The organism is Serratia sp. CY33525 (assembly GCF_052169115.1).
Taxonomy (GTDB): domain Bacteria; phylum Pseudomonadota; class Gammaproteobacteria; order Enterobacterales; family Enterobacteriaceae; genus Serratia; species Serratia sarumanii.
The window spans coordinates 280699-337192 of the sequence record NZ_JBJNLK010000005.1; the positions used below are offsets into that span (position 1 = coordinate 280699).

General features: G+C 60.0%; 52 protein-coding genes, 1 tRNA gene and 1 pseudogene (1 of these 54 cut by a window edge). 27 read left to right on the top strand and 27 right to left on the bottom strand.

Going from position 1 to position 56494, the window contains the following annotated elements; genetic code table 11:
- On the top strand, positions 1-6 hold the end of the coding sequence (locus tag ACJ8IM_RS15240; RefSeq protein WP_072008455.1) for a fimbrial protein. The gene continues 978 nt to the left of window position 1, outside the view; only the last 6 of its 984 coding nucleotides appear in the window; its start codon lies off the left edge, out of view; it ends in the stop codon at positions 4-6.
- Positions 7-100: 94 nt separating this feature from the next.
- Positions 101-643 (top strand): helix-turn-helix transcriptional regulator, encoded by a 543-nt coding sequence (locus tag ACJ8IM_RS15245; RefSeq protein WP_033655237.1) that lies wholly within the window; start codon positions 101-103, stop codon positions 641-643.
- 1000 nt (positions 644-1643) lie between these two features.
- Here ACJ8IM_RS15245 and ACJ8IM_RS15250 read toward each other — a convergent pair.
- Positions 1644-1719, bottom strand: a tRNA-Phe gene (locus tag ACJ8IM_RS15250).
- Positions 1720-2424: 705 nt separating this feature from the next.
- Here ACJ8IM_RS15250 and speF point away from each other — a divergent pair.
- Complete coding sequence (speF, locus tag ACJ8IM_RS15255) at positions 2425-4590, top strand: ornithine decarboxylase SpeF (protein ID WP_101455849.1); 2166 nt, start codon at positions 2425-2427, stop codon at positions 4588-4590.
- Between the two features lie 50 nt (positions 4591-4640).
- Here the strand turns inward: speF and mltC are convergent, their stop codons facing one another.
- The 3 genes from mltC to mutY all read right to left on the bottom strand — a co-directional run bounded on the left by mltC (position 4641) and on the right by mutY (position 7150).
- Positions 4641-5717: a membrane-bound lytic murein transglycosylase MltC gene (gene mltC / locus ACJ8IM_RS15260; RefSeq protein WP_033649581.1), complete on the bottom strand. Its 1077-nt coding sequence runs from the start codon at positions 5715-5717 to the stop codon at positions 4641-4643.
- A gap of 63 nt (positions 5718-5780) precedes the next feature.
- Positions 5781-6053 carry an oxidative damage protection protein gene (locus ACJ8IM_RS15265; RefSeq protein ID WP_004937404.1) on the bottom strand — a complete coding sequence of 91 codons (273 nt, stop codon included), beginning with the start codon at positions 6051-6053 and terminating at the stop codon, positions 5781-5783.
- A complete protein-coding gene (mutY, locus tag ACJ8IM_RS15270; protein WP_230116459.1) occupies positions 6050-7150 on the bottom strand; it encodes an A/G-specific adenine glycosylase in 1101 nt (366 codons plus the stop codon). Before mutY ends, ACJ8IM_RS15265 begins: the two co-directional genes overlap by 4 nt.
- Positions 7151-7327: 177 nt before the next feature.
- Between mutY and trmB the strand changes: the two genes are divergently transcribed.
- The 5 genes and pseudogenes from trmB to ACJ8IM_RS15295 all read left to right on the top strand — a co-directional run.
- The gene (gene trmB / locus ACJ8IM_RS15275; protein ID WP_033654659.1) at positions 7328-8047 is read left to right on the top strand and encodes a tRNA (guanosine(46)-N7)-methyltransferase TrmB; all 720 of its coding nucleotides are present in this window, start codon (positions 7328-7330) and stop codon (positions 8045-8047) included.
- Positions 8047-8373, top strand: coding sequence for a YggL family protein (locus tag ACJ8IM_RS15280; RefSeq protein WP_025304256.1), 327 nt, complete (start codon positions 8047-8049; stop codon positions 8371-8373). The genes trmB and ACJ8IM_RS15280 overlap by 1 nt, the downstream gene beginning before the upstream one ends.
- Positions 8374-8468: 95 nt before the next feature.
- Entirely contained in the window at positions 8469-9392 is a 924-nt protein-coding gene (gene glsB / locus ACJ8IM_RS15285) for a glutaminase B (protein ID WP_039567907.1), read from the top strand.
- Between the two features lie 30 nt (positions 9393-9422).
- Positions 9423-10145: a DUF2884 domain-containing protein gene (locus ACJ8IM_RS15290; protein WP_060439205.1), complete on the top strand. Its 723-nt coding sequence runs from the start codon at positions 9423-9425 to the stop codon at positions 10143-10145.
- 117 nt (positions 10146-10262) lie between these two features.
- Positions 10263-10349, top strand: a pseudogene (locus ACJ8IM_RS15295) (DUF2442 domain-containing protein); the annotation flags it as partial.
- 36 nt (positions 10350-10385) lie between these two features.
- Here ACJ8IM_RS15295 and hemW read toward each other — a convergent pair.
- Genes hemW through ACJ8IM_RS15325 form a run of 6 tightly spaced genes read right to left on the bottom strand, consistent with a single transcriptional unit; the run spans position 10386 to position 14553 of the window.
- Entirely contained in the window at positions 10386-11528 is a 1143-nt protein-coding gene (hemW, locus tag ACJ8IM_RS15300; RefSeq protein ID WP_049235393.1) for a radical SAM family heme chaperone HemW, read from the bottom strand.
- Entirely contained in the window at positions 11521-12114 is a 594-nt protein-coding gene (locus ACJ8IM_RS15305; RefSeq protein WP_101455670.1) for an XTP/dITP diphosphatase, read from the bottom strand. The genes hemW and ACJ8IM_RS15305 overlap by 8 nt, the downstream gene beginning before the upstream one ends.
- Positions 12115-12131: 17 nt before the next feature.
- A complete protein-coding gene (gene yggU / locus ACJ8IM_RS15310) occupies positions 12132-12422 on the bottom strand; it encodes a DUF167 family protein YggU (RefSeq protein WP_049235392.1) in 291 nt (96 codons plus the stop codon).
- The gene (locus tag ACJ8IM_RS15315) at positions 12419-12973 is read right to left on the bottom strand and encodes a YggT family protein (protein ID WP_033635944.1); all 555 of its coding nucleotides are present in this window, start codon (positions 12971-12973) and stop codon (positions 12419-12421) included. Before ACJ8IM_RS15315 ends, yggU begins: the two co-directional genes overlap by 4 nt.
- Positions 12974-13004: 31 nt before the next feature.
- The gene (gene proC / locus ACJ8IM_RS15320) at positions 13005-13826 is read right to left on the bottom strand and encodes a pyrroline-5-carboxylate reductase (RefSeq protein WP_033635943.1); all 822 of its coding nucleotides are present in this window, start codon (positions 13824-13826) and stop codon (positions 13005-13007) included.
- A 19-nt stretch (positions 13827-13845) separates the two neighbouring features.
- Complete coding sequence (locus tag ACJ8IM_RS15325) at positions 13846-14553, bottom strand: YggS family pyridoxal phosphate-dependent enzyme (RefSeq protein WP_033649587.1); 708 nt, start codon at positions 14551-14553, stop codon at positions 13846-13848.
- 20 nt (positions 14554-14573) lie between these two features.
- On the opposite strand from ACJ8IM_RS15325, the gene ACJ8IM_RS15330 reads away from it, so the two are divergent.
- Positions 14574-15596: a type IV pilus twitching motility protein PilT gene (locus ACJ8IM_RS15330; protein ID WP_230116458.1), complete on the top strand. Its 1023-nt coding sequence runs from the start codon at positions 14574-14576 to the stop codon at positions 15594-15596.
- Here ACJ8IM_RS15330 and ruvX read toward each other — a convergent pair.
- The 6 genes from ruvX to ACJ8IM_RS15360 form a co-directional block, all read right to left on the bottom strand.
- Positions 15593-16015 carry a Holliday junction resolvase RuvX gene (gene ruvX / locus ACJ8IM_RS15335; protein WP_015379046.1) on the bottom strand — a complete coding sequence of 141 codons (423 nt, stop codon included), beginning with the start codon at positions 16013-16015 and terminating at the stop codon, positions 15593-15595. The genes ACJ8IM_RS15330 and ruvX overlap by 4 nt on opposite strands.
- A complete protein-coding gene (locus tag ACJ8IM_RS15340; protein ID WP_033635940.1) occupies positions 16015-16578 on the bottom strand; it encodes a YqgE/AlgH family protein in 564 nt (187 codons plus the stop codon). The genes ruvX and ACJ8IM_RS15340 overlap by 1 nt, the downstream gene beginning before the upstream one ends.
- 142 nt (positions 16579-16720) lie before the next feature.
- The gene (gene gshB / locus ACJ8IM_RS15345; RefSeq protein ID WP_033654664.1) at positions 16721-17671 is read right to left on the bottom strand and encodes a glutathione synthase; all 951 of its coding nucleotides are present in this window, start codon (positions 17669-17671) and stop codon (positions 16721-16723) included.
- A 10-nt stretch (positions 17672-17681) separates the two neighbouring features.
- Entirely contained in the window at positions 17682-18413 is a 732-nt protein-coding gene (gene rsmE, locus ACJ8IM_RS15350; RefSeq protein WP_033654665.1) for a 16S rRNA (uracil(1498)-N(3))-methyltransferase, read from the bottom strand.
- Positions 18414-18482: 69 nt separating this feature from the next.
- Entirely contained in the window at positions 18483-19178 is a 696-nt protein-coding gene (endA, locus tag ACJ8IM_RS15355; RefSeq protein WP_033649591.1) for a deoxyribonuclease I, read from the bottom strand.
- A 101-nt stretch (positions 19179-19279) separates the two neighbouring features.
- A complete protein-coding gene (locus ACJ8IM_RS15360) occupies positions 19280-19792 on the bottom strand; it encodes a SprT family zinc-dependent metalloprotease (RefSeq protein ID WP_033654666.1) in 513 nt (170 codons plus the stop codon).
- 349 nt (positions 19793-20141) lie between these two features.
- Between ACJ8IM_RS15360 and fumA the strand changes: the two genes are divergently transcribed.
- Both fumA and ACJ8IM_RS15370 read left to right on the top strand, forming a co-directional pair.
- Positions 20142-21788: a class I fumarate hydratase FumA gene (gene fumA / locus ACJ8IM_RS15365; protein ID WP_033649593.1), complete on the top strand. Its 1647-nt coding sequence runs from the start codon at positions 20142-20144 to the stop codon at positions 21786-21788.
- A 150-nt stretch (positions 21789-21938) separates the two neighbouring features.
- On the top strand, positions 21939-22805 hold the full coding sequence (locus ACJ8IM_RS15370) for a helix-turn-helix domain-containing protein (RefSeq protein ID WP_033654667.1): 867 nt from the start codon (positions 21939-21941) through the stop codon (positions 22803-22805).
- Here the strand turns inward: ACJ8IM_RS15370 and ACJ8IM_RS15375 are convergent.
- Both ACJ8IM_RS15375 and ACJ8IM_RS15380 read right to left on the bottom strand, forming a co-directional pair.
- Positions 22729-23781 (bottom strand): XdhC family protein, encoded by a 1053-nt coding sequence (locus ACJ8IM_RS15375; RefSeq protein ID WP_033654668.1) that lies wholly within the window; start codon positions 23779-23781, stop codon positions 22729-22731. The two genes, ACJ8IM_RS15370 and ACJ8IM_RS15375, sit on opposite strands and share 77 nt — an antisense overlap.
- A gap of 8 nt (positions 23782-23789) precedes the next feature.
- Positions 23790-24374: a nucleotidyltransferase family protein gene (locus ACJ8IM_RS15380; protein ID WP_033654669.1), complete on the bottom strand. Its 585-nt coding sequence runs from the start codon at positions 24372-24374 to the stop codon at positions 23790-23792.
- A gap of 208 nt (positions 24375-24582) precedes the next feature.
- Between ACJ8IM_RS15380 and ACJ8IM_RS15385 the strand changes: the two genes are divergently transcribed.
- Genes ACJ8IM_RS15385 through ACJ8IM_RS15395 form a run of 3 tightly spaced genes read left to right on the top strand, consistent with a single transcriptional unit; the run spans position 24583 to position 29155 of the window.
- Positions 24583-27372, top strand: a complete 2790-nt coding sequence (locus tag ACJ8IM_RS15385; RefSeq protein ID WP_033654670.1) for a xanthine dehydrogenase family protein molybdopterin-binding subunit — start codon at positions 24583-24585, stop codon at positions 27370-27372.
- Positions 27369-27923 carry a (2Fe-2S)-binding protein gene (locus ACJ8IM_RS15390; protein ID WP_033635931.1) on the top strand — a complete coding sequence of 185 codons (555 nt, stop codon included), beginning with the start codon at positions 27369-27371 and terminating at the stop codon, positions 27921-27923. The genes ACJ8IM_RS15385 and ACJ8IM_RS15390 overlap by 4 nt, the downstream gene beginning before the upstream one ends.
- Positions 27920-29155, top strand: coding sequence for a cytochrome c (locus ACJ8IM_RS15395; RefSeq protein ID WP_101455668.1), 1236 nt, complete (start codon positions 27920-27922; stop codon positions 29153-29155). Before ACJ8IM_RS15390 ends, ACJ8IM_RS15395 begins: the two co-directional genes overlap by 4 nt.
- Positions 29156-29218: 63 nt before the next feature.
- Here ACJ8IM_RS15395 and ACJ8IM_RS15400 read toward each other — a convergent pair whose 3' ends face one another.
- A complete protein-coding gene (locus tag ACJ8IM_RS15400; protein ID WP_033635929.1) occupies positions 29219-30595 on the bottom strand; it encodes an amino acid permease in 1377 nt (458 codons plus the stop codon).
- Between the two features lie 631 nt (positions 30596-31226).
- On the opposite strand from ACJ8IM_RS15400, the gene pdhR reads away from it, so the two are divergent.
- From pdhR to yacL, 6 genes are all read left to right on the top strand, one after another.
- Positions 31227-31991: a pyruvate dehydrogenase complex transcriptional repressor PdhR gene (pdhR, locus tag ACJ8IM_RS15405; protein ID WP_004937490.1), complete on the top strand. Its 765-nt coding sequence runs from the start codon at positions 31227-31229 to the stop codon at positions 31989-31991.
- A gap of 165 nt (positions 31992-32156) precedes the next feature.
- A complete protein-coding gene (gene aceE, locus ACJ8IM_RS15410; protein ID WP_033654672.1) occupies positions 32157-34820 on the top strand; it encodes a pyruvate dehydrogenase (acetyl-transferring), homodimeric type in 2664 nt (887 codons plus the stop codon).
- 13 nt (positions 34821-34833) lie between these two features.
- Positions 34834-36717: a pyruvate dehydrogenase complex dihydrolipoyllysine-residue acetyltransferase gene (aceF, locus tag ACJ8IM_RS15415; protein ID WP_033654673.1), complete on the top strand. Its 1884-nt coding sequence runs from the start codon at positions 34834-34836 to the stop codon at positions 36715-36717.
- Positions 36718-36950: 233 nt separating this feature from the next.
- The gene (gene lpdA, locus ACJ8IM_RS15420; RefSeq protein WP_004937500.1) at positions 36951-38375 is read left to right on the top strand and encodes a dihydrolipoyl dehydrogenase; all 1425 of its coding nucleotides are present in this window, start codon (positions 36951-36953) and stop codon (positions 38373-38375) included.
- Positions 38376-38890: 515 nt separating this feature from the next.
- Positions 38891-41488, top strand: a complete 2598-nt coding sequence (gene acnB, locus ACJ8IM_RS15425; protein WP_033635927.1) for a bifunctional aconitate hydratase 2/2-methylisocitrate dehydratase — start codon at positions 38891-38893, stop codon at positions 41486-41488.
- A 139-nt stretch (positions 41489-41627) separates the two neighbouring features.
- Positions 41628-41990: a protein YacL gene (yacL, locus tag ACJ8IM_RS15430; protein ID WP_004937507.1), complete on the top strand. Its 363-nt coding sequence runs from the start codon at positions 41628-41630 to the stop codon at positions 41988-41990.
- A gap of 32 nt (positions 41991-42022) precedes the next feature.
- On the opposite strand, the gene speD is transcribed toward yacL, so the two are convergent.
- The 3 genes from speD to ACJ8IM_RS15445 all read right to left on the bottom strand — a co-directional run bounded on the left by speD (position 42023) and on the right by ACJ8IM_RS15445 (position 44181).
- Entirely contained in the window at positions 42023-42817 is a 795-nt protein-coding gene (speD, locus tag ACJ8IM_RS15435; protein ID WP_004937510.1) for an adenosylmethionine decarboxylase, read from the bottom strand.
- Positions 42818-42844: 27 nt separating this feature from the next.
- A complete protein-coding gene (gene speE, locus ACJ8IM_RS15440) occupies positions 42845-43708 on the bottom strand; it encodes a polyamine aminopropyltransferase (protein WP_033654674.1) in 864 nt (287 codons plus the stop codon).
- Positions 43709-43833: 125 nt separating this feature from the next.
- Positions 43834-44181, bottom strand: coding sequence for a YacC family pilotin-like protein (locus ACJ8IM_RS15445; protein WP_004937515.1), 348 nt, complete (start codon positions 44179-44181; stop codon positions 43834-43836).
- A gap of 217 nt (positions 44182-44398) precedes the next feature.
- On the opposite strand from ACJ8IM_RS15445, the gene cueO reads away from it, so the two are divergent.
- Together cueO and hpt are read left to right on the top strand one after the other, a co-directional pair.
- Positions 44399-46066, top strand: coding sequence for a multicopper oxidase CueO (gene cueO / locus ACJ8IM_RS15450; RefSeq protein ID WP_033654675.1), 1668 nt, complete (start codon positions 44399-44401; stop codon positions 46064-46066).
- A gap of 98 nt (positions 46067-46164) precedes the next feature.
- Positions 46165-46701, top strand: a complete 537-nt coding sequence (hpt, locus tag ACJ8IM_RS15455; protein ID WP_048234659.1) for a hypoxanthine phosphoribosyltransferase — start codon at positions 46165-46167, stop codon at positions 46699-46701.
- Positions 46702-46738: 37 nt separating this feature from the next.
- Here hpt and can read toward each other — a convergent pair whose 3' ends face one another.
- Entirely contained in the window at positions 46739-47395 is a 657-nt protein-coding gene (gene can / locus ACJ8IM_RS15460) for a carbonate dehydratase (protein ID WP_033635923.1), read from the bottom strand.
- A gap of 210 nt (positions 47396-47605) precedes the next feature.
- Between can and ACJ8IM_RS15465 the strand changes: the two genes are divergently transcribed.
- The 3 genes from ACJ8IM_RS15465 to ACJ8IM_RS15475 all read left to right on the top strand — a co-directional run bounded on the left by ACJ8IM_RS15465 (position 47606) and on the right by ACJ8IM_RS15475 (position 50754).
- Positions 47606-48529 (top strand): ABC transporter ATP-binding protein, encoded by a 924-nt coding sequence (locus tag ACJ8IM_RS15465; protein ID WP_033635922.1) that lies wholly within the window; start codon positions 47606-47608, stop codon positions 48527-48529.
- Positions 48526-49296, top strand: coding sequence for an ABC transporter permease (locus ACJ8IM_RS15470; protein WP_033635921.1), 771 nt, complete (start codon positions 48526-48528; stop codon positions 49294-49296). The genes ACJ8IM_RS15465 and ACJ8IM_RS15470 overlap by 4 nt, the downstream gene beginning before the upstream one ends.
- Positions 49297-49473: 177 nt before the next feature.
- Complete coding sequence (locus ACJ8IM_RS15475) at positions 49474-50754, top strand: polysaccharide deacetylase family protein (RefSeq protein ID WP_033654676.1); 1281 nt, start codon at positions 49474-49476, stop codon at positions 50752-50754.
- A 34-nt stretch (positions 50755-50788) separates the two neighbouring features.
- On the opposite strand, the gene panD is transcribed toward ACJ8IM_RS15475, so the two are convergent.
- From panD to panB, 3 genes are all read right to left on the bottom strand, one after another.
- Positions 50789-51169, bottom strand: a complete 381-nt coding sequence (gene panD / locus ACJ8IM_RS15480) for an aspartate 1-decarboxylase (RefSeq protein ID WP_004937544.1) — start codon at positions 51167-51169, stop codon at positions 50789-50791.
- 145 nt (positions 51170-51314) lie between these two features.
- Entirely contained in the window at positions 51315-52169 is an 855-nt protein-coding gene (gene panC, locus ACJ8IM_RS15485; RefSeq protein ID WP_033654677.1) for a pantoate--beta-alanine ligase, read from the bottom strand.
- Positions 52170-52192: 23 nt separating this feature from the next.
- Complete coding sequence (panB, locus tag ACJ8IM_RS15490) at positions 52193-52987, bottom strand: 3-methyl-2-oxobutanoate hydroxymethyltransferase (protein ID WP_004937548.1); 795 nt, start codon at positions 52985-52987, stop codon at positions 52193-52195.
- A 166-nt stretch (positions 52988-53153) separates the two neighbouring features.
- On the opposite strand from panB, the gene qseB reads away from it, so the two are divergent.
- The gene (qseB, locus tag ACJ8IM_RS15495; protein ID WP_004937550.1) at positions 53154-53816 is read left to right on the top strand and encodes a quorum sensing response regulator transcription factor QseB; all 663 of its coding nucleotides are present in this window, start codon (positions 53154-53156) and stop codon (positions 53814-53816) included.
- Positions 53813-55171 (top strand): quorum sensing histidine kinase QseC, encoded by a 1359-nt coding sequence (gene qseC, locus ACJ8IM_RS15500; protein ID WP_033654678.1) that lies wholly within the window; start codon positions 53813-53815, stop codon positions 55169-55171. Before qseB ends, qseC begins: the two co-directional genes overlap by 4 nt.
- A gap of 11 nt (positions 55172-55182) precedes the next feature.
- Here the strand turns inward: qseC and ACJ8IM_RS15505 are convergent, their stop codons facing one another.
- A complete protein-coding gene (locus ACJ8IM_RS15505) occupies positions 55183-56397 on the bottom strand; it encodes an anaerobic sulfatase maturase (protein WP_033654679.1) in 1215 nt (404 codons plus the stop codon).
- Positions 56398-56494 lie beyond the last annotated feature (97 nt).

Sequence of the window (56494 nt, forward strand, 5' to 3'; positions counted from 1 at the left end):
CCTTGATTTCTCTCTTAGGGAAGGGGCTGCTTTTATATTAATAGAGGTTTTGGATACTCATCTTTTATATAAAAGCGTATGAGATTTAAAAGGGGAGAGAATGAGCCCAATAAAAGTTCTTATTGATGATGAGAACGGCTATTTTGCCGTTGGCCTGCGGCTAATTATTGAGGAATATGCGCAGGAGTACGCGAAACGCGTGCGCTTTCTAACCTCAGATGATGAAGAACATCCCGATATCGTTTTTGTTTCATCGGCGCTGCGTATCCAGTATTGGCGAGTTTTATGGCGTTATGGCGCCGCGTCGCATATTGTGGCGATCAAGGAGCGAAAGTCCGGCATCCATGAAGACCGATCGCTTGTGCTGTTGCGCACTTGGGGAAGAGAGGCGCTCAGCGCGTTGCTGACGAATCTTTTTGCTAATTGTCATGGGGTGATACGTCCATTGGTGTCCCATCCGTTTACGTATCGCGAATGTCAGGTGATCAGCCACCTTCGAAGAGGGATGGATCAATCGCAGACGGCCAGGGAGATCGGCGTCAGTGTAAAAACGGTACATAGCCATAAACGGTCGGTGATGAAAAAACTGATGCTGAATCGCCAACGAGAATTTATGTATTGGTTAATATCGCAAGATGACTAATCTTTTTTTTGAAAATGATGGCTTACTATTTTATCAGTTTTAGAGCTTTCTTTTTCTAACAAAAGGAACTTAAGTGTTTTTTTTGCTTTCTGTAGCAATACTATTTTTATTTAGTCTGTTGTCTTTTTATATGCATCTTAAATTAGTCAGGAAAAAACGGCTGATTATTAGCCGTCATAAAATTTTATGGTAGGAGACAACGCGTTAAATTTTAATAAACGACGAAGCCGGCTTATTCATCTTGGGTATCGGTAAGAAGCGCCGGGGTATTGCTCATTCACACCTGGAAAGGCATTTCCTCGCCGGCGGCCACTTGCTGATTAACCAACAGAATAGGCTAACCAGAGTGTTTTCCGCCTCACAACAACCTTTCTGCCATTGATGATTGCCTGGCTGTAACCGACCCCGATCACTATCGCTTAACGCATGGCGTACCTGACAAATAATCGAACGCAGTTAGAGGGAGAGTCCGTACTCCAGAAAGCGAAAAACCCGCCATAGGCGGGTTCTTCTGAATAGGGCGACCGGACTCGGACAACCGGCGCTGGCGCCGCGTTGAACAGCGCTTTAGCGCTGGCCCGCAGGGTGAGGCCTTCAGGCCGAATAATCGAACGCAGTTCGATGGAGAGTCCGTACCCCAGAAAGCGAAAAACCCGCCATAGGCGGGTTCTTCTGAATAGGGCGACCGGACTCGGACAACCGGCGCTGGCACCGCGTTGAACAGCGCTTTAGCGCTGGCCCGCAGGGTGAGGCCTTCAGGCCGAATAATCGAACGCAGTTCGATGAAGAGTCCGTACCCCAGAAAGCGAAAAACCCGCCATAGGCGGGTTCTTCTGAATATGGTGCCCGGACTCGGACAACCGGCGCTGGCGCCGCGTTGAACAGCGCTTTAGCGCTGGCCCGCAGGGTGAGGTCTTTGGCCGAATAATCGAACGCAGTTCGATGGAGAGTCCGTACCTCAGAAAGCGAAAAACCCGCCATAGGCGGGTTCTTCTGAATATGGTGCCCGGACTCGGAATCGAACCAAGGACACGGGGATTTTCAATCCCCTGCTCTACCGACTGAGCTATCCGGGCAACGGGGCGCATTAAACCGTATTGGCCGGATGGCGTCAATCGCTTTCTGTCACAAAGCCGATCGGTTGCTCTATTTTCAGGCAGCGAACCCGGCGGGATGGGGGGCGGGGGGATATCGCCTTTCAATAAATATGCATATAAAACGTGTATTTATACCGATGACCCGAGCGTGGGTTCTTATTTTTTAATTAAATAACAATGCATTATGATTTAATCAACGAGCGTTCAATCAAGGCGATTCTTGCTTGAACCCCGCAACGAATCATGCAATCATTGCGCAAATTTTAGCACTCTCCGTTCCCTGACGGTGTTCACGCTTCTTATAAGCCAGAGGGTTATTGGCATGACTGGTTTTGTTGCTCAAGCGCTGCTGCGCACCAGACACCTGACGCCGCCACCGTTCCGCCGTTGTTTCCTCCGTACGCCATCCGCCCGAATACGCCTGCCGGCCATGCGGTAAGGCCGCCTGATGCTCGCTGTTAGGCATGCGTAAAGCCAGCGCTGCGGCCCTGATTTTACTGATGCCTGTCGGACGCTGCCAAGACCAGTTTTCCCGATAGCCGCCTGATGATCGCCGATCATGAGCCGGTCACGCACGCCGCTTATGCTGCCGTGCCCGGGTATCGCTTTTACCGGGATAACCGCGTTATCTCATTACCGTGCCGGTGGCACACCCTCATCCTTCACCGTTTGAGAGTCAGCATGATGAAAGAATTGAAAATCGCGACCAGCGCCAGCCTGGTCGCCACCATTGAGACGCTGCGTCAGATCGTGCGCGTAGAGCAGACGGACTACACCGACGTGGCGGCGGTGGTGGTGTCGGTCGCCGACGTGAACGCCGGCATTCTGGCGCGCTTGCAGGCGACGGGGTTCGACATCCCGACCTTCGTGGCGGTGGAAGGGGACGAGCATCTCTCGCCGGACTATCTGCCGTTCGTCAGTGGGGTCTTCGCGCTGCTGGCCGGCGCCAGCAAGCCGTTCTACATGGCGCAGCTGGAGGCCGCCGCCGACGCCTACGAGCAGGCGCTGCTGCCGCCTTTTTTCAAAACGCTGAAGACCTACGTCGAGATGGAAAATTCGACCTTCGCCTGCCCAGGGCACCAGGGCGGCGAGTTCTTCCGCAAGCACCCGGCCGGCCGGCAGTTCTTCGATTTCTACGGTGAAACCCTGTTCCGTTCCGACATGTGCAACGCCGACGTCAAGCTGGGCGATCTGCTGATCCACGAAGGATCGGCCAAGGATGCGCAAAAGCACGCGGCGCGGGTGTTCAACGCCGATAAAACCTATTTCGTGCTCAATGGTACCTCGGCGGCCAACAAGGTGGTGACCAACGCGCTGCTGACCCGTGGCGATCTGGTGCTGTTCGATCGCAACAACCACAAATCCAACCACCACGGCGCGCTGATCCAGGCCGGCGCCACGCCGGTCTATCTGGAAACCGCCCGCAACCCGTTCGGCTTTATCGGCGGCATCGACGCGCGCTGCTTCGACGAGCGCTACCTGCGCGAGCAGATCCGCGAAGTGGCGCCGGAGAAGGCGGCGGCGGCGCGGCCGTTCCGGCTGGCGATCATTCAGCTCGGCACCTACGACGGCACGATTTACAACGCTCGCCAGGTGATCGACACCATCGGCCATCTGTGCGACTACATCCTGTTCGACTCCGCCTGGGTGGGTTACGAAGGCTTTATTCCGATGCTGAAAGAGTGCTCGCCGCTGCTGCTGGAGCTGGACGAACACGACCCGGGCATTTTCGTCACCCAGTCGGTGCATAAACAGCAGGCGGGGTTCTCGCAGACCTCGCAGATCCACAAGAAAGACGATCATATCAAAGGGCAAAAGCGCCACTGCAACCACAAGCACCTGAACAACGCGTTCATGCTGCATGCGTCGACCAGCCCGTTCTATCCGCTGTTCGCCGCGCTGGACGTCAACGCCAAGATGCACGCCGGCCCCGCCGGGCGCCGCATGTGGATGGACTGTGTCAAGCTGGGCATCGAGACGCGCAAACAGCTGCTCAAGCGCTGCTCGCAGCTGAAGCCGTTTATTCCGCAGCAGGTGGCGGGCAAAGACTGGCAGGATCACGATACTGACCTTATCGCCAACGACGCGCGCTTCTTCACCTTCGTGCCGGGGGAGACGTGGCACGGCTTCGAAGGCTATGCCCAGGATCAGTATTTGGTCGATCCGTGCAAGCTGCTGCTGACCACGCCAGGGATTGACGCCGCGACCGGCCAATACACCGAGTTCGGCGTGCCGGCCACCATTCTGGCCAACTTCCTGCGCGAGAACGGCATCGTGCCGGAGAAGTGCGATCTCAACTCGATCCTGTTCCTGCTGACCCCGGCGGAGAACCCGGCCAAGATGGAACAGCTGGTGGAGATGCTGGCACAGTTCGAACGCTATGTTGCAGAGGACGCGCCGCTGAGCGTGGTGCTGCCGACGGTGTACCGCAAGAACGAGCAGCGCTACCGCGGTTACAGCATTCGCCGGCTGTGTCAGGAGATGCACGATCTGTACGTCAGCTTCGACGTCAAACAGCTGCAAAAGGAGATGTTTCGCCAGGATCATTTCCCGCCGGTGGTGATGAACCCGCAGGACGCCAACGTGGAGTTTATCCGCGATAACGTCGAGCTGGTGCCGATCGGCCAGGCGGAAGGGCGCATCGCGGCGGAAGGGGCCTTGCCGTACCCGCCGGGCGTGCTGTGCGTGGTGCCGGGCGAAGTGTGGGGCGGCGCGGTGCAGCGTTACTTCCTGGCGCTGGAAGAGGGCATCAACCGCCTGCCGGGCTTCTCGCCGGAGCTGCAGGGGGTCTACATCGAGAAAAAAGATCACGGCTGGAAGCGCATCTTCGGCTATATGATCAAGCCATAGAAAAAGGGCCGGTTCGCACCGGCCCTTCTCATTTATCCACGCGGAACGCGTTACTTCCTGCGGTAGCTCTTCTGCGCGGTATTCACTTTCACCAGATAGCGGCGCGACTCGGCGGCCGGGTGCTTGGTGGTCAGCGTCTGATACACGTCGCCCGGCTGCATGGCGTTGATGATGCCCACCGCGCGCGTTCTGTCGCTGGAGAACACCCGCAGCACGCTGCCGGCGCCGCCGTTGTAGGCGGTGATCACCGCATAGCGGCGCGAGGTCGGGTTCTGAATGCCGCCCAGGTAGTTGTTCTGCAGGATCGCCAGGTAGGCGGTGCCGGTGTCGATGTTGTTCTCCGGATCGAACAGGTAGCTGCGGCTCGGGGTGCCCCACTTGCCGCGCATCTGGAACACATCCTTGCCGGCGGTGTGCTGCATCACCTGCATCAGGCCCAGCGCGTCCGAACCGCTCACCGCATACGGGTTGAAGCTCGATTCGGTCTGCATGATAGCCAGGATCAGCGATTCGTCCACGCCGTATTTTTCCGACGCCTTGCGCACCATCGGCAGATATTTGTGCGCACGTTTGTCCAGGTGGTTCGGCACCAGCTGGATGGTGACCGAGTAGATCACGTGCAGGCCGGAGGTGCGTTTTTGCAGCTTGGTCTGCAGCAGGTAATCGGCGAAGTGCGCCGCGCGCCATTCCCAGCGGATCGGCGCGCCCTTGTTATCCAGCACCTGACCGTACAGGAACGGTTCTTTGCTGATCTGGATATCGTTGGCGTCGGAATAGAGATCGATGGACCCCGGATCGTCACCCATCAGCAGCGTGCTGATGATCGCCTGGCGCAGGTGCGCGGCCGGATCGGTGGTGGCGATGGTCTCGATGGTAATGGCGCCGGTGTCGAAGTTGATGTGGCTGCGGGTTTGGTATTGGTCGGTATATTTGACGTAGTCTTTCGGCCCGGCGATCAGAACTTCGTTCAGACCCCAGATGTTCTCGATGTTGTGGGCGAATTGGCCCATCAGAATGTCGAAGCCGTTGGTATCTTTAATCCAGGCTTCGTTGATTTCTTCACTTTTTTTGCCGGAACAGGAGATCAGCAAAGGCGCTATTACGAGCAAAGCTAAAATTTTCTTCATCTTAAAGCCGTTTGGAAGAAGTATAAGAGGATTGAAGCGGGCCAGCGCCTGGCCCCAACAGCGTTATTCGCTCGGCGGCGTATAGCCTTCGATGTGCACGTCGTGCCCTTCGAACAGGAACTTGATCATTTCCTCTTCCAGCAGCTTGCGGTCGTCCACGTTCATCATGTTCAGCTTCTTCTCGTTGATCAGCATGGTCTGCTTCTTCATCCACTCGCCCCAGGCTTCCTTGGAGATCTCGTTGTAGATGCGCTTGCCGACGTCGCCGGGATAAAGCTGGAAGTCCTGGCCTTCGGCGTCGCGCTGCAGGAAAGTACAAAAAATGGTGCGGCTCATGCTAATTCCTCATCGATGGCGCTATCGCCATATAAGTTTTGTTGGATCGGGGGCTGCTTCGCCAGCTGTTGCAACAAACGGTCTACCGGCGCCGCCAGCCCGACCGACGGCGGCTGCGCTAAGTTATACCAGAGACCCGCGCCCTCATCCATGCCGCTGCCCGCCGCGTCGAGCGGCAGCCACATCGGCACGATATCGAGGTGGAAATGGCTGAACGTGTGGCGAAACGCGGTCAGCTGTTCCAGGCGCTTGCCTTTCAGACCGCGCTGCTGCAGCCAGAGTTCCAAATCGACGCGCGCGCTGAACTGCGGGAAGCAGAACAGACCGCCCCACAGCCCCACCGCCGGGCGCTGTTCCAGCCACACGCGCTCGCCGTGCTGCAGCAATAAGAAGTAGGCGGTTTTTTCCGGCAGGGTCTGTTTGGGTTTTTTGCCGGGGTAGTTGGCCCAGCTGTGATTGGCGTAAGACAGGCAGCCGACGTTGAGCGGGCAGAGTTCACACTTGGGCTTGGAGCGGGTGCAGACCATGGCGCCCAGATCCATCATCGCCTGGTTGAACTGGCCGACGCCCTGCGCCGGGGTGACCTCTTCGCTGATTTTCCACAGCCGGTTTTCGACCTCTTTCTTGCCCGGCCAGCCCTCCACCGCGTAGCAGCGGGCCAGCACGCGCTTCACGTTGCCGTCGAGGATCGGATAGTGTTGGCCCAGCGCCAACGACAGCACCGCGCCGGCGGTAGAGCGGCCGACGCCCGGTAAATCGGCGATTTCTGCGAAGGTTGTCGGGAACTCGCCGCCGTGCTGTGCGACAATGGTTTGTGCCGCCTTGTGCAGGTTGCGGGCGCGGGCGTAATAGCCGAGGCCGGTCCACAGATGCAGCACTTCGTCCAGCGGGGCCTCCGCCAGCGCGCGCACGTTGGGAAAACGGGCCATAAAGCGCTGAAAATAAGGAATGACGGTGGCAACCTGGGTCTGTTGCAACATCACCTCGGAGAGCCATACTTGATAGGCGGTTTTCTCCAGCTGCCACGGCAGGGTCTTGCGGCCGTAGCGCTGATACCAGTCAAGCACCACCTGTGCGAATTGTTGTGCTTGCATCATGAGCAGCGTCGTTATCCGGCAGAAAATGAAGCGAGATTGCAGCATAGAGTCATGGTGCTGTAAACCGGAACTTTCCGACGCCGCACGGCGGGTACAGAAGATGAACACTTGCTAAACCAATGTATCTTTGCATAATGCGCGTTTCCCTAATTGGCAGCCAAACAGACAGAAAGCACTATGATTAATGACGTCATCTCCCCGGAATTTGATGAGAACGGCCGCGCGATGCGCCGTATCCGCAGTTTTGTCCGCCGCCAGGGGCGGCTGACCAAAGGCCAGCAGCACGCGCTGGAGAACTATTGGCCGGTGATGGGCGTGGAGTATCAGGCTGACGCTGTCGATCTCGCCGCGCTGTTCGGCCGCGACGCGCCGACGGTGCTGGAGATCGGTTTTGGCATGGGCGCCTCGCTGGTGACCATGGCGGGCAACAACCCGCAGCAGAACTTTTTAGGGATTGAGGTGCACTCGCCGGGCGTGGGCGCCTGCCTGGCCGACGCCCATGAGGCGAAGCTGAGTAACCTGCGCGTGATGTGCCACGACGCGGTTGAGGTGCTGGAAAACATGATCCCGGACGGCTCGCTGGACATGGTGCAGCTGTTCTTCCCCGATCCGTGGCACAAGGCGCGTCACAACAAGCGCCGCATCGTGCAAACGCCGTTTGTCGAACTGGTGCTGCGCAAGCTGAAGACCGGCGGCGTCTTCCACATGGCCACCGATTGGCAACCTTATGCGGAACATATGTTAGAGGTTATGAACGGGGTCGCAGGCTACCGTAATCTTTCCAGCGATAATGATTACGTGCCGCGTCCGGATTCGCGCCCACTGACGAAATTTGAATTACGCGGCCAGCGCCTGGGACATGGCGTTTGGGACTTGATGTTTGAGAGGAAAGAATAATGGCTAAGAACCGCAGTCGTCGTTTACGTAAAAAGTTGCACATTGAAGAATTTCAGGAGCTGGGTTTCTCCGTAGCCTGGCGCTTCGCCGAAGGCACGTCGGTGGAAGACATCGACAGCACGCTGGATACCTTCATCGATGAAGTGATCGAGCCGAACGGCCTGGCGTTTGACGGCAGCGGCTACCTGCAGTGGGAAGGTCTGATCTGCCTGCAGAAGATCGGCCACTGCACCGACGAGCATCGCGAGCTGGTGAAAAACTGGCTGGAAGCGCGCAAACTGAGCGACGTTAAGGTCAGCGATCTGTTCGATATCTGGTGGGATTGATCGCGCTTGCCCGATGAGCGCGGCTTCGCGCCGCGCCGTTTTATTGATCTAAGGTGCCTTAACGGCGCCTTTGTTTTGCCCGGAGTGTGACCGAGGTGGTAACAACATTGGATAACGCGTTGCTGGAGGAGATCCTGCAACAGGTGCGCCCGCTGATTGGCCAGGGGAAAGTGGCCGACTACATCCCGGCGTTGGCGGAAGTGCCCGCCGATCGGCTGGCGATCGCCGTCTGCACGGTGGACGGCGAACTGTTCCAGGCCGGCGACGCCGCGGAGCGCTTCTCCATTCAGTCGATCTCCAAGGTGCTGAGCCTGACGCTGGCGCTGACGCGCTATCAGGAGCCTGAGATCTGGCGGCGCGTCGGCAAAGAGCCTTCCGGCCTGCCGTTCAACTCGCTGCTGCAGCTGGAGATGGAACAGGGCAAACCGCGCAATCCGTTTATCAACCCCGGCGCGCTGGTGGTGTGCGACATGCTGCAAACCCGGCTCAGCGCCCCCAAACAGCGGATGCTGGAGGTGGTGCGCCAGCTGGCCGGCGAAGACGACCTGGCCTATGACCTGCGGGTGGCGCGCTCCGAGTTCGAACACTCCGATCGCAATGCGGCCATCGCCTATCTGATGAAGTCGTTCGGCAACTTCGAGAACGACGTGATCACCGTCCTGCAAACCTATTTCCACTACTGCGCGCTGCGCATGAGCTGCGTGGAGCTGGCGCGCAGCTTCGTCTATCTGGCCAATCGCGGCCGCGATCTCAGCGGCGAGGCGGTGATCAGCCCGCTGCAGGCCCGGCAGATCAATGCTCTGATGATGACCAGCGGCATGTACGACGGCGCCGGCGAATTCGCCTATCGGGTGGGGATGCCGGGCAAGTCCGGCGTGGGCGGCGGCATCGTGGCCATCGTACCGGATGAGTTGTCGATCGTCGTCTGGTCGCCGGAGCTGGATGCTTCCGGCAACTCGCTGGCGGGAACTGCGGCGCTGGAACTGTTGTCTCAACGTATCGGTCGTTCGATTTTTTAATCCCAATCTGGATGGGAGTCAGGAGAAGCTATGTTGAAGAAAACCGGGTTAGCCTTACTGCTGCTGGCGGCGACTGCCGCGCAGGCCCACGCCGAGTACCAATGCAGCGTTAAACCCCAGGATGATGTGATCATCAGCCCGCAGAGCGTGCAGGTGAAAGGCGCCAGCGGCGACCTGCAAATTTCGCCGGATGGCGACGTGATCCACAACGGCCAGGCGCTGAGCCTGAACGACAGCCAGCGGCAGAAAGCCTTCAGTTACCAGAGCGCGCTGCGCAAGCAGCTGCCGTGGATCGACGACGGCGCGCAGCAGCACCTGGAGAAAGCCCGCTCGTCGCTGGATAAGGTGATCGTCAAAGAGCTGGGCAGCAACAGCAACGTGCGCAACCGGCTGACCACCCTGAACGGCCAGCTGAAGCAGCAGATGAACCGCATCATTGAGCACCGCAGCGACGGCCTGACCTTCCACCACAAGGCTATTGACCAGGTGGAACAGGACGGCCGCAACATCGTGCAGCAGAGCATGGGCGGGGTGCTGCAGGACAGCCTGAACGAGATGGGCGTCAAACAGGCCGCCAACAGCGGCGGCAATCCGCTACAGGCGATCATGGGCAACCTGGGCGGCTTGCAGAAGGCGATCCAGAACGAATGGAACAACCAGGAGCAGGACTTCCAGAACTTCGGCCGCGACGTTTGCAACCGCGTCACCGCACTGGAAACCCAGCGCAAGGATCTGCTGAAGGCGTTGAAGTAACGGATAGGTATCGCACATCCATATCAGAGACGCTGAGGCTGAAGCGAAATCCTGGTTGATACCTATCAGGCATTGTTTTTGGAGGCTTGGCATGAGTACGGTTAAACGTGTCAGCTTTGGGACGCGTTGGACGAGGATGTTTCCGTTGAGGGATTGCTGAAGGGGCGTGGCGACGTGACGCATCGCCCTCATAATGCCGTCTGAACATGAAAAAAAGCGCTGATTATTCAGCGCTTTTTTTTACTCGTCGTCCGCCAGGAACAGTTCCAGCAGCGAGTTGAGGAACAGTTTGCCCTTCTCGGTGATCTGCCAGTGCTCCGCGGTTTCTTCCAGATAGCCTTTGGCCAGCGCTTCGTCCAGCTGTGGGCGAATGACGCTTTCCGCCAGCCCGGTGTAGTTGGCGAAGTCGGCGCGCGGCGCGGCTTCCAGCAGGCGGAAGCGGTTCATGAAGAATTCGAACGGCCGATCCGCCGCCGCCACCTCATGCTGCTTGTCCATGTAGTCGCCGCGCATAAAGCCGCGCGGGTGCTTGGTCTTGGCGGTGCGCAGGATGCGCCCGTCGCTGAAGGTCACCTTGCCGTGCGCGCCGCAGCCGATCCCCAGATAGTCGCCGAAGCGCCAGTAGTTGAGGTTGTGCTGGCATTGGTAGCCCGGCTTGGCGTAGGCCGAGGTTTCATACTGCTGATAGCCGGCGGCGCTCAGCAGCTGGTGGCCGCGTTCGAAGATGTCCCACAGCGCGTCGTCGTCCGGCAAGACCGGCGGGCGCGAGCTGAACAGGGTGTTCGGCTCGATGGTCAGCTGATACCACGACAGGTGCGGCGGATTGAGGGCGATAGCCTGGCGCAGATCGTCCAGCGCCTCTTCCAGCGACTGATCCGGCAGGCCGTGCATCAGATCGAGGTTGAAGCTGCGCAGGCCGAGGCCGGTCGCCAGCGTCGCCGCGCGCTTGGCCTCTTCCGGGCCGTGGATGCGCCCCAGGCGGGTCAGCTTCTCGGTGCTGAAGCTTTGCACCCCGATGGAGATGCGGTTGACGCCGGCGCGCTGGTAGCCGCTGAAACGATCGGCCTCCACGGTGCCGGGGTTGGCCTCCATGGTGATTTCGGCGTCGTCGGCGACGCGAATGCGCGCCCGCACGCCGTCCAGCAAGGCTTGCATCGCCTCGGCGCTCAGCAGGCTGGGGGTGCCGCCGCCGATGAAGATGGTGCTTATCTCCCGGCCGCCGGCCAGCGGCAGGTCGGCATCCAGATCCGCCAACAGATGATCGACATACTCCTGATGCGGCACGTCACCCTTCAGCGCATGGGAGTTGAAGTCGCAGTACGGGCATTTCTGCACGCACCACGGGATGTGGATGTAGAGACTCAGCGGGGGCAGCTTAAGCATTGCGCATGGCTTCCAACATCAGCTTCAACGCCTTGCCGCGGTGCGAAATCGCCCGCTTCTCGTCGCGGCTCAGCTCGGCGGCGGTGCGGCCCATCTCCGGCACGTAGAAGACAGGATCGTAACCGAAACCGCCTTCGCCGGCGGCCTGCTCGGTGATTTCGCCGGCCCAGCTGCCGTGGAACACCAGCGGCGTCGGATCCTGCGCATGGCGCAGATAGACCAGCACGCAGTGGAATTGCGCGCCGCGCCGGCCCGGCGCCACATCTTTCAGCGCCGCCAGCAGCTTGTCGAGGTTCTGCCGATCGTCGGCGTCTTCACCGGCGTAGCGCGCGGAGTAGATGCCCGGCGCGCCTCCCAGCGCGTCTACCGCCAGGCCGGAGTCGTCGGCGATCGCCGGCAGGCCGGTAACCTGTGCCGCATGGCGCGCTTTCAGGATGGCGTTTTCGATAAACGTCAGGCCGGTCTCTTCGGCGGATTCCACGCCCAGATCGGTTTGCGCGACCACGTCCAGGCCGAAATCGGCCAACAGGTCGGCGAGTTCGCGCACTTTGCCCGGGTTACCGGTGGCAAGAACGACTTTTTGCATAATGACTACCTTGAAAATTATTCGATGAGCGCCGCGACCACGGCGGGGATCTGTTGCGGATTCACGATGCGTAACTGTTTATGCCGCCCCAGTTCGCCTTTCTCGATGGTGACGCTGCTTTTCGCCACTTTGAACTGCTTGGCGATAAACTTGATCAGATGGGCGTTGGCTTGGCCGTCGACCGGCGGGGCGGTGATGGCGACTTTCAGTTCGTCGCCATACAAGCCGATAATTTGGTCGCGGCTGGCTTTCGGCTGAATATATAGCCTGATCGCCAGCCCGTCCAGCACCGGAGTGACTGCACTCACAGCAGGAACCAGATCTCGCCGAACAGATCCATGCCCAGGTAATTGATCAGATAGAGGATCAGGATCACCACCATGGCGGAAAAGTCGATGCCGCCCATCGCCGGGATGATGCGACGGATCGGCGCCATCAAGGGTTCGGTGAGCTGGTACATTACATAGTCGATCGGGCTGCGGCCCTGGCTTATCCAACTCATCAGCGCACGAATGATCATCACCCAGAAGATCAGGTAGCCGGCAGACTTCACCAGCGAGATCAGGCCGAACAGCAGGTTATAGGGGCTGAGCGACATCGCGCCGCCCTGGATCAGCAGCAGCAGTGGGTACTTGATGGTCATCAGCAGGAACGCCAGCAGCAGTGAAGCGCTGTCGATGGGCCCCAGCGACGGGATGATGCGGCGCAGCGGGCCGACCACCGGCTGGGTGATCTTCACCACAAACTGCGAGAACGGGTTGTAAAAATCGGTGCGTGTCCACTGCATCCAAATGCGCAGCAACAGCACCATCACGTACAGATCAATAACGGTCTTGACCAGGAAAGTCAGCGTTAGCATGAAGTGGTCCTTCTCCTTAACTCATGGTTATTTAAAATAATTTTTCCATCTCTTGCGCGCGGGAAACGGCGGCCTGCATCGCTTGCGCCACGGTTTCCGGCAGCTGGCGTTCATTGAACACCCGCAGCGCTTCGGCGGTGGTGCCACCTTTGGAGGTCACCTGCTCGCGCAGCGTGCCCAGCGGCGTATCCGGGTTGGCTTCCACCAGCGCGGCGGCGCCGGAAGCGGCCTGCTGCACCAGATCGCGCGCGGTCTGGCTGTCGAAGCCCATACGTTCGGCCTCTTTTTGCATCGCCTCCATAAACAGGAAGAAATAGGCCGGGGCGCTGCCCGCGGCGGCGATCACGCCGTTGATGCCATTTTCGTCATCGACCCAGCAAACTTTACCGACCGACGCCATTAAATCGCCGGTGTAGTCGCGATCCTGCTGGCTGACCTGCGCCGGCGCGTACAACCCGCTCATGCCCTTGCCGACCAACGACGGGGTGTTGGGCATGATGCGCACGATGTCCAGCTTGTCGCCGAGCAGCTGATAGAAACGGCTGACCTGAATACCGGCGGCGATCGACAGCACCAGTTTGCCGCTGAAATCGACCTGCTCGCGCAGCGGTTGGCAAACGTCGGCCATCATCTGCGGTTTGACCGCCAGCACCACTACTTCGGCCGCGCGCGCGCAGGCGACGTTGTCGCCGCTGCTGACGATGCCATAGTCCGCCGCCAGCGCATCGCGGTTTTTCGCCGAAGGGGCGCAGACGCTGATGGATTTGGCCGGATAGCCGCCCGCCACCAGGCCGGCGATGATTGCACGCGCCATGTTGCCGGCGCCGATAAAGGTAATCTTGCGATGTTGCATCAAATCCCTCGTCTGTTTGTCAGGCCTGCGAGTAGTCGCGGGCGCCAAAAATTGCGGTGCCGATGCGCACCAGGGTGCTGCCAGCGGCGATCGCTGCCGCCATATCGTCCGTCATGCCCATCGACAGCGTATCGGCCTGCGGATAACGCTGACGCAGGGCGAGAAAGGCGTCGTTCATCTGGTTGAATACCGCCAGCTGCCGCTGATAATCCGCTTCCGGCGCCGGGATGGCCATCAGGCCGCGCAGCGTCAGGTTCGGCAGCGCAGCGATCGCTTCGGCCAGCGCTGGCAGTTCGCTTAACGCGATGCCGGATTTGCTTTGCTCGTCGCTGATGTTGATTTGAATCAGCACGTTGAGCGGCGGCATGCCGGCCGGGCGCTGATCGCTCAGGCGCTGGGCGATGCGCAGCCGATCTACGGTGTGGCACCAGGCGAAGTGTTCCGCCACCAGCCGACTCTTATTGGATTGCAGCGGGCCGATAAAGTGCCACACCAGCTCGCCGCCCTGCGGCGACTCGGCGAAATGCCGGATCTTGTCTACCCCTTCCTGCACGTAGTTCTCGCCGAAGGCGCGCTGGCCGGCGGCAATGGCTTCTTCGATCGCCGCCACAGGTTTGGTTTTGCTGACTGCAAGCAGGGCAACTTCTTCTGGCGCCCGCGCGCAGTTTTGCGCGGCGGCCGCGATGCGGTTTCTGACATCCTGCAGGTTCTGTTGGATAGTGCTCATTATTGACCCGGGAGAGTGATATGGATATCGATGAATTCGTGGCCCTTAGTGTAAAGCATAATGCTTCCGATCTGCACCTTTGTGCCGGCCATCCGCCGATGTTGCGCATCGACGGTGAACTGCAGCCGCTGGCGGCGGCGCCAACGCTGACGGCGCAAGGCGTGCAGGCCCTCTGCGACGGATTGCTGAATGCGCAGCAGCGCGAGAGCCTGCGGCGGCTGGGGCAGGTCGATCTGGCGCTGCACCGGCCGGGCGGGGAGCGGCTGCGGGCCAACGTTTTTCAGCAAAGCGCGGGGATGTCTCTCGCATTGCGGCGCATCGCCGGGCAGGCGCCCTCGCTTGCCGAGCTGGCGGCGCCGGCCATCGTCCCGGCGCTGCTGCGGCGCGACGACGGGCTTCTCCTGGTCACCGGCGCCACCGGCAGCGGCAAGTCCACCACGCTGGCGGCGATGATCGACGAGATCAACCGGCACCAGCCGCGGCACATTTTGACGCTGGAGGATCCGATCGAATTCCTGCACCGCAGCCGGCGTTCGCTGATCCAGCAGCGGGAGATCGGCCGCGACAGCCACAGCTTCGATGCGGCGTTGCGCGCCGCGCTGCGCGAAGATCCGGATGTGATCCTGCTGGGTGAGCTGCGCGATATCGCCACCATCCGGCTGGCGCTCACCGCGGCGGAGACCGGCCATCTGGTGCTGGCGACGTTGCACACCCGCAGCGCGCCGCAGGCGGTGGAACGGCTGGTGGACGTGTTTCCGACGGAAGAGAAACCCTATGTGCGCGCCCAGCTGGCCGGCAGCCTGCAGGCGGTGATCGCGCAAAAGCTGATGAGGCGGCCCGGCGGTGGGCGAGTGGCGATCTTTGAGGTGCTGACGGCGACGGCGGCGGTCAGCAACCTGATCCGCGAAGGGAAAACCCACCAGTTGGCGAGCGTGTTGCAAACCGGCGCGCAGTCCGGCATGCAAACCTTTGAGCAAGGTTTGCAGCAGCGGATCGACGCCGGCGTGTTGGGGGAGAGTACGGGGGAGGGAACGGAGGGTTAACCCAACTGCCGTTCGAACCAGCTTTCGAGGATCACCACCGCAGAGGCGGAATCCACGCTGCCTTTGTCGAGCGCGCGGAAGCCGCCGCGATCGAACAGGTTGGCGCGCGCTTCCACGGTGCTCAGGCGCTCGTCATGCAGATCGATTTGGATGCCGAAGCGGCCGTGCAGGCGGTTGGCGAACTTGCGCGCCTGGGCGGTCACGGGTTGTTCGGTGCCGTCCATGTTCAGCGGCAGGCCGACCACCACCAGATCCGGCTGCCACTCCTTCAGCAGCTTTTCGATTTTCAGCCAGTCCGGCGAGCCGTCCTGCGCTTTGAAGGCCGGCAGGGCGCGGGCGCTGCCGGTCAACTCCTGGCCGACGGCCGCGCCGATGCTTTTGGTGCCGAAGTCGAAGGCGATAATGGTGCGGTTGCTCATCAGGCGTGTCCTGCGTGGTTGGCGATGCTGCGAATGTCGATACCCAGGAGGTTCCCCGCCTCGCGCCAACGGCTGGCGATCGGCGTGCGGAACAGAATGTCGGTGTTGGCTTCGATGGTCAGCCAGGCGTTCTCCAACACCTCCTGCTCCAGCTGGCCCTTTTCCCAACCTGCATAACCCAGCGCCACCAGCACGTCGTCCGGTTGTTCCGGGGTGCCGAGCGTTTCCAGCACGTCTTTCGAGGTGGTGATCATGGTGTTGGGGGAAATTTGAATGCTGGCGCCGAAGCCGTGGCGCGGCGTATGCAGGATAAACCCGCGATCGTCCGCCAGTGGGCCGCCGGCGAACACCGGCTTGTCCAGGCTGATGGCCGGATCGCGCGCAGGCGGCATGATCTTCAGCTTGCTCAGTACCGTGGCTACCGTGAACTGCTCCACCGGTTTATTGATCACCAAACCCATGGCGCCTTCTTCGTTGTGCTCGCAGACGTAAATCACCGAGCGCTTGAAGCGAGGATCCTGCAGGGTGGGCATGGCGATCAGAAAATGGTGCTGTAAATTCATGGCGTTAGTATAAGGTAATCAATGGGTGAGAAAATAAACAGCCGCCAGTATGCGGCTATACCCGCCGCCTTTCAAGCCGCGAAAAGGCGGCTTTGGCGGGCGCGATGCAGGATAGCGGGCGGCAGGCCGCCCGCATGGCGCATCACTTCGCCGCCAGGCGCTTTTCAATCGCGTCCATCAGCATGCCGGTAATCGAGATCGGGAATGCCGCCTCAATTTCGCGCGCGCAGGTTGGGCTGGTCACGTTGATTTCGGTCAGGCGATCGCCGATCACGTCCAGGCCGACGAAGATCAGCCCTTTCTCTTTCAGCGTCGGGGCGACGGTGCGGGCGATTTTCCAGTCGCTCTCGCTCAGCGAGCGCGCTTCGCCACGGCCGCCGGCCGCCAGGTTGCCGCGGGTCTCGCCCTGCGCCGGAATGCGCGCCAGGCAGTAAGGCACCGGCTCGCCGTCGACGACCAGGATGCGTTTGTCGCCGTCCTTGATCGCCGGCAGGAAGTTCTGCGCCATGCAGAAACGGCTGCCGTGTTCGGTCAGGGTTTCGATGATCACCGACAGGTTGGGATCGTCCTGCTTCACGCGGAAGATAGACGCGCCGCCCATGCCGTCCAGCGGCTTCAGGATGATGTCGCCGTGCTGCTGGTGGAATTTGCGGATGTGCGCGGCGCTGCGGCTGACCAGCGTGTCCGGAGTCAGCTCAGGGAACCAGGCGGTGAACAGCTTCTCGTTGCAGTCGCGCAGGCTTTGCGGCTTGTTGACCACCAGCGTGCCTTTGACCTCGGCGCGCTCCAGAATGTAGGTCGCGTAGATGTATTCGGTATCGAACGGCGGATCCTTGCGCATCAGGATCACGTCCAGATCGTGCAGCGCCAGATCCTGCTCGCTGCCGAAGCTGAACCAGTTTTCCTTGTCTTCCTTCACGCTCAGCAGGCGGGTGCGGGCGCGCCCGTCACCGGCGTGCAGATAGAGATCGTTCATCTCCATGTAGTGCAATTCGTAACCGCGGCGCTGCGCTTCGAGCAGCATGGCGAAGCTGGTGTCTTTCTTGATGTTGATGGAATCGATAGGATCCATCACGATGCCGAGCTTAATCATCTTTTCTCCTTTAACCCAAGTCGCCGAAGCGGACCTGCAGAGCGGTAATGGCGGTGAGCGCTGTGGTTTCGGTACGCAGCACGCGTGGCCCCAACAGAATATCAGTAAATCCGTGGCCGGTGGTCATGGCGATTTCGTCGGCGGACAAACCGCCTTCCGGGCCGATCAGCAGGCGGACGCGGTCTACCGGCTGCGGCAGTGTGTTGATGCTGTGGCTGGCGCGCGGATGCAGGTTGAGCTTCAGGCTGCCGTCTTGTTCGGCGCACCAGGCTTCCAGCGACATCGCCTCGCGGATTTCGGGAATGCGGTTGCGGCCACACTGTTCGCAGGCGGCGATGGCGATCTTTTGCCATTGCTGGATTTTCTTCGCCAGACGCTCGCCGTCCAGTTTGACGCCGCAGCGCTCGGAAAACAGCGGGGTAATGACGTTGACGCCCAGCTCGATGGATTTCTGGATGGTGAACTCCATCTTCTCGCCGCGCGAGATCACCTGGCCCAGATGCAGGTTGAGCGGCGATTCGATGTCGTCCACGCGGCCGTCGCCGAGGCGCACCAGCACGCTCTTTTTGTCCACCCGGACTATCTCGGCGTCGAACACCTGGTTGCTGCCGTCGAACAGCTGCAGCGCCTGGCCGGCGCTCATGCGCAGCACGCGGCCGACGTGGTTGGCGGCGTCCTCGCTGAGGGCGATCTCCGCCCGATCGGTCAACGGCTGCGGATGGTAAATGCGGGGTATGCGCATGGGTAGTCTGATCCTGACGAAACGGCGCCGTGGGTTGGCGGCGCCATGAAAGATAAAGGCTATAGTAGGTTAGCTTTTCCGCTGCTGACAAGCCTGTTGAATATAGGGGTTGTGGTTGCCCTGCACCTTGGCGATACGTGCTTCACGCTGACATTCCCATTGGCTCACCGGATATTGCCGGTTCCACACCTCGAACAGCTGGGTTTGCTGGCGTGACAGCCGCAGCTGGTAGCGATCGCGCATGTAGAAGTAAGTGCGGGCGATGGCGCCGCGGGCGCGGGCGGGCGGCTCCGCCTGTTTATTCTTGAAGTCCACCTTCATCGGGCATTGCCCGTACTGGCCGGCGCCGCCGTTCCATTGGCTGTACATGAAGTTATTGCGGTCGCCGTTCACTTCGCCGATCGCCGGCTGCAGGTTGTGCAGATCGGTTTCTATCTGGCGATAGGTGGCGTCCTTGTTGCAGTTTTTGCGCCCGCCGTCCTGCCAGCACTGCAGCTGGTGGCCGAACTGCCAGGCCGGCACCACGTGTTCCCACTCGATGCGCTGCGCGCGCTGGGCGTTTTTACGCACCTGATAGCCGCAGCCGGCGAGATCCGGGATGCCCTTCTTGCCTTGCCAGTCGATGCGGCAGCCGCAGTAAAAACTGCCCGGCGCATCCTGGTTAATCTTGGCCGCCGCCGCCTTGGCCTGAGAAAAATTATTGATGCCGTGCGCCTGTACGGCGCCTGCGGCGAAAACCGCGATAAACAAAATTCTGCGAAGCATATTCCAAAACAGCTCAAAATTGGAAAAGCAGGCAGGGTAACGGAACTTGCCGGCAGTGGCAAATGGCGATATTTGCTTGTTTTAACGTATAAATCGTTTAACTAAAGGTTCTCGCTAGCGAGAAATTTCAGTTTTTCGCCGCACCGGCGGCAGCGGTATTCGCTTTCGCCGCGCAGCACGCGATTATGGCGGCGGATGGTGAGCTGATGCTGCCCGCAGCCGCAGCGATAGGGGAAGGTTTTGCTTTGCACCGAGGCGGTTTCGAAGCGGTGGGTGCGGCTGGCGGGGGTCTGCAGCACGCTTTCCATCATCCAGCGCCATTCGCGGCCGTGCGGCGCCACCCGGCCGAATTGGCGAAACACCAGCAGGTGCGCCAACTCGTGCGGCACCACTTCATCGATAAACGGCTGTTGGTTTTCCAGCAGCAGCACCGGATTCAGGCGGATTTCCCAGCTTTGCAGCCAGGCGGTGCCCGCGCTGGTGCCGCGTTGCTGATAGACGATGCTGGGTTCGGGAAACTCGACGGCAAAATGCTGGCGGGCCAGCTGCAGCTTTTCTCGCAGGCAGCGCATTACCGCTTGTTGCAGCGCGATGGGGATTCTCGGTTTGTTCATTGCGGCCTAGCTTAAGCAATGGCGCGGCGGCTGACAATACGCCCCGCGTAAATCGCATCCGGCGCTTTTTCGCCACATTGATAAGACGATCGCCGCCGATGGATTGTAATCAATGTGTTAACTGCGGGATAATAAAGCGTGCATGATGAGCCTGTACCCGCAGTTCTCACCGAGCAAGGTTGAAACGCTGCCTGTGGTAATCCCTTACGCAAAGAGCGGTTATTTTGCGATTTGGCGCAATAACTGACTGATTAAAAATACGTAAGGTGGAGGCAGTTTTTTGACAAGGCGCCGAGCCGTGCGCCGCAAGTGTGAATTTAACGCAGCTGATGTTGCAAGTGAGAGATCAATGTCGAATAAACCGTTCCACTATCAAGATCCGTTCCCGCTGAAGAAAGACGATACCGAATACTACCTGCTGAGCCGCGACCACGTTTCCGTGAGCGAATTTGAAGGCCAGGAAATTCTGAAAGTTGCCCCTGAAGCGTTAACCCTGCTTGCCCAGCATGCGTTCCACGACGCCTCGTTCATGCTGCGCCCGGCGCACCAGCAGCAGGTGGCCGATATCCTCAAAGATCCGGACGCCAGCGAAAACGACAAGTACGTTGCGCTGCAATTTCTGCGTAACTCAGAAATCGCCGCCAAGGGTATTTTACCGACCTGCCAGGACACCGGCACGGCGATCATCGTCGGCAAAAAGGGCCAGCGCGTCTGGACCGGCGGCGGCGATGAAGCCGCGCTGTCGCGCGGGGTGTACAACACCTACATCCAAGAGAATTTGCGCTATTCGCAGAACGCTGCGCTGGATATGTACAAAGAGGTCAACACCGGCAGCAACTTGCCGGCGCAGATCGATCTCTACAGCGTGGACGGTGAAGAGTATAAGTTCCTGTGCATCGCCAAGGGCGGCGGTTCCGCCAACAAAACCTATCTGTATCAGGAAACCAAGGCGCTGCTGTCGCCGGGCAAACTGAAAAATTACCTGGTCGACAAGATGCGCACGCTGGGCACCGCGGCTTGCCCGCCGTACCACGTGGCGTTCGTCATCGGCGGCACCTCGGCGGAAGCGACGCTGAAAACCGTCAAGCTGGCTTCGACCAAGTATTACGATGGTCTGCCGACCGAAGGCAACGAGCATGGCCAGGCGTTCCGCGATCTGGAACTTGAAGCGGAACTGCTGCAAGAAGCGCAGAACCTGGGTCTGGGCGCGCAGTTCGGCGGAAAATATTTCGCGCACGATATCCGCGTGGTGCGCCTGCCGCGCCACGGCGCGTCGTGCCCGGTCGGCATGGGCGTCTCCTGCTCCGCGGATCGCAACATCAAAGGCAAAATCAACCGCGACGGCATCTGGCTGGAAAAACTGGAGCACAATCCGGGGAAATTCATTCCTCAGGAGCTGCGCCAGGCCGGGGAGGGCGAGGCGATCAAGGTCGATCTCAACCGTCCGATGGCCGAGATCCTCAAACAGCTGTCGCAGTACCCGGTTTCCACCCGCCTGTCGCTGAGCGGCACCATCATCGTCGGCCGCGATATCGCGCACGCCAAGCTGAAAGAACGCTTGGATCGCGGTGAAGGCCTGCCGCAGTACGTCAAGGATCACCCGATCTACTACGCCGGCCCGGCCAAAACGCCGGAGGGCTACGCGTCCGGTTCGCTGGGGCCAACCACCGCCGGGCGTATGGACTCCTACGTCGATCTGCTGCAATCCCACGGCGGCAGCATGATCATGCTGGCGAAAGGCAACCGCAGCCAGCAGGTAACGGATGCCTGCCACAAGCACGGCGGTTTCTATCTCGGCAGCATCGGCGGCCCGGCGGCGGTGCTGGCGCAGCAGAGCATCAAGAGCCTGGAGTGCGTGGAGTACCCTGAGCTGGGCATGGAAGCGATCTGGAAAATCGAGGTGGAAGATTTCCCGGCGTTTATCCTGGTGGATGACAAAGGCAATGACTTCTTCCAGAAGATCCAGGCCGGTCAGTGCTCCAGCTGCCTGAAATAAGCGCGGCCCCCTTCGCCGCCTGCGGGCGGTGAAGGGGATTGTGTAAAGTCCTGTAGCCTGCTGGACGGCGAGTTTTAACCTGTATACCCTACGCGGACAGCACTAAAATTCGACTAATGGAATATCGGCAACAGAAGGCTCGGCAAGCACATGAGTACGCAGGAAAGTCATATCAAGGAATTGCTGGTCTGGATTGAGGATAATCTGACCAATCCGCTGTCGTTGGATATCGTTTCCGCCAAGTCAGGCTATACGAAATGGTATCTGCAGCGCATGTTCAAGAAGCAGACCGGATTATCGTTAGCTTCGTATATCCGCGCTCGCCGCCTCTATCTCGCCGCCTTCGCCTTGCGTTTCACGCAGAAGAGCATCCTCGATATCTCGGTCGAATACCAATTCGATAACCAGCAGACGTTCTCGCGCTGTTTCAAGAAACACTTCGCCGAATCGCCCAGCGTCTATCGCCATGCCCGCAAGCAGGACTTCAGTAATCTGGTGCGTTCGCTGGCGGCCAGCCAGCCGGGCGATATTCAGGTCGAACGCGTCAGCATCGCCAGCGGGCAATACGCCTTTCACGGCAAGCAGTACGCTTATCACCTGGATATCGAGAAGCTGGACAAGTCGCACCTGCCGCAGCGCAGCGCGCTGCGGGCGCAGTTCTATACCTTATTGGGCGAGCGCCCGACGCAAACCTATTCGTTTACCCAACTGGTGCCGGACGGCGAGCGGGTCAGGGTCGATTATACCCTGGGCGTGACGACGGAATACCCGCTGCGCGAAGGCGTGGTGCTGGAGCCGCTGCCGGAGATCCACGGCGAGTTTTGCCGTTTTCGCTATTCCGGCAAGCCGGTGGCGCTCAATGACCACATCATTCAAATCTACACGCAGGTGCTGCCCGAAATGGGGCTGGCCCGCGGAGAGGGGCCGGACATTACGGTGTTCAGCTATTCGCTGAGCGGGAAAGAGGAGCTGCATCTGGAGCTGCAGCATCTGGTGCCGGTGGTGCCGCTGCATTGAGCCCGTCGGCGGCCGGCAGCCGGTTTTTTTGCTGCACGATCGCCGCCATCACCGCCAGGGCGATCTCCGCCGGGGTTTTGCTGCCCAGCGGCAGGCCGATCGGCGCATGGATGCGTTCCAGCTCCTGCGGGGTGAATTCGGCAATCTGCTGCAAACGCTGGCGCCGCCGCGCGCTGTTTCTGAGCGAGCCCATGGCGCCGATGTAAAACGCCGGGGTGTGGATCGCTTCCATCAGCGTCAGGTCGTCCATGCGCGGATCGTGGGTCAGCGCCACGACGGCGGTATTGGCGTGGCAACCCCCTTCCTCAATTAATTTGGCCGGAAACTGACGCAGCAACGTCACGCCCGGTTTCAGCTCGGCGGCAAAGTTATCCAGCGCCTCCGGGCGGTTCTCGCACACCAGCACCTCAAACCCCAGCGCCACGGCGAAATCGGCGCAGTACAGCGCCACGCTGGACAGCCCGGCGATCAGCAGGCGCGGCGCGGCCGCGATGTGCAGGGTGATCTGCTCAAGCCGGCGTTCGACCTGGGTGGCGCTGGTGAAGTGGCTCTGCTCGAGGCTGTGGCAGGCGTTGGGCAGCGTCAGGCGTTTGATCAACGCGTGATGCCCTTCCAGCGCGCCGGCGATGCGCCGCAGGTAAGCGATGCTGGCTTCACTCGCCGGCAGGTATTCGATCAGCACGTCCAGCACGCCGCCGCAGGGCAGCGCCACGTTGGGCGTCATGCCGCCTTCGCCGTAGCGAATCACCTGGCTGGCCGCCTGATACTCCCCGGCGGCCACGCGGCGCAAAAAATCCTCCTCCACGCAGCCGCCCGACAGCGAGCCGCTGTAGCGGCCATCGCGGGTCGCCGCCATCAGCGCGCCCGGCGAGCGCGGCGAAGAGCCGTAGGTGCTGAGCACGGTACATAACCAGACCGGCTGTTGCTGCAGCCAGCTTATCGCCTGGCTGACTACGGTGACGTCAAGATGTTGCATAGGTGAATTTACTCGCTGGCCGGGAGTTGCGATGGAAGATCAATATCCTGCACGACGCCGGGTTGCTCAAGCGGCATCAGGTGCACTGCCGCGCCTTGCAGCAGTTCACGCGCGCCATTATCGCCGCGCAGTTGGCAAAGTGGCTTGCGCAATAGAGCGGAAAAGCCGACCGGATGACCGGGCAGTTGCGCATAGCAGGGGCGCACGATCGCGTGCTGCCGTAAGGCATCCGCCACCTGCCGGAAAACATCGGCGCCGACGAACGGCATATCGGCCAGGTGAATCAGCCAGCCCTGCCAGTGCGGCGTGGCCGCAACGCCCGCGGCGATCGAGTTGCCGAGGCCCGCGCTGGCGAGCAGGGTGACCGGCACCTGGTTGGCGGCGCAGGCGGCCAGCACCGGCAGATTATCCGGCCGGGTCACCACCTGTACCGGCAGGCCGGAGGCCAGCGCCTGGCGCAGGGTGTGTTCGAACAGCGATCGCCGCTCGCCCGCCGCATCGGCAAATCCGGCGTTCAATTTGTTGCCCTGGCCGCCGGCCTGAATAAAGCGCTCCCCGCGTCCGGCGGCGGTAATGACAATGCCCGTGGTCATGGTTGAAGTCCGCGTTTGCGCAAATTATTTATTAGCCTACAAACTACCTGTGTTTTGTAAATGTTTTTTTGTTGAAAACAGCCTGTTAATCATCACATAATTTTAGTTATAAGCATATGCTTATGACGTCTACGGCAAGGTCGTCAGCGTTTGCGCAACAACACCGCGAACAAAAACCAATTACAAGAAAGACGTGAAGGACTTATTTATGAGCAATTTCAACCCGTCGCGGCGCCGCTTTATCAAAGGCGCCGTGATTGCGGGGGTGTCCGTGTACCTCGCGCCCCTGTACAGCCGCGCCTACGCCGCGCTGTTCGAGCAAAAAATCCTCCAGTCACCCAACTGGGATCCGCAGACCAAACGCGTCCGTTTCCGTATCGATGGCCGCGCCAAGGTCATGGGGCAGAAGGTGTTCGCGCGCGACATCCGCGCGGTGGACATGCCGCACTGGCCGCAGAAACAGGCGCACGCCTTCATTCTTCGCGTCACTAAAGCCGACCGGCTGTTCGAGGGCGTCGATCTGTCGCTGCTGGGGGACGACCTGCAGCCGGATCGCCTGGTGACGGCGGAAGATCTGGCGCGCGACGGCCTGGCCTTCCCGGCGTTCTACGGCGACGACATGCTGCTGCCGAGCGGCAAAACCCCGGCCTATCTCGGCCAGGCGGTGGCGATACTGATCTATCACGACTTCGCCCGTTTCCGCTTCGCCAAGGACAAGCTGAAATTCCGTGAGGAAACCATCAAATACGGCGCGGTCACCGGCCCGCTGGAGCGCGATCCCTGGGGCAGCTTCCGCTATGTGCGGGTGGGGGGCGATCAGCCGTTCGACGACGATCGCTTCTCCAGCCTGAAGGACACGCCGATCTTCCCGGTGTCGATGAAAAAACACCTGCCGGTGTGGCCGGAAAGGCGCGAGGGCGGCAAGCTGGATCAGGAAGGCATGCGCTATGCGGGCCTGATCGCCGACGAGATGGCCAATCCGCCGGCCGATTGGCTGGTGATGTCGCGCCGCTACACCACGCAGTCGATCGACACCTCGGCGCTGGAGCCGGACAACGCCAACGGCTGGTTCGATGCCGAGACGCAAACGCTGCATCTGGTGGTGCCGACCCAGTCGCCGCAGGAAGTGGCCGACGAGATGCCGCGCATGCTGGCCAAGCGCAACCCGCCGGTGAAACAGCTGATCCTGCACCCGTGCTACACCGTGGGCTACGGCTCGAAAGATCACTACAACTTCCCGTATTACGGCGCGGTGGCGGCGATGTACGGCGACGGCCACCCGGTGCGCCTGGCCAACGATCGCTTCGAGCAGTTCCAGACGGCGCTGAAGCGCCACGCGTTCGACATGAATTACCGCATCGCGGTGAATAAGCAGACCGGCGTCATGCAGTCGTTCCTCGGCGACATGACCGCGGACGGCGGCGGCCGCAGCAACTTTACCCCTTCGGTGGTGATGGTCGGCGCGACCGCCGCCCAGTCGATTTACTACTTCCCGAAAAGCGATCTGTCTTCGGTCGGGCTGGCCTCACGCGCCATCGACGCCGGCTCGGCGCGCGGTTACGGCACGCTGCAGAGCATGGCCGCCACCGAGATGATGGTGGATGAGCTGGCCGCCGAGCTGAAGATCGACCCGATCGAGTTCCGCCTGCGCAACGTGCTGAAATCTGGCATGAAAAACACCCAGGGGGCGATCCCGGCCGGTGCGATCCGCGCCGATGAAGTGCTGGAGAAGGCGGCGAAGCATGAGATGTGGCTCAAGCGCGCCGAACGCAAGGCTGAGTTTGAGAGCCGCCATCCTGGCAAGCGCTATGGCGTCGGCTTCGGCTGCGTGCAGAAAGACTTCGGCACCGGGGCGGAAACCTCGTTCGCCCGGGTGGCGCTGAGCGAAGACGGCCGCATCACGCTGCATCACAGCGGCGCGGAGATGGGCACCGGCATGTCGACCTCGCAGTCGGTATTGTGCGCGCAGTGGCTGGGCAAACCGGCCGACGAAGCGCATTTCTCGGTCACCGACTGGTCGGTGCTGCCGATGGTCACCAGCGGCGATCCCTACCTGATGTCGCAGGAGGAGCAGGACAAGCTGCAAACCAACCCTAACTGGACGCCGAGCTACTGTTCGCCGTCCAGCGCCAGCAACTCGGCCTATTACTTCTCGCACAGCACCCGCGAAGCGGCGCGCCTGATCTTCGATCACGGCATCTGGCCGGCGGCGATGGCGCTGTGGCAGGCCGGCATCGGCGGCGGCCAGGCGGCGCCGCTGGTGGTGCGGCGTGAAGATGCGCGTTGGGTCGAAGGCGGCCTGACGGCGGCGGGCATGTCGGTGCTGAGCCTCGAGCTGCTGGCCAAGACGGCCTATCAGATGGGCGGCGTCACCGGCGCGGCGGTGCACGTCTTCAACCGCTGGCAGTGGGCGGAGGCCGATTTCACGCTGAGCGGCAAAAGCGAACGCCTGCCGATCGACGGCATGGCGCTGCGCAACGCCGGCGGCGAATTCAAACCGCTGGCGCGCGGGCAGGTCTACTACCCGCCAACCCAGCGTAACAATGCGGCGGTGACCTACTACAGCGCCGTTGGCACGCTGGCGGAAGTGGCGGTAGATATCGCCACCGGCCAGGTGGAATTGCTGAATCACCATTCGATCATGGAGTGCGGCAACCTGATCGTGCCGGAACTGGTTTCCGGCCAGCTGCAGGGCGGGCTGGCGATGGGGATCGGCCATGCGCTGCACGAATATTTACCGCTGTACGAAGACGGGCCGGGCAACGGCACCTGGAACTTCAACCGTTACCACCTGCCGCGCGCCAGCGACGTGGCGGTGTGGAAGCAGAGCGGCGACATCCTGCCGGCGCTGTCGGAAACCGATCCGCCGAAAGGCATGGCGGAGGTGGTGATGATCCCGATCGTGGCCGCGCTGGTCAACGCCATCGCCGATGCCACCGGCCACCGTTTCCGTGATTTGCCCGTTCGTGCAGAAAATATTCGTGAGGTATTACAATGAGCATTAAAACCCAGCCGATCTCCCTGACCATCAACCAGAAGCAATACGGCCCGATCGAGGTGCCGGAAGGCCTGATGATGATCGATTTCCTGCACGAATACCTTGACCTGACCGGCTCGCGCCTCGGCTGCGGGCAGGGCATTTGCCACGCCTGCGTGGCAATCGTCGATCACCCGAGCGGCACCAGCGAAGAGGTGCGCACCTGCATCACCGGCGCGCATTTCTTCAACGGCAAGAAAGTGCGTACCGTCGAAGGCCACGCCAGGGTGGACGAGCAGGGCGAGGTGGTTGAACTGTCGCCGATCCAGCAGGCGTTTCTGGAGCACTACAGCTTCCAGTGCGGCTACTGCACGCCGGGCTTTGTCAATGCCGCCACCATTTTCGTGGAAAAGCTCAAGCGTGAACCTATCGCTCGCGAGCAGCTGGAAAGCGCCATCGAGCAGGCGCTGGACAGCCACATCTGCCGCTGCACCGGCTATGTGCGTTACTACGAAGCGGTGCGCGACGTGGTGCTGAAAACGCCGGGCCTGCTGAAGGAGACGGCGCAATGAAAAAACGTCTCGCAGTATTGATTTTGCTGGTGGCGATCGTGGTGATTGCGCTGCTGTGGTGGCGGGAAAACCGCCGTTACGACGGCCCGGTGCAGCAGGTGGCCGCCGGCGCCGAACAGATCGCCCGCGGCCGCTATCTGGCGCAGGCCGCCGACTGCGCCGCCTGCCACACCGCCAGCGGCGGGGCGCCGTTGGCCGGCGGCTATCCGCTGGAAACGCCGTTCGGCACGATTTACGGCAGCAATCTGACGCCGTCGGCCGACCACGGCATCGGGCGCTGGACCAAGGACGACTTCTTCCTGGCGCTGACGCAGGGCGTGGCGCCGGGCGGGAGGCACCTGTACCCGGCGATGCCTTATACCTCGTACAAGGGCATGTCGCGTCAGGACGCCGACGACATCTACGCTTACCTGATGACGCGCCCGGCGGTGGACGTGGCCATTCCGGCCAACGAGATGCCGTTCCCGTTCAACCAGCGCATGGCGCTGATCGGCTGGAACCTGCTGTTCCGCAGCCAGGATCCGCTGCCGGCCAGTTCGCAGGGCAGCTCGCCGCAATGGCAGCGCGGCCGCTATCTGGCCGACGTGCTGGGCCACTGTGGCGAATGCCACACGCCGCGCGGCGCGCTGGGGCAGATGGATCTCGCCAAGCCGATGCAGGGCGGCGATCTCGGCCGCTTCATGGCGCCGGACATTACGCCGCACGGCCTGGCGCAGCGCGGCTGGACGCCGCAGGACGTCAGCCGCTTCCTCAGCACCGGCCTCGCGCCGCAGGGTTCCGCCTTCAGCGAGATGCACATGGTGGTGGATCTCAGCACCCGGCATTTAACGCCGGAAGACCATCAGGCGCTGGCGCTGTATCTGATGGGCGAGCAGCCGCCGGCGGCTGTGCCGGTGAAAATGGGCCAGGGCAGCGATGCCGGGCGCATGGCCTATCTGGATCAGTGCGCCGGCTGCCACGCCCGCGAAGGCGAGGGCAAACCGCACGTCGCACCGGCGATGCGCGATAACGCCACGCTGCGCCAGGTGGACGGCAAGAACCTGATCGTGTCGGTGCTGGACGGCCTGCCGGCTCAGCAGTTCCCGAACGGCGAAAGCATGCAGAGCATGCCGGGCTTCGGCGAACGGCTGAGCGATGCCGACGTGGCGGAGCTGGTGAATTATCTGCGCGTAACCTGGGGCGGCTTGCCGGCGGACATCACCGCCGAACAGGTGAAAGCGCTGCGCAAATAAGCGGCGTTCAGGCGAAAAAAATGGCCCGCATCAGCGGGCCATTTTACTGCGCGGTCACGGGGTTCAACGGCTGGTGACGCCGTCGACGCGTTGGCTGCGCTGTTTGATGGCGTAACCGACGGCCAGGATCGCCACCCACACCGGGATCAGCAGCACCGAGATTTGAATGCCCGGCGTCAGGTACATGATCACCAGGATGCCGGCCATGAACAGCAGGCACAGGTAGTTGCTGAACGGGTACCAGAACGCTTTGAACTTCGGCACCACACCTTCGCGATTTTTAGCGGCGCGGAACTTCAGGTGCGCCAGGCTGATCATCGCCCAGTTGATCACCAGCGCCGATACCACCAACGCCATCAACAGTTCGAAGGCGCGGCCTGGGATCAGGTAGTTAATCAGCACGCACAGCGCGGTGGCGAGGGCTGAAATGCCGATGGCCACCACCGGCACGCCGCGGCCGTCGACCTTCAACAGGCTTTTCGGGCCGTTGCCCTGCTGCGCCAGGCCGTACAGCATGCGGCTGTTGCAGTAGACGCAGCTGTTGTACACCGACAGCGCGGCGGTGAGCACCACGATGTTCAGCACGGTCGCCACCAGGTTGCTGTTCAGCGCGTGGAAGATCAGCACGAACGGGCTGCCGCCTTCAACCACTTTGCCCCACGGGTACAGCGACAGCAGAATGGCCAGCGAACCGATATAGAAGATCAGGATGCGGTAGATCACCTGATTGGTGGCTTTCGGAATGCTCTTTTGCGGGTCGTCGGCTTCGGCGGCGGTGATGCCGACCAGCTCGAGGCCGCCGAAGGAGAACATGATCACCGCCATCGCCATCACCAGGCCCATGACGCCGTTCGGGAAGAACCCGCCCTGCGCCCACAGATTGGTAACGGTGGCCTCCGGGCCGCCCATGCCGCTGAACAGCAGGTAGGCGCCGAACACGATCATGCCGATAATCGCCACCACCTTGATGATGGCGAACCAGAACTCCATCTCACCGTAAACTTTGACGTTGGCCAGGTTGATGGCGTTGATCGCCAGAAAGAATACCGCGGCGGAAACCCAGGTGGGGATCTCAGGCCACCAGTACTGCACGTAGATGCCGACCGCGGTCAGTTCCGCCATCGCCACCAGGACATACAGCACCCAGTAGTTCCAGCCGGAGGCGAAGCCGGCGAAGTTGCCCCAGTATTTGTAGGCGAAGTGGCTGAAGGAACCGGCAACCGGCTCTTCCACCACCATCTCCCCCAGCTGGCGCATGATCAGAAACGCGATGAAGCCGCCGATGGCGTAGCCGAGAAGCACTGACGGGCCGGCCATTTTTATTGTTTGAGCGATACCGAGAAATAACCCGGTGCCGATTGCGCCACCTAAGGCGATGAGCTGAATATGGCGGTTTTTCAGGCCGCGTTTCAGCTGGTCACCATGCTGTTGACCATCCATCAATCAAACCCTCTGTCGTTGTGAATGCCCACATGCCTGTAAAGCAGTGGTTACGATGTGTGTTTTGTTTTATTTACGGCGTTATAGCTATTAATTCCACGGCGCCGCTACCGTTTGGCAGAGAATAATGTTATGTGCGTCGGTTTGCACCTGCTTTGTCGTGTGAGTGATTAAGATTGCAGCAGTTTAGGAAACAAAATGCGGGTTGTGTGACGGCGGGAGGGATTCAGTGCATGAAATAAGCAACAAATCACATAATGCGCAAAAATAACGTAGATCCGAGCGGCGGCGCGCGTTCAAATAATGAACGAATCACCGTGGCGCTGCTCGCCAAATAGCCATTCATTAAAGCGTCATAACCATGCAATAAAACTTGGGCAAAAAGTTTGCACTCTTCCTTGCGTAAGGTTTGGTAAAAGTTAAATCCCCAACCCGGCGCGTAAATGGTAATACCATCACGGCGTTACCGGTTTGCAGCGGGGTTTTCAGCGGGGTGTTAAAATGTGCGGGTAACCTGATTTCGATCAAGGCCCGTATGGACAGGAGGTGAATACTTTGTTACTTTACCGTCACGTTTTTGAAATTGGTATTACCAATTGACTCCGCGCCATTCGCAGAGAAGAATTCACTCATGGCCTACAGCAAAATCCGCCAACCCAAGTTGTCAGATGTTATCGAGCAACAGCTCGAATATCTGATCCTCGAGGGGACACTGCGCCCAGGCGAAAAACTGCCTCCGGAGCGCGAGCTGGCGAAACAATTTGATGTCTCCCGTCCTTCTCTGAGAGAGGCCATTCAGCGCCTGGAAGCGAAAGGGCTGCTCCTGCGTCGTCAGGGCGGCGGCACCTTCGTGCAAACTAATCTGTGGCAGAGCTTCAGCGATCCGCTGGCCGAGCTGCTGGCCGACCATCCCGAATCACAGTTCGATCTGCTGGAAACCCGTCACGCGCTGGAAGGCATTGCCGCCTATTACGCGGCGCTGCGCGGCACCGATGAAGATCTGGCGCGCATCCGCGACTGCCACATCGTGATTCAACAGGCTCAAGACAGCGGCGATCTCGATGCCGAAGCCGATGCGGTCATGCAGTATCAAATCGCCGTGACCGAAGCTGCCCACAACGTTGTGTTACTTCACCTGCTACGCTGCATGGGGCCGATGCTGGAACAGAACGTGCGTCAGAACTTTGAATTGCTCTACTCGCGCCGTGAGATGTTGGCAAAAGTGAGCAGCCACCGCGCCGGAATTTTTGAGGCGATTGTGGCACGCGAGCCGGAAAAGGCCCGTGAAGCCTCGCATCGCCACTTGGCGTTTATCGAGGAAATCTTGCTGGATCTCAGCCGGGAGCATACTCGGCGCGAGAGATCGCTACGGCGTCTCCAGCAACGCAAGGATTAAGAGCTGTCCTCTTCAGGGTACACCAGCCTGCGGGGGTTAAGTTCGAGGTACTTAGTTAAGTACTTAAGCGGCAACTAAACTGATGGGCCTGTCTTCGTGTGTTTTTGCACAGAGCACAGGAAGACAGGCTCCAAACAAACCATTAGACAGATAAGGAATACCACCATGTCAGAACGTTTAAACAATGACGTGGATCCGATCGAAACCCGCGACTGGCTGCAGGCGATCGAATCGGTCATCCGTGAAGAGGGTGTTGAGCGAGCTCAGTTTCTGATTGATCAGGTATTGGGAGAAGCCCGCAAAGGCGGCGTTAACGTTGCGGCCGGTGCTGCAGCGCACAACTACGTCAACACCATCGCGGTAGAAGACGAACCGGCCTACCCAGGCAACCTGGATCTGGAACGCCGCATTCGCTCTGCGATCCGTTGGAACGCGGTCATGACCGTTCTGCGCGCATCCAAAAAAGACCTGGAGCTGGGCGGCCACATGGCTTCCTTCCAGTCTTCCGCGACCTTCTATGAAGTCTGCTTTAACCACTTCTTCCGCGCACGCAACGAGAAAGACGGCGGCGACCTGGTGTACTTCCAGGGCCACATCTCTCCGGGCGTTTACGCGCGTGCCTTCCTTGAAGGCCGCCTGACCGAAGAACAGATGAACAACTTCCGTCAGGAAGTGCACGGCAACGGCCTGTCCTCTTACCCGCATCCTAAGCTGATGCCGGAATTCTGGCAGTTCCCGACCGTTTCCATGGGCCTGGGCCCAATCAGCGCCATCTATCAGGCGAAGTTCCTGAAATACCTGGAACACCGCGGCCTGAAAGACACCTCTGAGCAGACCGTTTACGCCTTCCTGGGCGACGGCGAGATGGATGAGCCGGAATCCAAAGGCGCCATCACCATCGCGACCCGCGAGAAGCTGGACAACCTGGTGTTCGTCATCAACTGCAACCTGCAGCGCTTGGACGGCCCGGTCACCGGCAACGGCAAGATCATCAACGAACTGGAAGGCATCTTCTCCGGCGCAGGCTGGCAGGTGCTGAAAGTGATCTGGGGCGGCCGTTGGGACGAACTGCTGCGTAAAGACACCAGCGGTAAACTGGTTCAGCTGATGAACGAGACCCTGGACGGCGACTACCAGACCTTCAAATCCAAAGACGGCGCTTACGTGCGCGAGCACTTCTTCGGCCGTTACCCGGAAACCGCGGCGTTGGTCAAAGACATGACCGACGACGAAATCTGGGCGCTGAACCGTGGTGGTCACGATCCGAAGAAAATCTTCGCTGCACTGAAAAAAGCGCAGGACACCAAAGGCAAACCGACCGTTATCCTGGCCCACACCATCAAAGGTTACGGCATGGGTGAAACCGCGGAAGGTAAAAACATCGCTCACCAGGTGAAGAAAATGAACATGGAAGGGGTTCACCACTTCCGCGATCGTTTCAACGTGCCGGTTGCCGATGCTGACATCGAAAAACTGCCGTACATCACCTTCGAGAAAGATTCCGAAGAGTACAAATACCTGCACGAACGTCGCCAGGCGCTGAAAGGCTACGTGCCGACGCGTCTGCCGGAGTTCACCCAGAAGCTGGAAATGCCGGCGCTGGAAGATTTCAGCTCGCTGCTGGAAGAGCAGAACAAAGAGATCTCCACCACTATCGCCTTCGTGCGTGCCCTGAACGTGATGCTGAAGAACAAGTCGATCAAAGATCGCCTGGTGCCAATCATCGCCGACGAAGCGCGTACCTTCGGTATGGAAGGTCTGTTCCGTCAGATCGGTATCTACAGCCCGAACGGCCAGCAGTACACCCCGCAGGACCGTGAACAGGTTGCTTACTACAAAGAAGACGAGAAAGGCCAAATCCTGCAGGAAGGCATCAACGAACTGGGCGCAGCCTCTTCCTGGCTGGCCGCAGCGACTTCCTACAGCACCAACGATCTGCCGATGATTCCGTTCTACATCTACTACTCGATGTTCGGTTTCCAACGTATCGGCGACCTGTGCTGGGCAGCGGGCGACCAACAGGCGCGCGGCTTCCTGATCGGCGGGACCTCGGGCCGTACTACCCTGAACGGCGAAGGTCTGCAGCACGAAGATGGCCACAGCCACATTCAGTCTCTGACCATCCCTAACTGCATCTCTTACGATCCGGCTTACGCGTACGAAGTGGCGGTGATCATGCACGACGGTCTGGTGCGCATGTATGGCGACAACCCGGAAAACGTGTACTACTACCTGACCACGCTGAACGAAAACTACCACATGCCTGCGATGCCGCAGGGTGCGGAAGAAGGTATCCGCAAGGGTATCTACAAGCTGGAAACGCTGGAAGGCAGCAAAGGCAAGGTACAGCTGCTGGGCTCCGGCGCCATCCTGCGCCACGTGCGCGAAGCTGCGCAGATCCTGGCGAAGGACTACGGCGTGGGTTCCGACACCTACAGCGTGACCTCGTTCACCGAACTGGCGCGCGACGGCCAGGATTGCGAGCGCTGGAACATGCTGCACCCAACCGAAACGCCACGCGTGCCTTACATCGCTCAGGTGATGAGCGACGCGCCGGCGGTAGCTTCTACCGACTACATGAAACTGTTCGCCGAACAGGTTCGTACTTATGTGCCGGCCAGCGACTATCGCGTACTGGGCACCGACGGCTTCGGTCGTTCGGACAGCCGCGAAAACCTGCGTCACCACTTCGAAGTCGATGCATCCTACGTGGTGGTTGCTGCTCTGGGTGAACTGGCTAAACGCGGTGAGATCGAAGCTTCTGTGGTTGCCGATGCAATCAAGAAATTCGACATCAACCCGGAAAAAGTTAACCCGCGTCTGGCCTAAGAGGTACTGAATAATGTCTATCGAAATCAACGTACCGGACATCGGTGCAGATGAAGTCGAAATCACCGAGATTCTGGTGAAGGTCGGCGATAAAGTTGAAGCGGAACAATCGCTGATCACCGTGGAAGGCGACAAGGCTTCCATGGAAGTGCCATCCCCGCAGGCGGGCGTGGTGAAAGAGATCAAAGTGGCGGTCGGCGATAAAACCGAAACCGGCAAACTGATCATGATCTTCGAAGCGGCAGGCGCAGCGGAAGCTGCACCGGCGGCGAAAGCGGAAGAAAAACCGGCGGCAGCAGCAGCTGCCCCGGCCGCCGCTGCGGCCAAAGACGTTGCCGTGCCGGACATCGGCGCCGACGAAGTCGAAGTGACCGAGATCCTGGTGAAAGTGGGCGACAAGGTGGAAGCCGAGCAGTCCCTGATCACCGTAGAAGGCGACAAGGCTTCCATGGAAGTCCCTGCGCCGTTCGCGGGCACCGTGAAAGAGATCAAGATCGCGACCGGCGACAAAGTGAAAACCGGTTCCCTGATCATGGTGTTCGAAGTGGCCGGCGCCGCTTCCGCTGCGGCCCCGGCTGCGGTTGAAGCTCCTGCCGCCGCTGCAGCGCCTGCGGCCTCTGCGGCCAAAGACGTCGCCGTGCCGGATATCGGCGGCGACGAAGTCGAAGTGACCGAAGTGATGGTTAAGGTGGGCGACAAGGTTGCCGCCGAGCAGTCTCTGATCACCGTGGAAGGCGACAAGGCCTCCATGGAAGTGCCTGCACCGTTCGCGGGTACCGTGAAAGAGATCAAGATCGCGACCGGCGACAAAGTGAAAACCGGCTCCCTGATCATGGTGTTCGAAGTGGAAGGCGCTGCGCCTGCCGCTGCCGCCGTTCCAGCCGCTAAAGCGGAAGCTGCGCCGGCGCCGGCCGCCGCGAAAGCCGCCGCTCCGGCTGCGAAAGCTGACGACAAAGGCGAGTTCGCCGAGAACGCGGCATACGTGCACGCGACCCCGGTCATTCGTCGTCTGGCGCGTGAATTCGGCGTTAACCTGGCGAAAGTGAAAGGCACCGGTCGTAAAGGTCGCATCCTGCGCGAAGACGTTCAGGCTTACGTGAAAGACGCGGTGAAACGCGCTGAAGCGGCCCCGGCCGCTGCCAGCGGCGGTCTGCCAGGCATGCTGCCATGGCCGAAAGTGGACTTCAGCAAGTTCGGCGAGATCGAAGAAGTCGAAATGGGCCGCATCCAGAAGATCTCTGGTGCGAACCTGAGCCGCAACTGGGTGATGATCCCGCACGTGACTCACTTCGACAAAACCGACATCACCGATCTGGAAGCGTTCCGCAAACAGCAGAACGAAGAAGCGGCCAAGCGCAAGCTGGACGTGAAGTTCACGCCTGTCGTGTTCATCATGAAAGCCGTTGCTGCCGCTCTGGAGCAGATGCCGCGCTTCAACAGCTCGCTGTCCGAAGACGGTCAGAAGCTGACGCTGAAGAAATACATCAACATCGGCGTGGCGGTAGATACCCCGAACGGCCTGGTGGTTCCGGTGTTCAAGGACGTGAACAAGAAGAGCATCACCGAGCTGTCCCGCGAACTGATGGCCATCTCCAAGAAAGCGCGCGACGGCAAGCTGACCGCGGGCGAGATGCAGGGCGGCTGCTTCACCATCTCCAGCCTGGGCGGCATCGGGACGACCCACTTCGCGCCGATCGTCAACGCGCCGGAAGTGGCTATCCTGGGCGTCTCCAAGTCTGCGATGGAGCCGGTCTGGAACGGTAAAGAGTTCATGCCGCGCCTGATGATGCCGATGTCGCTGTCCTTCGACCACCGCGTTATCGACGGTGCCGATGGTGCGCGCTTCATCACCATCATCAACAACATGTTGTCCGACATTCGCCGTCTGGTGATGTAATGCAAAAGGGGCGCAGCATGCTGCGCCCCTGACGATTCTGTAGCAGTTTTGTCGGATTTTGCATAACTCGACAAAATTGTTGAGACACGGGTCACTCGAACACGCTTTGCAGATTATTAACAATTCTGTAAACTGCTCGCGGTGTAAGCGTCCCGGTGGATGAAGGGCGTTATGAGATCGATTAGCAATAAAAATGACGTCTGACCCGCCGGACAATCAATTAAGAGGTCATGATGAGTACTGAAATTAAAACTCAGGTCGTGGTACTTGGGGCGGGCCCGGCAGGTTACTCTGCAGCCTTTCGTTGCGCTGACTTAGGTCTTGAAACCGTTCTGGTTGAACGTTATTCCACTCTGGGCGGGGTTTGCCTGAACGTGGGATGTATCCCTTCCAAAGCACTGCTGCACGTTGCCAAAGTGATCGAAGAAGCCAAAGCGCTGGCCGAACACGGCATCGTTTTCGGCGAGCCGAAAACCGACATCGACAAAGTGCGCGTCTGGAAAGAAAAAGTCATCACTCAGCTGACCGGCGGTCTGGCTGGCATGGCGAAAGGCCGTAAAGTGAAAGTGGTCAACGGCCTGGGCAAGTTCACCGGCGCTAACACCCTGGTTGTTGAAGGCGAAAACGGCCCAACCACCATCAACTTCGACAACGCCATCATCGCTGCAGGTTCTCGTCCGATCCAACTGCCATTCATTCCTCATGAAGATCCACGCGTGTGGGATTCCACCGATGCGCTGGAGCTGAAAACCGTCCCAGAGCGTCTGCTGGTTATGGGCGGCGGCATCATCGGCCTGGAAATGGGCACCGTATACCATGCGCTGGGTTCACAGATCGACGTCGTTGAGATGTTCGATCAGGTTATCCCGGCGGCAGATAAAGACGTGGTGAAAGTCTTCACCAAACGTATCAGCAAGCAGTTCAACCTGATGCTGGAAACCAAAGTGACCGCGGTAGAAGCCAAAGAAGACGGCATCTACGTCACGATGGAAGGTAAAAAAGCGCCGGCAGAACCACAGCGTTACGACGCGGTGCTGGTGGCGATCGGCCGCGTGCCGAACGGCAAACTGCTGGATGCCGGCAAAGCCGGTGTTGAAGTTGACGAGCGTGGCTTCATCAACGTCGACAAACAGCTGCGCACCAACGTGCCGCACATCTTCGCTATCGGCGACATCGTCGGTCAGCCGATGCTGGCGCACAAAGGCGTGCACGAAGGCCACGTTGCCGCAGAAGTTATCGCCGGCATGAAGCACTACTTCGATCCGAAAGTGATCCCATCCATCGCTTACACCGAGCCGGAAGTGGCATGGGTGGGTCTGACCGAGAAAGAAGCGAAAGAGAAAGGCATCAGCTACGAAACCTCCACCTTCCCGTGGGCGGCTTCCGGCCGTGCGATCGCTTCCGACTGTGCAGACGGCATGACCAAACTGATCTTCGACAAAGAAACTCACCGCATCATCGGTGGCGCGATTGTCGGCACCAACGGCGGCGAACTGCTGGGTGAAATCGGTCTGGCTATCGAGATGGGCTGCGACGCGGAAGACATCGCGCTGACCATCCACGCTCACCCGACCCTGCACGAATCCGTGGGCCTGGCGGCGGAGATCTACGAAGGCAGCATCACCGACCTGCCTAACCCGAAAGCCAAGAAGAAGTAATTCTGCTGGCTTGACCGGTTAACAAGCGGCTCCTGACAAGGAGCCGTTTTTTTTTGCTCAAACTCAGAAAGCGGTTTTTTTGTGGCCGCTGCGCCAAATTCCGATCCCCCTGCTTATATCCATTCTAACTATATGGATATAATACCCTGCTAGTCCGGCAGCCGATTACGCTGCGCTCAACGATTCAGCAAAGATTTAATGTTGCTTTTATGTGAACGAATTAACAACCGTTTCAAATCCTGATATGCTGGCTGAGCGGAACCGGGCACTGTACCTTACAGTCCAGGACATCGACAGCAGTGCCCCGTCAGGATAGATGGCATCAATATCGCCGTGCGCTCTACCCATCAGTCTTTCATGCTGTAACGCTGTTTGACCGTGTCTGTTTGCCCCAATCACCGTTTCGGGGCCTTTACGGGCCGATCGCCTAGCCACAGAGTGAAACCCCAAGGGTATAAACCCGGTTTGCATATACGCCAGGCACAATAAATGACAATGAGAGCGAGGAGAACGTCGTGCTAGAAGAATACCGTAAGCACGTAGCCGAGCGTGCTGCTGAGGGCATCGCCCCTAAGCCGCTAGACGCCACCCAAATGGCCGCGCTGGTCGAACTACTGAAGAATCCGCCAAAAGGCGAAGAAGAATTCCTGTTAGACCTGCTGATTAACCGTGTTCCACCGGGCGTCGACGAAGCCGCCTACGTCAAAGCAGGTTTCCTGGCGGCCATCGCCAAAGGTGAAGCGACATCCCCCCTGGTTACCCCCGAGAAAGCCATTGAACTGTTAGGCACCATGCAGGGCGGCTATAACATTCACCCGCTGATCGAAGCGCTGGATAACGAAACGCTGGCGCCTATCGCCGCGAAAGCGCTGTCCCACACGCTGCTGATGTTCGACAACTTCTACGACGTGGAAGAGAAGGCCAAGGCCGGTAACCCGCACGCCAAGCAGATCATGCAGTCCTGGGCCGACGCCGAATGGTACCTGTCGCGCCCTGAGCTGGCGGAAAAGATCACCGTCACCGTGTTCAAAGTCACAGGCGAAACCAACACCGATGACCTTTCTCCGGCGCCGGACGCCTGGTCGCGCCCGGACATCCCGCTGCACGCGCTGGCGATGCTGAAAAACGAACGTGAAGGCATCGTGCCGGATCAGCCGGGCAGCGTCGGCCCGATCAAACAGATCGAGCTGCTGAACAAAAAAGGCTTCCCGCTGGCCTACGTCGGCGACGTGGTCGGCACCGGTTCTTCCCGTAAATCCGCCACCAACTCCGTGCTGTGGTTTATGGGCGACGACATCCCGCACGTGCCGAACAAGCGCGGCGGCGGCGTGGTGCTGGGCGGCAAGATTGCGCCTATCTTCTTCAACACCATGGAAGATGCCGGCGCCTTGCCGATCGAAGTGGACGTGTCCGAGCTGAACATGGGCGACGTGATCGACGTTTACCCATACAAAGGTGAAGTGCGCAACCACGAAACCGGCGCGCTGATCGCCAACTTCGAGCTGAAAACCGACGTGCTGCTGGATGAAGTGCGCGCCGGCGGCCGTATCCCGCTGATCATCGGCCGCGGCCTGACCACCAAGGCGCGCGAAGCGCTGGGTCTGCCGCACAGCGATGTGTTCCGTATCGCCAAACCGGTCGCCGCCAGCAGCAAAGGCTTCTCGCTGGCGCAGAAAATGGTCGGCCGCGCCTGCGGCGTCGCCGGCATTCGCCCTGGCGAATACTGCGAACCGAAGATGACCTCCGTCGGTTCTCAGGACACCACCGGCCCGATGACCCGCGATGAGCTGAAAGACCTGGCCTGCCTCGGCTTCTCCGCCGATCTGGTCATGCAGTCATTCTGCCACACCGCCGCGTACCCGAAACCGGTCGACGTGACCACGCACCACACGCTGCCTGACTTCATCATGAACCGCGGCGGCGTCTCGCTGCGTCCGGGCGACGGCGTGATCCACTCCTGGCTGAACCGCATGCTGCTGCCTGACACCGTCGGCACCGGCGGCGATTCCCACACCCGCTTCCCGATCGGCATCTCCTTCCCGGCCGGTTCCGGCCTGGTGGCGTTTGCCGCCGCGACCGGCGTAATGCCGCTGGATATGCCTGAGTCGGTGCTGGTGCGCTTCAAAGGCAAAATGCAGCCGGGCATCACCCTGCGCGATCTGGTGCACGCCATCCCTTACTACGCGATCCAGCAAGGGCTGCTGACCGTTGAGAAGAAGGGCAAGAAAAACATCTTCTCCGGCCGCATTCTGGAGATCGAAGGCCTGCCGGACCTGAAGGTCGAGCAGGCGTTTGAGCTGACCGATGCATCCGCCGAACGTTCCGCCGCCGGTTGTACCATCAAGCTGGACAAGGCGCCGATCGAAGAGTACCTGAACTCCAACATCGTGCTGCTGAAGTGGATGATCTCCGAAGGCTACGGCGACCGCCGTACGCTGGAGCGCCGTATTCAGGGCATGGAAAAATGGCTGGCGGATCCGCAACTGCTGGAAGGCGATGCGGATGCGGAATACGCGGCGGTGATCGACATCGATCTGAACGAGATCAAGGAGCCGATCCTGTGCGCACCGAACGATCCTGACGATGCGCGCCTGCTGTCCGACGTGGCCAACAGCAAAATCGATGAAGTGTTCATCGGTTCTTGCATGACCAACATCGGCCACTTCCGCGCGGCCGGCAAGCTGCTGGATCAGCACAAGGGCCAGCTGCCGACCCGCTTGTGGGTGGCGCCGCCAACCAAGATGGACGCGGCTCAGCTGACCGAAGAAGGCTACTACAGCGTCTTCGGCAAAAGCGGCGCGCGTATCGAGATCCCGGGCTGCTCGCTGTGCATGGGCAACCAGGCGCGCGTGGCGGACGGTGCGACGGTGGTTTCCACTTCGACCCGTAACTTCCCGAACCGTCTGGGCACCGGCGCCAACGTCTATCTGGCGTCAGCCGAACTGGCTGCGGTTGCGTCCCTGCTGGGCCGCCTGCCGACGCCGGACGAGTACCAGACCTATATGGCGCAGGTCGATAAGACGGCGGCGGATACCTACCGCTACCTGAACTTTGACCAGCTGGGGCAGTACACCGAAAAAGCCGACGGCGTGATCTTCCAAACCGCCGTGTAAGCCGCTATATTGCGCAACTGTTTAACGGGAGGCCTTGGCCTCCCGTTTTATTTTGCTCAGTTGCCAACTTTGCGAGCGCTCACTGAGTTAGTCCGCCATTTATGTTTACACTAAGAAAAAGGGCTCAGGAGGGCATGCTATGGATTACGAATTTCTGCGTGACGTCACCGGTCAGGTGATCGTCAGATTTTCGATGGGGCATGAAGCGATTGGCCACTGGATCAACGAAGAAGTCAAAGGCGATTTCAACCTGCTGGACCGGATTGAAGCCGGTGCGGCCGAGGTCAAAGGCAGTGAACGTCAATGGCAGCTGGAAGGCCATGAATATACGCTGCTGATGGATGGTGAAGAAGTGATGATCCGCGCCAATCAGCTGGAGTTCGAGGGCGATGAAATGGAAGAGGGGATGAATTACTACGACGAAGAAAGCCTCTCATTCTGCGGCGTTGAGGACTTCCTGCTGGTGTTGAAGGCCTATCGTTCTTTCATGCTGAAATACTAAGCATCAGGGCGCGGCGTGCCGCGCCCTTTCCATCACAGATGCGGAATATTGCGGCCGTAATAGATTTCCTGCATCTCTTTCCATAACAGATCGGTGATCTGCTTGCGTTCGGCGGCGCTCAGCGCCTCCGGTTCCGCGTTGAACAGGTAGTGCTTCAGATCGAAATCTTTCAGCAACATCTTGGTATGGAAGATATTTTCCTGGTAAACGTTCACGTCCATCATGTGATACAGCGCCTTGATGTCTTCCGACATAAAGTTCTGGATCGAATTGATCTCATGATCGATGTAATGTTTCACGCCGTTCACGTCGCGGGTAAAACCGCGCACGCGATAGTCCATGGTGACGATGTCGGATTCCAGCTGGTGAATTAAGTAGTTCAGCGCCTTGAGGGGCGAAATGACGCCGCAGGTCGAAACCTCGATATCGGCGCGGAAGGTGCATAGCCCGCCTTCCGGATGGCTTTCCGGGTAGGTGTGTACGCAGATATGGCTCTTGTCCAGGTGCGCAACGACCGTGTTCGGCAGCGGGCCAGGATGCTCCGACGTATCGACGTCTTTCGGATCGATCGGCTCTTCGCTGACCAGGATGGTGACGCTGGCGCCCTGCGGCTCGTAGTCCTGACGCGCGATGTTCAGAATATTGGCGCCGATGATCGAGCAGGTTTCGCTCAGGATCTCGGTCAGCCGGTTGGCGTTATATTGTTCGTCAATGTAGGCGATATAGCCGTCGCGGTCGTCCGCGGTCTTGGCGTAACAAATATCGTAAATACAAAAACTCAGGCTCTTGGTCAGGTTGTTGAAGCCGTGCAGTTTTAGCTTATGCAATTTGGGCCACCTCCTTTATCTTCTCGCTTAACGTGTTACGTTCAGGGCATTGAGCAAATATTGCGGCAGGGCAAAACTGCCGACGTGAATTGCCGGGTTGTAATAACGACAGTGTAGGCTGCTTTGGTTAAAGCGCTGTTGCAGAGTAGGCAGATCGCGCTGGCGCAGCGCCGGGTTCTGGCTCGCCCAGGCAAAGGTCATGATGCCGCCGTAATAGGTCGGGATCGCCGCCTGATAGAAGCTGACGTCGGTAAAGTAGCGGCTCAGTTTGGCGTGGCTGTTGACCGCCTCGTCCTGTTGCAGGAAGCAGACGCCGTTCTGCGCGACGAAAATGCCGCCCTCATTCAGGCAGCGGGCGCAGCCTTCATAAAACGCCGAAGTGAACAGGCTTTCGCCGGGGCCGATCGGATCGGTGCAGTCGGAGATGATCACATCGAAGGTTTCGTCGGTTTGGTTCACGAAGTTGACGCCGTCGTCGATCACCAGCTTGAAGCGCGGATCGTCATAGGCGCCGGCGCTGTGGTTGGGCAGGTACTGGCGGCAGAACTCGACGACACCGGCGTCGATCTCGACCATGGTGATCTGCTCCACGCCAGGGTGCCGGCTGACTTCGCGCAGCATGCCGCCGTCGCCGCCGCCGATGATCAGCACTTTCTTCGCCGCGCCGTGCGCCAGCAGCGGCACGTGGGTCAGCATTTCGTGATAGATGAACTCGTCACGCTCGGTGGTTTGCACCACGCCGTCGAGCGCCATCACGCGCCCCAGCACCGGGTTCTCGAAGATCACCAGATCCTGGTGATCGGTCTTCTCGCGGTACAGCACCTTCTCTACCGAGAAATACTGGCCGAAGCCCGTATGCAGCGTTTCGTACCAAATTTCTTTCTGGGTCATGTGCGGGAAACTCCGTAATAACAGCCATGAAAAATCGGCGCAACATCATAGCTAACTCTGCCTGGCGATGCACGGTTGAATTTCAGACAGAGAGAGCGTTAGGCGGGCGGGAAAAGGGGAAGGAATTAGTTGGCGTAGGCCAGCAGGCTCAAAGAGTCGCGCGCCAGCGATTTGCACTTCTTGGGCGTTGGAATGGCGATGCCGCTGAGATCGCGATAGCTGTCTTCGCCCAGCGCCTTCATATTGAAGCTGTTGTAGTTGCTCAAATCCCAGCGGTTTTGTTGCGCGAAATAGACGATGGCGCGTTTGATTTGCGCGTTTGGCAAATCGTTGTAGCCGCAATCATTTTTCAAATAAATAAATACCGCCGTCAGATCGGCCAGATCTTCCGCCTCGGATTCATTCAGCGCCAGACTGGCGTTGGAGAAGCCCAGCATCGCCAGCAACAGCATCGATAACGTTGTTTTTTTCATCATGAAATAGGCCTGTTTGTCGTTTGCTGACGTTACCACACTTGCCTGTAAAGGCACCAAATTTTATTGCTGCCGGGCCGGCGTTGCGTTTGCCAGCCATATTCTGTTGATTGTGAGGCATAGCTTAAAATACCGCCAGGAAAGGCTTGACCTTCCGCCAGGGGGAAGGTTTAGGCTGGCGGCATTGAGTTATGTCACTGAGAAAAGGGAGTCAGCGATGTTACGCCGTGATTTTATTAAATTAACCGCCGCACTGGGCGCTGCGAGCACATTGCCGTTATGGAGCCGGGCCGCCTGGGCGGCCGATCGGCCGGCCCTGCCGGTGCCGCCGTTGTTGACGCCGGACGCGCAGGGAAAAATTGCGCTGGCGCTGCAGGCGGGGGAAACCCGCTGGTTGCCCGGCGCCGCCACCAAAACCTGGGGATTCAACGGCGCGCTGCTCGGGCCGGCGGTGCAGCTGCAGCGTGGCCAGCCGGTGACGGTCGATATCAAAAACGGCCTGGCGGAGGCCAGCACCGTCCACTGGCACGGCCTGGAAATTCCCGGCGACGTCGATGGCGGCCCGCAGGCATTGATCCACCCCGGCGCGACGCGCACGGTGAATTTCACTGTCGATCAACCGGCGGCCACCTGCTGGTTCCACCCGCATACCCACGGTAAAACCGGCAGCCAGGTGATGATGGGGCTGGCGGGGCTGGTGCTGCTGGAAGATGAGGAGAGCGCCAAACTGCCGCTGCCGAAAACCTGGGGGCAGGATGATATTCCGGTGATCCTGCAAGATAAGCGGTTGGGCAAAGACGCACAAATCGAATACCGCCTGGACGTGATGAGCGCGGCGGTGGGCTGGTTTGGCGATCGCATGTTCACCAACGGCGCGCAGTATCCGCAACATTTGGCGCCGCGCGGCTGGCTGCGTCTGCGCTTCCTCAACGGCTGCAACGCCCGCTCGCTGAATCTGGCGGCCAGTGACAACCGTCCGCTGTATGTCATCGCCAGCGACGGCGGTTTCCTGGCGGAGCCGGTGAAACTGACCGAGCTGCCGATGCTGATGGGCGAACGTTTTGAAGTGCTGGTGGATGCCTCCGACGGGAAAGCGTTCGACATCGTGACGCTGCCGGTGAAGCAGATGGGTATGACGCTGGCGCCGTTCGATCAACCGCTGCCGGTGTTGCGCATTCAGCCGTCGCTGGCGCAGGGCATCAAAACCATGCCGGACAGCCTGGTGAAGCTGCCGACATTACCCGCTACCACCGGTATCCAGGAGCGTTGGCTGCAGCTGATGATGGATCCGCAGCTGGATATGCTCGGCATGCAGGCGCTGATGGATCGTTATGGTCACCAGGCGATGGCCGGCATGAGCATGAATCATGGCGCGATGGGCGGTGGAGACATGAAAGGCATGGACCACGGCAACATGAAAGGCATGGAAAAGGGCGGCATGCAGGGCATGGACCACGGCAACATGAAGGGCATGAATCATGGCAGTATGGCCGGGATGGATCACGGCGGCGCGCAGGGTAAAGCCAAACCGTTCGACTTCAGCCACGGCAACATGATCAACGGCAAGGCCTTCGACATGACCAAGCCGATGTTCGCCGCCAAACGGGGCCAGTATGAGAAGTGGACCATTTCCGGCGAGGGCGACATGATGTTGCACCCGTTCCATATTCACGGCACCCAGTTCCGTATCCTGTCGGAAAATGGCAAACCGCCGGCGGCGCATCGCAGCGGCTGGAAGGACACGGTGCGCGTCGAAGGGTGGCGCAGCGAAGTGCTGGTGCGCTTCGACCATCCGGCCAGCAGCGAACATGCGTACATGGCCCACTGCCACCTGCTGGAGCACGAAGATACCGGCATGATGATGGGCTTCACCGTCGGCGAATGATCGCGGCCCGTCGCTCAGGTGGCGGCGCGCTCGCGTCGCCACCGGCGAAAGGCTATGCTAAACTCTGCGCCTTTCTTCCGGCAACTGACCTGAATACTATGAAACACACTGTAGACGTAATGATTTCCGAGCAGGAAGTTAAGACCCGTATCGCCGAACTTGGCCGCCAGATCACCGAACATTACCGCGACAGCGGCAGCGACATGGTGCTGGTCGGGCTGCTGCGCGGCTCCTTCATGTTCATGGCCGATCTCTGCCGCGCCATCGACGTGCCGCACGAAGTCGACTTTATGACCGCCTCCAGCTACGGCAGCGGCATGTCCACTACTCGCGACGTGAAGATCCTCAAGGATCTGGACGAAGACATTCGCGGCAAAGACGTGCTGATCGTGGAAGACATCATCGATTCCGGCAACACGCTGAACAAAGTGCGCGAGATTTTGGCGCTGCGCGGGCCGAAATCGCTGGCGATTTGCACCTTGCTGGACAAGCCTGAGCGCCGTGAAGTGCAGGTGCCGGTCGAATATGTCGGCTTCTCGATCCCGGATGAGTTCGTGGTGGGGTATGGCATCGACTACGCTCAGCGCTACCGTCACCTGCCGTACGTCGGCAAAGTGGTGCTGCTGGACGAGTAATTAATGTGGGGCGCGGCCAGCCGCGCCCGCGGCGGGGTTATATGCCTTTATCCTGCTTCAGTTTGGCTATCGCTTTGCGGTAGCCCATCTCCAGGCTCTCGCGGCTGGTCGCCAGCACTTCCATATCGCGCAGGCGGCCGTCCTGAATGCCGTACACCCAACCGTGGATCATCACCTTCTGGCCGCGCTTCCACGCGGACTGCATGATGGTGGAGTGGCCCAGGTTGTATACCTGCTCAATGACGTTGATCTCGCACAGCATGTCGAAACGCTGCTCCGGCGGCAGCTCGCCCAGCAGCGAGCTGTGCTTGTACCACAGATCGCGAATGTGCAGCAGCCAGTTGTCGATCAACCCCAGCTCCGGGTTTTCCACCGCCGCCTGCACGCCGCCGCAGCCCAGGTGGCCGCAAATGATGATGTGTTCGACTTCCAGCACATCTACCGCATACTGCACCACCGACAGGCAGTTAAGATCGGTGTGGATAACGAGGTTCGCCACGTTGCGATGGACGAACAGTTCACCCGGCTCGAGGCCGGTCAGGCGTTCTGCGGGAACGCGGCTGTCAGAGCAACCAATCCATAAGAAGCGGGGCTTTTGCGCCTGGGCTAAACGTTCAAAAAATTCCGGGTCTTCCTGGCTGATGTTGGCCGACCAGGCCTGGTTGTTGGCGATAAGCTCTTCGATTTCTTTCATGGAGGTGATTGACCCGTAACGGACAGATTGCGTTGGGGTAATATAGGGTAAGCGTCACACTTTGGAAATCGGAACAGTGGTGCAGCCTCATTTTCCGCACGGATTCGACTCAGTGAAAACGTCGCCGATGCTAGGATTATCGTTAGTGTTTCAAGCCTCGCAAACAGGGGCGCGGCGGCATACTCATCGTCATAAGGTACTATTTTACATATGAATTATGCACTGGAATTAGCGCAGCTGACCAAGACTTACGCCGGTGGCGTCAAGGCGCTGCGCGGTATCGACCTGAGCGTCGAAGCGGGGGATTTTTATGCCCTGCTGGGGCCAAACGGCGCCGGAAAATCCACCACCATCGGCATCATCAGCTCGCTGGTGAACAAAACGGCCGGCAGCGTGCGGGTGTTCGGTTACGACATCGATAAAGACATCGTCAACGCCAAGCGCCAGCTCGGCCTGGTGCCGCAGGAGTTCAACTTCAACCCGTTCGAGACCGTGTTGCAGATCGTGGTGAACCAGGCGGGTTACTACGGCGTCACGCGGCGTGAAGCGATGGCGCGCGCCGAAAAATACCTCAATCAGCTGGATCTGTGGGGCAAGCGCAACGAGCGCGCCCGCATGCTGTCCGGCGGCATGAAGCGCCGCCTGATGATCGCCCGCGCGTTGATGCATCAGCCGAAGCTGCTGATCCTCGATGAGCCGACCGCCGGGGTGGACATCGAGCTGCGTCGCTCGATGTGGGGCTTCCTGAAAGAGCTGAACGCCCAGGGCACCACCATCATCCTCACCACCCACTATCTGGAAGAGGCGGAGATGCTGTGCCGCAATATCGGCATCATCCAGAACGGGGAGCTGGTGGAAAACACCTCGATGAAGGGGCTGCTGGCCAAGCTGAAGTCGGAAACCTTCATCCTCGATTTGGCGGCGAAGAGCCCGTTGCCGAAGCTGGACGGTTACCACAGCCGCCTGACGGATACCTCGACGCTGGAAGTGGAAGTGATGCGCGAGCAGGGGCTGAACGGCCTGTTCACCCAACTGAGCGCGCAGGGCGTGCAGGTGCTGAGCATGCGCAACAAGGCGAACCGCCTGGAAGAACTGTTTGTCACCCTGGTTAACGGCAATGGAGAAAAAGCATGACGCGTTTGTATTGGGTGGCCTTGCAGAGCATCTGGGCCAAAGAGGTGAACCGGTTCGCGCGCATCTGGATCCAGACCCTGGTGCCGCCGGTGATCACCATGACGCTGTACTTCATCATCTTCGGCAATCTGATCGGCTCGCGCATCGGCGATATGCACGGCTTCAGCTACATGCAGTTCATCGTGCCCGGCCTTATCATGATGGCGGTGATCACCAACTCCTATGCCAACGTCGCCTCGTCGTTCTTCAGCGCCAAATTCCAGCGCAACATTGAGGAGCTGCTGGTGGCGCCGGTGCCGACCCACGTGGTGATCGCCGGCTATGTCGGTGGCGGCGTGGCGCGCGGCATCTGCGTCGGCGTGCTGGTGACCATCATCTCGCTGTTCTTTGTGCCGCTGCAGGTACACGCCTGGTGGGTGATTGCGCTGACGCTGCTGCTGACGGCGATCCTGTTCTCGCTGGCGGGGCTGATCAATGCGGTGTTCGCCACCACCTTCGACGATATCAGCCTGATCCCGACCTTCGTGCTGACGCCGCTGACCTACCTGGGCGGGGTGTTCTACTCGCTGTCGCTGCTGCCGCCATTCTGGCAGGCGGTGTCCAAGCTGAACCCCATCGTCTATATGATCAGCGGTTTCCGCTACGGTTTCCTCGGCATCAACGACGTGCCGCTGGCGTTCACCATGGCGGTGCTGCTGGCGTTTATCGCGGTGTTTTACCTGCTTTCCTGGTACCTGATCGAGCGCGGCCGCGGCCTGCGCAGCTGATGGTATCGCGCCCCCGCTTTTCCGGCGGGGGCGCTTTTCTTGATTTGGCGCAGACGGCGCGTAAATCAATAGAATTGCTCAAATAACCGCTAGTTCCCCGTTGTTCAAATCGTGCTATGCTGGCGCTCCACATTTCCTTCACTTTAGTCATTACGCACTCGTAAGTAGAACATCATCATGCGGCCTCAATACACGTTAGCGGCTGGTTTCCTCGGCATTCTGATGTCGTTGGTTTCCCCTGTGAGCCTGGCGAATCTGCTGTCGGAAGACGGCGCGGTTAAATCTGAATACATGGAAGCGCAGCGCGATAGCGAAGTCTATGCGTTGGTGGGCGAGCATGTGATCCCGGTAGGAGAAGTGAAGCGCGGGCAGCTGATCCAGGTGTTCCCGGCGGATGCGGAATACTACGAATTCAAATTCGGGCACGGCATCGGCTTTATCGATAAAGATGACGTGCGCGAACTGAAGAAGTCGCGCAAGGTACAAGACGATCTGGGCGAGCTGAATAAACCGCTGACCAACCAGAATCTGATCACCCAAAAAACGATCGACGTTTATACCGCGGCGGACAAGGACAGCGAGGTCTTGGGCACGCTGGAAGGCAACCTGCGCTATCCGATCATCGGTAAGCTGAAGGATCGCCTGAACAACACCTGGTACGAGGTCAACATCGGCGAGCGGCTGGGGTTTGTCAATGAGCTGGACTGCGAGATCGATAGCGGCATACCGGTGCTGACCTATCATCATCTGCTAAAAAACGAAGAGAACAAGCGCTTCCGCCACACCTCGACCACCACCTCAGACGTGGCGTTCAGCAACCAGATGACCTACCTGAAGCAGGCGGGCTACGACACCATTTCGCTGTATCAGCTGGAAGCCTACCTGAAGAACCAGATCAACCTGCCGGGCAAGGCGATCGTGCTGACCTTCGACGACGGGCTGAAATCGGTTTATCGCTACGCTTACCCGGTGCTGAAGGATTACGGTTTCCGCGCCACGGCGTTCATCATCTCTTCGCGCATCAAACGCCACCCGCAGAAATGGAACCCGGACTCGCTGCAGTTTATGAGCGTCTCGGAGCTGAAGCAGATTCAGGACGTGTTCGACGTGCAGTCGCACACTCACTTCCTGCACCGCACCGACGGCAATCGCCAGCCGATTTTGCTGAGCCGTTCGCTGCACAATATCGAGTTCGATTTTGAGCGCTCGCGCCGCGCGCTGTCGCAGTTCAACCCGCACGTGCTGTATCTGTCCTACCCGTTCGGCGGCTATAACCAGCGGGCGATCCAGGCGGCGCAGGACGCCGGTTTCCATCTGGCGGTGACCACGGTGCAGGGCAAGGTGAAGCCGGGGGATAACCCCTATACGCTGAAGCGGCTGTATATTCTGCGCACCGACTCGATCCAGACCATGGCGGATCGGATAGCCAACAAGCCGGGCACGGTGGTGGTGCAGTAAGGAAGAACGGGCGCGTAAGGCGCCCGTTTTAGTATCAGGCGACCTGAACCGGCACGGCTTTCGCCTTGCGCTGCAGGTTGTTGTCACCTTCGAAATAGGCGACTTTCGGGTGGTGTTGGCGGGCGTCGGCGTCGGTCATTTGCACATAGGAGCAGATGATCAGTTTGTCGCCCACGCAGGCGCAGCGCGCGGCGGCGCCGTTAACCGAAATGATGCGCGAACCGCGCTCGGCGGCGATGGCGTAGGTGGAGAAGCGCTGGCCGTTATCCACGTTGTAAATATCGATCGCTTCATATTCCAGAATGCCGGCGGCCTCCAGGAAATCCTGGTCGATGGCGCAGGACCCTTCATAGTGCAAGTCAGCCTGAGTGACTTTGACGCGATGCAGCTTGCCTTGCAGCATAGTACGTATCATAGCTTTACCTAACTGAATATCGGCCTTCACAGGCGCTGGGGTTGAACATCTCTCCTGCATCCCTGCAATCTCTATCGTCACCGATTGCTCCGCCATTGTCTACCAATGGTCAGCGGCCAAGGGTGACGACAGTATAAAAAACGGCTTACAGCGTCAGGTCGACCTGCTGGTTGTCGATAAGACGCGCCTTGCCCAGCCAGGCGGCCATCAGCACCACCGCCCGTTGGCTGTCCACCGTCAGCGGCTGCAGGCTGTCGGCGTCGCGAATAAACAGTTCATCCGGCGTAAAGCCGGCGGCGCGCAGCTGCTCGGCGGTCTGTTCCAGCAGCGTTTCGATATGGCGCTCGCCATTGGCCAACTGCTGCGCCAGCCCATTCATGATTTTGCTCAGCTGCGGGGCTACCTTGCGCTCTTCGGCGGTCAGGTAGCCGTTGCGCGAGCTGAGGGCCAGGCCGTCTTTGGCGCGCACGGTCGGCACGCCGACGATGTCGATGTCGTAACCCATGTCCGCCACCATTTTGCGGATCAGCGCCAGCTGTTGGTAATCTTTCTCGCCGAAGCAGGCCAAGTCAGGCTGCACCAGGTTGAACAGCTTGCTGACGATGGTGGAAACGCCGCGGAAGTGGCCCGGCCGGCTTGCGCCTTCCAGGATGGTGGCGATGCCCGGCACCTCGACGTAGGTCTGCTGCTCCAGCCCCTGCGGATAGACCGCGGCCGGGGCTGGCGCGAACACCAGATCGACGCCGCGGCGGGTCAGCTTCTCGCTGTCTTCCTGCAGCGTGCGCGGGTAGCGCGCCAGATCGTCCGGCCGATCGAACTGCATCGGGTTGACGAAGATGCTCACCACCACCACGTCGGCGCGGGCGCGCGCTTCATCGACCAGCGTCATATGGCCGTCGTGCAGGTTGCCCATGGTCGGCACCAGCGCGATGCGTTTGCCTTCCTGGCGCCAGCGGCGGATCTGCTGACGCAGCATCGGCAGGGTTTCGATAATAATCATTGGGTGACTCCTGGAACCATCGCTTAGTTAAAAGAGTGTTCAGCCGCCGGGTAGAGGCCTTGTTCCACTTCCTGAATGTAGTGCTGCACCGCCGTGCGGATATCGCCGCTCTGCGCCAGGAAGTTCTTGGCGAACTTCGGCGTGTGGCCGCCGGTGATGCCGAAGGCGTCGTGCATCACCAGGATCTGGCCGTCGGTGCCGTTGCCGGCGCCGATGCCGATGACCGGAATGGACAGCGCTTCGGTGATCTGGCGCGCCAGCTCGGTCGGCACACATTCCAGCACCAGCAGCTGAATGCCGGCCAGCTCCAAATTCTGCGCATCCTGCAGCAGCTGTTTGGCGGCCAGTTCGTCGCGCCCTTGCACCTTATAGCCGCCGAACACGTTGACCGACTGCGGCGTCAGGCCCAGATGGCCGCACACCGGCACCGCGCGCTCGGCAAGCATTTTCACCGTGTCGCACAGCCAGCTGCCGCCTTCCAGTTTCACCATGTTGGCGCCGGCGCGCATCAGCTCGGCGGCGTTGGCGAAGGTCTGTTCCGGGGTGGCGTAACTCATGAACGGCAGATCGGCCAGCAGCAGGCAGGCCGGCGCGCCGCGGCGCACGGCGCGCGTGTGGTAGGCTACGTCGGCGACGGTGACCGGCAGCGTGGAGTCGTGGCCCTGCAGCGTCATGCCCAGCGAATCGCCCACCAACAGGACTTTGATGCCTTGCTCTTCAAACAGTTTGGCAAAGCTGGCATCGTAGGCGGTAAGGGTAGCAAACTTGCGTTGCTCCTGTTTCCACTGGCGCAAGTGGGTCACGGTGGTGGGTTTCATCACAACGTCTCCTGAAACGGGCCGTGCGGCTTGCGCAGGCCCAGGCTGCAAAAAAGTGCAGCCATTCTACTGTAACCCGATCGGGGTGGGTAGCGCGGATCGCCATGCTTAAGCGGTTCTTAAGAACCTTGTGGTGCAATGGCGCAATGACTGAAAAGGGATACTCATGCGAATTCTGCTGATCGAAGATGACAAACTGATCGGGGACGGCATCAAGGCCGGGCTGACCAAACTCGGCTTTAATCTGGACTGGTTCACCGACGGCGCCGTTGGCAAAAATGCGCTGGACAGCGCGCCGTACGACGCGGTGATCCTCGATCTCAGCCTGCCGGGCCTCGATGGCCTGGATCTGCTGCGCCAGTGGCGCCAGGCCGGGCAGGACGTGCCGGTGCTGATCCTCACCGCCCGCGATGCGCTGGAGCAGCGGGTCAGCGGGCTGCAAAGCGGCGCCGACGATTATCTGTGCAAGCCGTTCGCGCTGGCCGAAGTGGCGGCGCGCCTGCAGGCGCTGATCCGCCGTCGCCACGGCCAACTGATGCCGCAGCTGACGCACGGCAACGTGGTGTTTGACAGCGCCACCCGCAGCGTGAGCTGCAACGGCGAGCCGGTGACGCTGACGCCGCGCGAGTTGGCGGTGCTGGAGCTGTTTCTGCACAACAAGGGGCGGGTGCTGGCGCGGCCGTTGATTCAGGAGAAGCTGTACAACTGGGACGACGAGGTGAGCAGCAACGCGGTGGAGGTGCATATTCACCACCTGCGGCGCAAGCTGGGCAACGGCTTCATCCGCACCATTCACGGCGTGGGTTACACGCTAGGGGATGCGCCGTGAAGCGTCTCAGCCTGCGGCTGCGTTTGATCCTGATCTTCAGCCTGTTGGCGCTGATGACCTGGTGCACCGCCAGCGTGGTGGCCTGGCTGATGTCGCGCAACACCATCAATGAAGTGTTCGACACCCAGCAGATGCTGTTCGCCAAACGGCTGGCGACCGCCAACCTCGGCGATCTGCTGGCCGATGAAAGCGCGCGCAGCCTGCCGAAAACCAAGAAGCTGGTGCATCACGGCAAGCGTGGCGATCAGGACGACGACGCGCTGGCGTTCGCCATCTTCGATCGCCAAGGCAAGATGCTGCTCAACGACGGCGAGAATGGCGCCGATTTCCTGTTTGACGGGGAGCGTGAAGGTTTTACCGACGGCGAGCGCAAAGGCGATGACGACAGCTGGCGCCTGCTGTGGCTGACCAGCCCGGATGGGCGCTATCGCATCGTGGTCGGCCAGGAGTGGGATTACCGGCGCGATATGGCGCTGGGCATGGTGACCGGCCAGCTGGTGCCCTGGCTGGCGACGCTGCCGGTGCTGATGCTGCTGATCGCGCTGATGGTCGGGCGCGAGCTGCGGCCGCTGCGCGCGGTGGCGGCCGGTTTGCGCCGGCGCGCGCCCGATGACGCGACGCCGTTGGACGCGCGCCAGGTGCCGACCGAGGTGCGTCCGCTGGTGGATGCGCTCAATGCGCTGTTCGCTCGCATCAACGCGTTGCTGGTGCGGGAGCGGCGTTTCACCTCCGATGCCGCGCACGAGTTACGCAGCCCGCTGGCGGCGCTGCGGGTGCAGACCGAAGTGGTTCAACTGGCGGGGGACGATGCGCCGATGCGCGAGCACGCGCTGGACAATCTTACGGTCGGCATCGATCGCGCCACCCGGCTGGTGGATCAGCTGCTGACGCTGTCGCGGCTGGATTCGCTGTCGGATCTGGCCGAACTGGCGCCGATCGACTGGAACGAACTGGTGACGATGACCCTGGCAGAGCAGGATCGGCAGGCCCATGCGGCGGGCGTGACGCTGCGCTATGAACATCAGGGAACGCCGCCGCCGCGTCAGGGGGAAACCTTGCTGCTGTCGCTGCTATTGCGCAACTTGCTGGACAACGCGGTGCGCTATACCCCGCAGGGCGGCGTCGTCACCGTGACGCTGAACGAACGCTCGCTGACGGTGGAGGACGACGGTCCGGGGGTCACCACGGAGCATCTGGCGCGGCTGGGAGAACGCTTCTATCGCCCGCCGGGGCAGGAGCAAACCGGCAGCGGGCTGGGCCTCTCGATCGTGCAGCGTATCGCCGGATTGCATGGTTTACAGATCGGCTTTGCCAATCGCCCGGCGGGCGGGTTCGTTGCGCGGCTGACGCTGTAAAAACGGCGGCGTTAACGTTGTGCAGCGATGCTGGCCGCAACGTGCATCACGTTGGCCGGAGGCTGCCGCCGGGCGATTTGCTGCGCCATAAAGCGCATATAAGGATCCAGGTGGCTGAAAATGGCTTTGTAACCCGCACACAGATGATTGTGCCAATGATTGTCGACCCGGCTGATACGGTGCTTCGGGCAGCCGCCATGACAGGCGAAACGCCAGGGGCACTGCTCGCAAGCGGGCGGCAGAGCGGCTTTCATCATGCCGAATTTACGTTGCTGTTTGCCATTCACCAATTTATCCAAACGGTCGGTTTTGAGATTCCCTAAACGATGTTCCGGATAGACGTAATGATCGCAGCTGTAGATATCCCCGTTTTGCTCCACCACCAGACCGAAACCGCAGGTAGGCTGCATGATGCACAGGCTTGGTTTCTCCCCCAGCCATGCGGCCAGCGCGTTGTCGAACAGCTGCACGTAAACCCGTCCCACATCGTGCCGTACCCAGTAATCAAAAATCGTGTTGATAAAATGGCCGTATTCTTCACCGGAGACTGACCATTCGGTGACCTCGTTGCCGGACAGCGTTTGTGGATAGAGCAACTCACCGTACTTTCGGCTGACAGAGCGTTGCTCGACGACCGGTATGAACTGGACGAACTCCGCCGCCAATTCTTGCGTGATAAAGCGGTAGACCTCCAGCGGCGCCTTGGCCGTTTGGGGGGTGACCACGCACAAAATATTGACCTCGACCTGGTAGCGCCGCAGCCATTGCAGCGCATTGATGACTTTGTCGAACGCCGACTTGCCGCTCTGCGTCTTACGATGGCGATCGTGCAGGTGAGCGGGGCCGTCGACCGATAAGCCAACCAGGAAACGGTGCTCGGCAAGAAATTGTGCCCAGGCCTCGTCAATGAGCACGCCATTCGTCTGGACGCTGTTGCGGATCACTTTTTCACCCGCGTAGTGGCGTTGCCAGAACAACGCGCGTTCGAAAAACGCCAGGCCCGACAAGGTGGGTTCTCCACCTTGCCAGGTGAACTCGATTTCCTGCGCGGGATTGGCTTCTATGTACTGCTGTACGTAGAGCCGCAGCACTTCGTCGTCCATATGTCGCTGAGCCTGTTGTGGTTTCAGCGTGCCTTGATCTTTTTCCAGATAAAAACAGTAATCACAGGCCAGATTGCATTGATAACTGGTGGGTTTCGCCATCAGGTGAAAAGGTCGCTTCATCACGCCTCCCGGCTTCGGTCGTACAGAGAACGCATGTCGTGAGCGTGACGCCGCTCACTGTTCGCTCATCATCGATTGACTTTACGTCAGAATGATA

Bases quoted from the DNA above. Each gene is read 5' to 3' on its own strand.
- ACJ8IM_RS15245 (WP_033655237.1), top strand. From the start codon at position 101: ATGAGCCCAATAAAAGTTCTTATTGATGATGAGAACGGCTATTTTGCC.
- speF (WP_101455849.1), top strand. From the start codon at position 2,425: ATGAAAGAATTGAAAATCGCGACCAGCGCCAGCCTGGTCGCCACCATT.
- mltC (WP_033649581.1), bottom strand. From the start codon at position 5,717: ATGAAGAAAATTTTAGCTTTGCTCGTAATAGCGCCTTTGCTGATCTCC.
- ACJ8IM_RS15265 (WP_004937404.1), bottom strand. From the start codon at position 6,053: ATGAGCCGCACCATTTTTTGTACTTTCCTGCAGCGCGACGCCGAAGGC.
- mutY (WP_230116459.1), bottom strand. From the start codon at position 7,150: ATGATGCAAGCACAACAATTCGCACAGGTGGTGCTTGACTGGTATCAG.
- trmB (WP_033654659.1), top strand. From the start codon at position 7,328: ATGATTAATGACGTCATCTCCCCGGAATTTGATGAGAACGGCCGCGCG.
- ACJ8IM_RS15280 (WP_025304256.1), top strand. From the start codon at position 8,047: ATGGCTAAGAACCGCAGTCGTCGTTTACGTAAAAAGTTGCACATTGAA.
- ACJ8IM_RS15290 (WP_060439205.1), top strand. From the start codon at position 9,423: ATGTTGAAGAAAACCGGGTTAGCCTTACTGCTGCTGGCGGCGACTGCC.
- hemW (WP_049235393.1), bottom strand. From the start codon at position 11,528: ATGCTTAAGCTGCCCCCGCTGAGTCTCTACATCCACATCCCGTGGTGC.
- ACJ8IM_RS15305 (WP_101455670.1), bottom strand. From the start codon at position 12,114: ATGCAAAAAGTCGTTCTTGCCACCGGTAACCCGGGCAAAGTGCGCGAA.
- ACJ8IM_RS15315 (WP_033635944.1), bottom strand. From the start codon at position 12,973: ATGCTAACGCTGACTTTCCTGGTCAAGACCGTTATTGATCTGTACGTG.
- proC (WP_033635943.1), bottom strand. From the start codon at position 13,826: ATGCAACATCGCAAGATTACCTTTATCGGCGCCGGCAACATGGCGCGT.
- ACJ8IM_RS15325 (WP_033649587.1), bottom strand. From the start codon at position 14,553: ATGAGCACTATCCAACAGAACCTGCAGGATGTCAGAAACCGCATCGCG.
- ACJ8IM_RS15330 (WP_230116458.1), top strand. From the start codon at position 14,574: ATGGATATCGATGAATTCGTGGCCCTTAGTGTAAAGCATAATGCTTCC.
- ruvX (WP_015379046.1), bottom strand. From the start codon at position 16,015: ATGAGCAACCGCACCATTATCGCCTTCGACTTCGGCACCAAAAGCATC.
- ACJ8IM_RS15340 (WP_033635940.1), bottom strand. From the start codon at position 16,578: ATGAATTTACAGCACCATTTTCTGATCGCCATGCCCACCCTGCAGGAT.
- gshB (WP_033654664.1), bottom strand. From the start codon at position 17,671: ATGATTAAGCTCGGCATCGTGATGGATCCTATCGATTCCATCAACATC.
- rsmE (WP_033654665.1), bottom strand. From the start codon at position 18,413: ATGCGCATACCCCGCATTTACCATCCGCAGCCGTTGACCGATCGGGCG.
- endA (WP_033649591.1), bottom strand. From the start codon at position 19,178: ATGCTTCGCAGAATTTTGTTTATCGCGGTTTTCGCCGCAGGCGCCGTA.
- ACJ8IM_RS15360 (WP_033654666.1), bottom strand. From the start codon at position 19,792: ATGAACAAACCGAGAATCCCCATCGCGCTGCAACAAGCGGTAATGCGC.
- fumA (WP_033649593.1), top strand. From the start codon at position 20,142: ATGTCGAATAAACCGTTCCACTATCAAGATCCGTTCCCGCTGAAGAAA.
- ACJ8IM_RS15370 (WP_033654667.1), top strand. From the start codon at position 21,939: ATGAGTACGCAGGAAAGTCATATCAAGGAATTGCTGGTCTGGATTGAG.
- ACJ8IM_RS15375 (WP_033654668.1), bottom strand. From the start codon at position 23,781: ATGCAACATCTTGACGTCACCGTAGTCAGCCAGGCGATAAGCTGGCTG.
- ACJ8IM_RS15380 (WP_033654669.1), bottom strand. From the start codon at position 24,374: ATGACCACGGGCATTGTCATTACCGCCGCCGGACGCGGGGAGCGCTTT.
- ACJ8IM_RS15385 (WP_033654670.1), top strand. From the start codon at position 24,583: ATGAGCAATTTCAACCCGTCGCGGCGCCGCTTTATCAAAGGCGCCGTG.
- ACJ8IM_RS15390 (WP_033635931.1), top strand. From the start codon at position 27,369: ATGAGCATTAAAACCCAGCCGATCTCCCTGACCATCAACCAGAAGCAA.
- ACJ8IM_RS15395 (WP_101455668.1), top strand. From the start codon at position 27,920: ATGAAAAAACGTCTCGCAGTATTGATTTTGCTGGTGGCGATCGTGGTG.
- ACJ8IM_RS15400 (WP_033635929.1), bottom strand. From the start codon at position 30,595: ATGGATGGTCAACAGCATGGTGACCAGCTGAAACGCGGCCTGAAAAAC.
- pdhR (WP_004937490.1), top strand. From the start codon at position 31,227: ATGGCCTACAGCAAAATCCGCCAACCCAAGTTGTCAGATGTTATCGAG.
- aceE (WP_033654672.1), top strand. From the start codon at position 32,157: ATGTCAGAACGTTTAAACAATGACGTGGATCCGATCGAAACCCGCGAC.
- aceF (WP_033654673.1), top strand. From the start codon at position 34,834: ATGTCTATCGAAATCAACGTACCGGACATCGGTGCAGATGAAGTCGAA.
- lpdA (WP_004937500.1), top strand. From the start codon at position 36,951: ATGAGTACTGAAATTAAAACTCAGGTCGTGGTACTTGGGGCGGGCCCG.
- yacL (WP_004937507.1), top strand. From the start codon at position 41,628: ATGGATTACGAATTTCTGCGTGACGTCACCGGTCAGGTGATCGTCAGA.
- speE (WP_033654674.1), bottom strand. From the start codon at position 43,708: ATGACCCAGAAAGAAATTTGGTACGAAACGCTGCATACGGGCTTCGGC.
- ACJ8IM_RS15445 (WP_004937515.1), bottom strand. From the start codon at position 44,181: ATGAAAAAAACAACGTTATCGATGCTGTTGCTGGCGATGCTGGGCTTC.
- cueO (WP_033654675.1), top strand. From the start codon at position 44,399: ATGTTACGCCGTGATTTTATTAAATTAACCGCCGCACTGGGCGCTGCG.
- hpt (WP_048234659.1), top strand. From the start codon at position 46,165: ATGAAACACACTGTAGACGTAATGATTTCCGAGCAGGAAGTTAAGACC.
- can (WP_033635923.1), bottom strand. From the start codon at position 47,395: ATGAAAGAAATCGAAGAGCTTATCGCCAACAACCAGGCCTGGTCGGCC.
- ACJ8IM_RS15465 (WP_033635922.1), top strand. From the start codon at position 47,606: ATGAATTATGCACTGGAATTAGCGCAGCTGACCAAGACTTACGCCGGT.
- ACJ8IM_RS15470 (WP_033635921.1), top strand. From the start codon at position 48,526: ATGACGCGTTTGTATTGGGTGGCCTTGCAGAGCATCTGGGCCAAAGAG.
- ACJ8IM_RS15475 (WP_033654676.1), top strand. From the start codon at position 49,474: ATGCGGCCTCAATACACGTTAGCGGCTGGTTTCCTCGGCATTCTGATG.
- panD (WP_004937544.1), bottom strand. From the start codon at position 51,169: ATGATACGTACTATGCTGCAAGGCAAGCTGCATCGCGTCAAAGTCACT.
- panC (WP_033654677.1), bottom strand. From the start codon at position 52,169: ATGATTATTATCGAAACCCTGCCGATGCTGCGTCAGCAGATCCGCCGC.
- panB (WP_004937548.1), bottom strand. From the start codon at position 52,987: ATGAAACCCACCACCGTGACCCACTTGCGCCAGTGGAAACAGGAGCAA.
- qseB (WP_004937550.1), top strand. From the start codon at position 53,154: ATGCGAATTCTGCTGATCGAAGATGACAAACTGATCGGGGACGGCATC.
- ACJ8IM_RS15505 (WP_033654679.1), bottom strand. From the start codon at position 56,397: ATGAAGCGACCTTTTCACCTGATGGCGAAACCCACCAGTTATCAATGC.